The 55,633-nt window shown below is 66.5% G+C and carries 56 protein-coding genes and 2 pseudogenes (2 of these 58 only partly in view); 29 read left to right on the plus strand and 29 right to left on the minus strand.

Features of this window, described 5'->3' with window-relative positions:
- Positions 1 to 587: the beginning of a site-specific integrase gene (locus tag ACNQQL_RS17825; RefSeq protein WP_347064929.1), read on the minus strand. 1,135 nt of this gene lie to the left of the window's left edge; the window shows 587 of its 1,722 coding nt (coding positions 1–587); the start codon lies at positions 585 to 587; the stop codon falls past the left edge of the window.
- 360 nt (positions 588 to 947) lie between these two features.
- Between ACNQQL_RS17825 and ACNQQL_RS17830 the strand changes: the two genes are divergently transcribed.
- Positions 948 to 2,141, plus strand: coding sequence for a tetratricopeptide repeat protein (locus ACNQQL_RS17830; RefSeq protein WP_347064930.1), 1,194 nt, complete (start codon positions 948 to 950; stop codon positions 2,139 to 2,141).
- 127 nt (positions 2,142 to 2,268) lie between these two features.
- Here the strand turns inward: ACNQQL_RS17830 and ACNQQL_RS17835 are convergent, their stop codons facing one another.
- Positions 2,269 to 2,460, minus strand: a complete 192-nt coding sequence (locus ACNQQL_RS17835; protein ID WP_034184541.1) for a DUF2964 family protein — start codon at positions 2,458 to 2,460, stop codon at positions 2,269 to 2,271.
- Between the two features lie 15 nt (positions 2,461 to 2,475).
- Entirely contained in the window at positions 2,476 to 2,952 is a 477-nt protein-coding gene (locus ACNQQL_RS17840) for a universal stress protein (protein ID WP_072437776.1), read from the minus strand.
- A gap of 426 nt (positions 2,953 to 3,378) precedes the next feature.
- On the opposite strand from ACNQQL_RS17840, the gene ACNQQL_RS17845 reads away from it, so the two are divergent.
- From ACNQQL_RS17845 to ACNQQL_RS17860, 4 genes are all read left to right on the plus strand, one after another.
- Positions 3,379 to 4,140, plus strand: a complete 762-nt coding sequence (locus ACNQQL_RS17845; RefSeq protein ID WP_204420821.1) for a 2-keto-4-pentenoate hydratase — start codon at positions 3,379 to 3,381, stop codon at positions 4,138 to 4,140.
- Positions 4,141 to 4,239: 99 nt separating this feature from the next.
- On the plus strand, positions 4,240 to 5,652 hold the full coding sequence (locus ACNQQL_RS17850; protein ID WP_347064931.1) for a 3-deoxy-D-arabino-heptulosonate 7-phosphate synthase: 1,413 nt from the start codon (positions 4,240 to 4,242) through the stop codon (positions 5,650 to 5,652).
- 364 nt (positions 5,653 to 6,016) lie between these two features.
- Positions 6,017 to 8,188, plus strand: coding sequence for a hypothetical protein (locus ACNQQL_RS17855; protein WP_347064932.1), 2,172 nt, complete (start codon positions 6,017 to 6,019; stop codon positions 8,186 to 8,188).
- Between the two features lie 7 nt (positions 8,189 to 8,195).
- Positions 8,196 to 8,903 (plus strand): DUF3142 domain-containing protein, encoded by a 708-nt coding sequence (locus tag ACNQQL_RS17860; protein WP_347064933.1) that lies wholly within the window; start codon positions 8,196 to 8,198, stop codon positions 8,901 to 8,903.
- A 44-nt stretch (positions 8,904 to 8,947) separates the two neighbouring features.
- Here ACNQQL_RS17860 and ACNQQL_RS17865 read toward each other — a convergent pair whose 3' ends face one another.
- From ACNQQL_RS17865 to ACNQQL_RS17910, 10 genes are all read right to left on the minus strand, one after another.
- Positions 8,948 to 9,841 (minus strand): amidohydrolase family protein, encoded by an 894-nt coding sequence (locus tag ACNQQL_RS17865; protein ID WP_347064934.1) that lies wholly within the window; start codon positions 9,839 to 9,841, stop codon positions 8,948 to 8,950.
- A gap of 15 nt (positions 9,842 to 9,856) precedes the next feature.
- On the minus strand, positions 9,857 to 10,171 hold the full coding sequence (rhaM, locus tag ACNQQL_RS17870) for an L-rhamnose mutarotase (RefSeq protein WP_347064935.1): 315 nt from the start codon (positions 10,169 to 10,171) through the stop codon (positions 9,857 to 9,859).
- 11 nt (positions 10,172 to 10,182) lie between these two features.
- The gene (locus tag ACNQQL_RS17875) at positions 10,183 to 10,968 is read right to left on the minus strand and encodes an SDR family NAD(P)-dependent oxidoreductase (protein ID WP_072437769.1); all 786 of its coding nucleotides are present in this window, start codon (positions 10,966 to 10,968) and stop codon (positions 10,183 to 10,185) included.
- Positions 10,969 to 10,977: 9 nt separating this feature from the next.
- Positions 10,978 to 12,156 carry an L-rhamnonate dehydratase gene (gene rhmD / locus ACNQQL_RS17880; protein WP_006756437.1) on the minus strand — a complete coding sequence of 393 codons (1,179 nt, stop codon included), beginning with the start codon at positions 12,154 to 12,156 and terminating at the stop codon, positions 10,978 to 10,980.
- 41 nt (positions 12,157 to 12,197) lie between these two features.
- A complete protein-coding gene (locus ACNQQL_RS17885) occupies positions 12,198 to 13,133 on the minus strand; it encodes a dihydrodipicolinate synthase family protein (RefSeq protein ID WP_034184548.1) in 936 nt (311 codons plus the stop codon).
- A 70-nt stretch (positions 13,134 to 13,203) separates the two neighbouring features.
- The gene (locus tag ACNQQL_RS17890) at positions 13,204 to 14,088 is read right to left on the minus strand and encodes a glycosyltransferase family 2 protein (RefSeq protein WP_072437767.1); all 885 of its coding nucleotides are present in this window, start codon (positions 14,086 to 14,088) and stop codon (positions 13,204 to 13,206) included.
- A 122-nt stretch (positions 14,089 to 14,210) separates the two neighbouring features.
- Entirely contained in the window at positions 14,211 to 14,915 is a 705-nt protein-coding gene (locus ACNQQL_RS17895; protein WP_347064936.1) for a GntR family transcriptional regulator, read from the minus strand.
- A 79-nt stretch (positions 14,916 to 14,994) separates the two neighbouring features.
- Positions 14,995 to 15,786, minus strand: coding sequence for an aspartate/glutamate racemase family protein (locus tag ACNQQL_RS17900; RefSeq protein ID WP_081938620.1), 792 nt, complete (start codon positions 15,784 to 15,786; stop codon positions 14,995 to 14,997).
- Positions 15,783 to 17,027: a D-amino acid dehydrogenase gene (locus ACNQQL_RS17905; protein ID WP_347064937.1), complete on the minus strand. Its 1,245-nt coding sequence runs from the start codon at positions 17,025 to 17,027 to the stop codon at positions 15,783 to 15,785. The genes ACNQQL_RS17900 and ACNQQL_RS17905 overlap by 4 nt, the downstream gene beginning before the upstream one ends.
- A 12-nt stretch (positions 17,028 to 17,039) precedes the next feature.
- Entirely contained in the window at positions 17,040 to 17,387 is a 348-nt protein-coding gene (locus ACNQQL_RS17910) for a RidA family protein (protein ID WP_034184553.1), read from the minus strand.
- 306 nt (positions 17,388 to 17,693) lie between these two features.
- Between ACNQQL_RS17910 and ACNQQL_RS17915 the strand changes: the two genes are divergently transcribed.
- Genes ACNQQL_RS17915 through rfbB form a run of 10 tightly spaced genes read left to right on the plus strand, consistent with a single transcriptional unit; the run spans position 17,694 to position 26,839 of the window.
- Complete coding sequence (locus ACNQQL_RS17915; RefSeq protein WP_072437764.1) at positions 17,694 to 18,788, plus strand: ABC transporter substrate-binding protein; 1,095 nt, start codon at positions 17,694 to 17,696, stop codon at positions 18,786 to 18,788.
- A gap of 17 nt (positions 18,789 to 18,805) precedes the next feature.
- Positions 18,806 to 19,699, plus strand: coding sequence for a branched-chain amino acid ABC transporter permease (locus tag ACNQQL_RS17920; RefSeq protein WP_310133611.1), 894 nt, complete (start codon positions 18,806 to 18,808; stop codon positions 19,697 to 19,699).
- The gene (locus ACNQQL_RS17925) at positions 19,692 to 20,579 is read left to right on the plus strand and encodes a branched-chain amino acid ABC transporter permease (protein ID WP_347064938.1); all 888 of its coding nucleotides are present in this window, start codon (positions 19,692 to 19,694) and stop codon (positions 20,577 to 20,579) included. Before ACNQQL_RS17920 ends, ACNQQL_RS17925 begins: the two co-directional genes overlap by 8 nt.
- Complete coding sequence (locus ACNQQL_RS17930) at positions 20,576 to 21,358, plus strand: ABC transporter ATP-binding protein (protein ID WP_072437761.1); 783 nt, start codon at positions 20,576 to 20,578, stop codon at positions 21,356 to 21,358. Before ACNQQL_RS17925 ends, ACNQQL_RS17930 begins: the two co-directional genes overlap by 4 nt.
- Positions 21,355 to 22,074 carry an ABC transporter ATP-binding protein gene (locus tag ACNQQL_RS17935; protein WP_072437760.1) on the plus strand — a complete coding sequence of 240 codons (720 nt, stop codon included), beginning with the start codon at positions 21,355 to 21,357 and terminating at the stop codon, positions 22,072 to 22,074. The genes ACNQQL_RS17930 and ACNQQL_RS17935 overlap by 4 nt, the downstream gene beginning before the upstream one ends.
- On the plus strand, positions 22,071 to 23,450 hold the full coding sequence (locus ACNQQL_RS17940; protein WP_347064939.1) for an MFS transporter: 1,380 nt from the start codon (positions 22,071 to 22,073) through the stop codon (positions 23,448 to 23,450). Before ACNQQL_RS17935 ends, ACNQQL_RS17940 begins: the two co-directional genes overlap by 4 nt.
- A 41-nt stretch (positions 23,451 to 23,491) precedes the next feature.
- Positions 23,492 to 24,388, plus strand: coding sequence for a glucose-1-phosphate thymidylyltransferase RfbA (gene rfbA / locus ACNQQL_RS17945; protein WP_072437758.1), 897 nt, complete (start codon positions 23,492 to 23,494; stop codon positions 24,386 to 24,388).
- Positions 24,385 to 24,957, plus strand: a complete 573-nt coding sequence (gene rfbC / locus ACNQQL_RS17950) for a dTDP-4-dehydrorhamnose 3,5-epimerase (protein ID WP_072437757.1) — start codon at positions 24,385 to 24,387, stop codon at positions 24,955 to 24,957. The genes rfbA and rfbC overlap by 4 nt, the downstream gene beginning before the upstream one ends.
- Positions 24,954 to 25,838, plus strand: a complete 885-nt coding sequence (gene rfbD / locus ACNQQL_RS17955) for a dTDP-4-dehydrorhamnose reductase (RefSeq protein WP_072437756.1) — start codon at positions 24,954 to 24,956, stop codon at positions 25,836 to 25,838. Before rfbC ends, rfbD begins: the two co-directional genes overlap by 4 nt.
- Positions 25,835 to 26,839: a dTDP-glucose 4,6-dehydratase gene (gene rfbB / locus ACNQQL_RS17960; protein WP_347064940.1), complete on the plus strand. Its 1,005-nt coding sequence runs from the start codon at positions 25,835 to 25,837 to the stop codon at positions 26,837 to 26,839. Before rfbD ends, rfbB begins: the two co-directional genes overlap by 4 nt.
- 91 nt (positions 26,840 to 26,930) lie before the next feature.
- Here the strand turns inward: rfbB and ACNQQL_RS17965 are convergent, their stop codons facing one another.
- Positions 26,931 to 28,079: a porin gene (locus tag ACNQQL_RS17965; protein ID WP_072437754.1), complete on the minus strand. Its 1,149-nt coding sequence runs from the start codon at positions 28,077 to 28,079 to the stop codon at positions 26,931 to 26,933.
- Positions 28,080 to 28,270: 191 nt separating this feature from the next.
- Here ACNQQL_RS17965 and ACNQQL_RS17970 point away from each other — a divergent pair.
- From ACNQQL_RS17970 to ACNQQL_RS17980, 3 genes and pseudogenes are all read left to right on the plus strand, one after another.
- A pseudogene (locus ACNQQL_RS17970) lies at positions 28,271 to 28,462 on the plus strand (aminotransferase class IV); the annotation flags it as partial.
- 135 nt (positions 28,463 to 28,597) lie between these two features.
- Positions 28,598 to 29,251, plus strand: coding sequence for a YitT family protein (locus ACNQQL_RS17975; protein WP_347064941.1), 654 nt, complete (start codon positions 28,598 to 28,600; stop codon positions 29,249 to 29,251).
- A gap of 593 nt (positions 29,252 to 29,844) precedes the next feature.
- Entirely contained in the window at positions 29,845 to 30,117 is a 273-nt protein-coding gene (locus ACNQQL_RS17980) for a hypothetical protein (protein ID WP_174378959.1), read from the plus strand.
- A gap of 300 nt (positions 30,118 to 30,417) precedes the next feature.
- On the opposite strand, the gene ACNQQL_RS17985 is transcribed toward ACNQQL_RS17980, so the two are convergent.
- Complete coding sequence (locus ACNQQL_RS17985; protein WP_310133576.1) at positions 30,418 to 31,254, minus strand: alpha/beta fold hydrolase; 837 nt, start codon at positions 31,252 to 31,254, stop codon at positions 30,418 to 30,420.
- Between the two features lie 160 nt (positions 31,255 to 31,414).
- A complete protein-coding gene (locus ACNQQL_RS17990) occupies positions 31,415 to 32,248 on the minus strand; it encodes an oxidoreductase (RefSeq protein WP_347064942.1) in 834 nt (277 codons plus the stop codon).
- A gap of 94 nt (positions 32,249 to 32,342) precedes the next feature.
- Between ACNQQL_RS17990 and ACNQQL_RS17995 the strand changes: the two genes are divergently transcribed.
- Complete coding sequence (locus ACNQQL_RS17995) at positions 32,343 to 33,320, plus strand: AraC family transcriptional regulator (protein ID WP_347064943.1); 978 nt, start codon at positions 32,343 to 32,345, stop codon at positions 33,318 to 33,320.
- A gap of 70 nt (positions 33,321 to 33,390) precedes the next feature.
- Here ACNQQL_RS17995 and ACNQQL_RS18000 read toward each other — a convergent pair whose 3' ends face one another.
- From ACNQQL_RS18000 to ACNQQL_RS18015, 4 genes are all read right to left on the minus strand, one after another.
- Positions 33,391 to 34,140, minus strand: coding sequence for an amino acid ABC transporter ATP-binding protein (locus tag ACNQQL_RS18000; protein WP_152862234.1), 750 nt, complete (start codon positions 34,138 to 34,140; stop codon positions 33,391 to 33,393).
- A complete protein-coding gene (locus ACNQQL_RS18005) occupies positions 34,127 to 34,777 on the minus strand; it encodes an amino acid ABC transporter permease (protein ID WP_347064944.1) in 651 nt (216 codons plus the stop codon). Before ACNQQL_RS18005 ends, ACNQQL_RS18000 begins: the two co-directional genes overlap by 14 nt.
- The gene (locus tag ACNQQL_RS18010) at positions 34,774 to 35,460 is read right to left on the minus strand and encodes an amino acid ABC transporter permease (RefSeq protein ID WP_034184580.1); all 687 of its coding nucleotides are present in this window, start codon (positions 35,458 to 35,460) and stop codon (positions 34,774 to 34,776) included. The genes ACNQQL_RS18005 and ACNQQL_RS18010 overlap by 4 nt, the downstream gene beginning before the upstream one ends.
- A gap of 65 nt (positions 35,461 to 35,525) precedes the next feature.
- A complete protein-coding gene (locus ACNQQL_RS18015; protein WP_347064945.1) occupies positions 35,526 to 36,332 on the minus strand; it encodes a transporter substrate-binding domain-containing protein in 807 nt (268 codons plus the stop codon).
- A 787-nt stretch (positions 36,333 to 37,119) separates the two neighbouring features.
- Here ACNQQL_RS18015 and ACNQQL_RS18020 point away from each other — a divergent pair.
- Entirely contained in the window at positions 37,120 to 38,199 is a 1,080-nt protein-coding gene (locus ACNQQL_RS18020) for a PHB depolymerase family esterase (protein ID WP_347064973.1), read from the plus strand.
- A gap of 295 nt (positions 38,200 to 38,494) precedes the next feature.
- On the opposite strand, the gene ACNQQL_RS18025 is transcribed toward ACNQQL_RS18020, so the two are convergent.
- From ACNQQL_RS18025 to ACNQQL_RS18045, 5 genes and pseudogenes are all read right to left on the minus strand, one after another.
- Positions 38,495 to 38,776 (minus strand): hypothetical protein, encoded by a 282-nt coding sequence (locus ACNQQL_RS18025; protein ID WP_347064946.1) that lies wholly within the window; start codon positions 38,774 to 38,776, stop codon positions 38,495 to 38,497.
- A gap of 720 nt (positions 38,777 to 39,496) precedes the next feature.
- Complete coding sequence (locus ACNQQL_RS18030) at positions 39,497 to 39,733, minus strand: hypothetical protein (RefSeq protein WP_347064947.1); 237 nt, start codon at positions 39,731 to 39,733, stop codon at positions 39,497 to 39,499.
- A 35-nt stretch (positions 39,734 to 39,768) separates the two neighbouring features.
- Positions 39,769 to 40,074 carry an RES family NAD+ phosphorylase gene (locus ACNQQL_RS18035; protein ID WP_347064948.1) on the minus strand — a complete coding sequence of 102 codons (306 nt, stop codon included), beginning with the start codon at positions 40,072 to 40,074 and terminating at the stop codon, positions 39,769 to 39,771.
- 26 nt (positions 40,075 to 40,100) lie between these two features.
- Positions 40,101 to 40,346 (minus strand): annotated as a pseudogene (locus ACNQQL_RS18040) (RES family NAD+ phosphorylase); the annotation flags it as partial.
- Positions 40,271 to 40,615, minus strand: a complete 345-nt coding sequence (locus ACNQQL_RS18045; protein ID WP_347064949.1) for an MbcA/ParS/Xre antitoxin family protein — start codon at positions 40,613 to 40,615, stop codon at positions 40,271 to 40,273. The pseudogene ACNQQL_RS18040 and the gene ACNQQL_RS18045, both read right to left, overlap by 76 nt.
- A gap of 254 nt (positions 40,616 to 40,869) precedes the next feature.
- Between ACNQQL_RS18045 and rbsK the strand changes: the two genes are divergently transcribed.
- Genes rbsK through ACNQQL_RS18060 form a run of 3 tightly spaced genes read left to right on the plus strand, consistent with a single transcriptional unit; the run spans position 40,870 to position 44,266 of the window.
- Positions 40,870 to 41,796, plus strand: coding sequence for a ribokinase (rbsK, locus tag ACNQQL_RS18050; protein ID WP_347064950.1), 927 nt, complete (start codon positions 40,870 to 40,872; stop codon positions 41,794 to 41,796).
- 41 nt (positions 41,797 to 41,837) lie between these two features.
- Positions 41,838 to 43,211 (plus strand): L-fucose:H+ symporter permease, encoded by a 1,374-nt coding sequence (gene fucP / locus ACNQQL_RS18055; protein WP_347064951.1) that lies wholly within the window; start codon positions 41,838 to 41,840, stop codon positions 43,209 to 43,211.
- Between the two features lie 2 nt (positions 43,212 to 43,213).
- Entirely contained in the window at positions 43,214 to 44,266 is a 1,053-nt protein-coding gene (locus ACNQQL_RS18060; protein WP_347064952.1) for an aldose 1-epimerase family protein, read from the plus strand.
- Positions 44,267 to 44,288: 22 nt separating this feature from the next.
- Here ACNQQL_RS18060 and deoR read toward each other — a convergent pair whose 3' ends face one another.
- The gene (deoR, locus tag ACNQQL_RS18065; RefSeq protein ID WP_347064953.1) at positions 44,289 to 45,059 is read right to left on the minus strand and encodes a DNA-binding transcriptional repressor DeoR; all 771 of its coding nucleotides are present in this window, start codon (positions 45,057 to 45,059) and stop codon (positions 44,289 to 44,291) included.
- Positions 45,060 to 45,205: 146 nt separating this feature from the next.
- Between deoR and deoC the strand changes: the two genes are divergently transcribed.
- Positions 45,206 to 45,886, plus strand: a complete 681-nt coding sequence (deoC, locus tag ACNQQL_RS18070; protein WP_347064954.1) for a deoxyribose-phosphate aldolase — start codon at positions 45,206 to 45,208, stop codon at positions 45,884 to 45,886.
- Between the two features lie 246 nt (positions 45,887 to 46,132).
- Here the strand turns inward: deoC and ACNQQL_RS18075 are convergent, their stop codons facing one another.
- Complete coding sequence (locus ACNQQL_RS18075; RefSeq protein WP_347064955.1) at positions 46,133 to 47,371, minus strand: SfnB family sulfur acquisition oxidoreductase; 1,239 nt, start codon at positions 47,369 to 47,371, stop codon at positions 46,133 to 46,135.
- A gap of 292 nt (positions 47,372 to 47,663) precedes the next feature.
- Here ACNQQL_RS18075 and ACNQQL_RS18080 point away from each other — a divergent pair, with 292 nt between their 5' ends.
- Together ACNQQL_RS18080 and ACNQQL_RS18085 are read left to right on the plus strand one after the other, a co-directional pair.
- Positions 47,664 to 48,923, plus strand: a complete 1,260-nt coding sequence (locus ACNQQL_RS18080) for an acyl-CoA dehydrogenase family protein (RefSeq protein ID WP_347064956.1) — start codon at positions 47,664 to 47,666, stop codon at positions 48,921 to 48,923.
- Positions 48,920 to 50,320: an LLM class flavin-dependent oxidoreductase gene (locus ACNQQL_RS18085; RefSeq protein ID WP_072437734.1), complete on the plus strand. Its 1,401-nt coding sequence runs from the start codon at positions 48,920 to 48,922 to the stop codon at positions 50,318 to 50,320. Before ACNQQL_RS18080 ends, ACNQQL_RS18085 begins: the two co-directional genes overlap by 4 nt.
- A 121-nt stretch (positions 50,321 to 50,441) precedes the next feature.
- Here ACNQQL_RS18085 and ACNQQL_RS18090 read toward each other — a convergent pair whose 3' ends face one another.
- Entirely contained in the window at positions 50,442 to 51,869 is a 1,428-nt protein-coding gene (locus ACNQQL_RS18090; protein WP_347064957.1) for an MFS transporter, read from the minus strand.
- Between the two features lie 343 nt (positions 51,870 to 52,212).
- Between ACNQQL_RS18090 and ACNQQL_RS18095 the strand changes: the two genes are divergently transcribed.
- Genes ACNQQL_RS18095 through ACNQQL_RS18105 form a run of 3 tightly spaced genes read left to right on the plus strand, consistent with a single transcriptional unit; the run spans position 52,213 to position 54,912 of the window.
- Positions 52,213 to 53,205 carry an aliphatic sulfonate ABC transporter substrate-binding protein gene (locus tag ACNQQL_RS18095; RefSeq protein ID WP_347064958.1) on the plus strand — a complete coding sequence of 331 codons (993 nt, stop codon included), beginning with the start codon at positions 52,213 to 52,215 and terminating at the stop codon, positions 53,203 to 53,205.
- Positions 53,206 to 53,215: 10 nt separating this feature from the next.
- Positions 53,216 to 54,070, plus strand: coding sequence for an ABC transporter permease (locus ACNQQL_RS18100; protein ID WP_347064959.1), 855 nt, complete (start codon positions 53,216 to 53,218; stop codon positions 54,068 to 54,070).
- On the plus strand, positions 54,067 to 54,912 hold the full coding sequence (locus ACNQQL_RS18105; RefSeq protein WP_347064960.1) for an ABC transporter ATP-binding protein: 846 nt from the start codon (positions 54,067 to 54,069) through the stop codon (positions 54,910 to 54,912). The genes ACNQQL_RS18100 and ACNQQL_RS18105 overlap by 4 nt, the downstream gene beginning before the upstream one ends.
- Before the next feature lie 54 nt (positions 54,913 to 54,966).
- On the opposite strand, the gene ACNQQL_RS18110 is transcribed toward ACNQQL_RS18105, so the two are convergent.
- Positions 54,967 to 55,633: the end of an LLM class flavin-dependent oxidoreductase gene (locus ACNQQL_RS18110; RefSeq protein WP_347064961.1), read on the minus strand. 716 nt of this gene lie beyond the right edge of the window; 667 of the gene's 1,383 nt are visible here — the last part of the coding sequence; the start codon falls outside the window, past its right edge; its stop codon occupies positions 54,967 to 54,969.

Below are 55,633 nucleotides of genomic sequence, written 5' to 3' on the forward strand. Positions count from 1 at the left end.
TCCCACGGCACGATACTGCTGCGCGGTGTCGCGGCGATCAGCGCGCGCGCCCGTTCGGTCAGGTCCGGATGCGCGGCGAAAAACGCCTCGATACGTCGCGCACTGGCCATGCCGAGGCCAGGAATCGCGCTCCACCACTGGCGCCGGCGCGGAATCCGCACGGTCAGATCCGCGAGCGTCGCGATCCCGTGCGCACGCAGCGCGGCGACCGCGCGCGCGGGCAGCCACAGGCCGACGTCGTCGCTGATCCGCGGGACCGGCGCGCGCGCATGACGCAGCAGGCCGATCGCTTCGGTCGCGGCCTTCGCCTCCCGCAAACGCTCACCGTCGGGATGACCGAGCCGTTCCGCGAGATCGGGCCGACCGGCCAGCCGTGCGACGCGCACGAGGCGGCGGCGAATGCCGCCGATCACGCCGCGCGCCGAGCGCCCTGCGCCGAGACGATCGGGCAGGTAGCGTTCGACGGCCTGGCGCACGGTCATGCCCGCGTACCACGCGCGCAGCGCGGCCAGTTCGTCGGCATCGGGAAAACCTGCGGGCGCAGACGCGGAATCGGAGGAAAGCGGTGAGGTGAGGCGCGGTTTCATGGGCGCCAGTTTGACAGAAGCGCGCGCGGCCGGAAACGTCGTGCGCGGCGTTCCAGGCACGATCATGATTCGATACAGATCACGATGTCGTTCATCCGGCCGCAACAACAAAAATAGGTGCGAGCAACTGCGCGGCGCGCGCCTGTTATGCTGCGCACTGCATTCGCGCGTCACCCGTCCGCATCTTCCGCGCATCACGTTGCTGCGGTCGGGATCCGTATTGAATTGCGCTGGACGATCCGGCAATCCGCATCGGAATTCGCGGGCCACAGCCCGTTGTTTATCGAAGGTTGCGCCGGACGTTCAATGCATTTCCGGCCGTCGGTCAATAAAACCGCTACATATAAGAACCACAATTTCATGACATCACGCCTTCTTGCCGCGCTCGTTGCCGCGGCCTTGAACTGCACCGCGCTGCCCGCCGCCCACGCGCGCACCTACATCGCGCCGACGGCGTCGTTCGGAAAAGGCGCTCATGTTCACCGGTTCGTGCTGCGCGACCCCGTCACGCACCAGCCGCTGCCGAATGCGCGCTACCGGCTGTTCCTGCCCGGCCAGGTCATCGCGGGCCTGCCCGTCAAGCCGGACCAGCACGACAGCGTGATCTTCGGCACGACCGACGCTGCCGGGCGCACCGTCAGAATCCGGCTGCCGAAGGTTCATCCGCAGAAGCAGTGGGTGTTCAACGCGATCGTCGGCGAAGGCGACATGGGCGAATCGTTCCGGCTGGTCGAGCCATTCGGCAATGAGCCGCTCGGCAAATTCCCGTATGTACTGGACGTGGAAAACGAATATCTGGCGTGCGGCTACTCGGATGCGAACGGCTACACCTACTACGCGCAATCGCGCACGCCGCGGAACGTCAGTCTGTACGCCGGGACGCTGGCCGGGTCCGCCGACGCCGACTGGTGCGCGGGCCCGGGCGCGGCCATCGCGAACGGCGCGAGCGATCCCGGCGCGCCGGACCTGTACACGCAATACCTCGGCAGCCTGGTAGCCAACGGCAGCCGGATCAGCACCGAATTGCGGCAACAGATCGTCACCAAGCTGCTGTCGCTCGCGATCGCCGGGCACGACGCGGGCCGCGTCGCCGCCGTGCTCGATCTCGGCGAGATCCCCGACGACCGCCTGAACGACATCGGCTATCGGCTCGTCGACGCGGGTGTGGAAGTCGATCGCGGGCTCGCGATGATCGACGCGCATCTCGCGAAGTCACCGGACGATGCGTATGCGCTCGACAGCAAGGGCTGGGCGCTGTATCGCCTCGGCCGCAACGACGAAGCGCTCGCGTGGTTCGACCGGTCGATCGCGATCTTCGCGAAGAGCGGCAACGACGACAGCGACACGCGCGAAGCCTATGCGACCGGCCTGACGCACAGGGGCGAAGTGCTGTGGAAGCTGGGACGCCAGGATGAGGCGCGCGCTGCGTTCGCGCAGGCGCGGAAGATTCAGCCGAAGAACGCGGAGCTGGAGGAAACGGCGAAGCGGCTGGAGATACAGATCGGGCAGGACGGCGCGAAGGCGCCGGGAACGGCAGGCGCGCACGCGGAGTAACGGCGCCGGGCAGCGGCGCGAAGCGACGGGGCTGGTGCGGCCGCGGCTACCGCCGGCTTTTCGAAAGACGGCCGCCGGACCTGTCGGGCCCGGTCGACCGGGAGACGCGGGCAGAGCATGCCCCGCGTCACTCCTCGCCTTTCACGCCCGGATTGAGCATCACGACGAAGCCGGCCACGCCGACGATCAACGCGATCGCGCCGCCGCGCAGCGCCATCGCTTCATCGAACAGCAGCCCCGTCACGACGGCCATCATCCCCGCGAGCGACACGAACACGGCGATCGCCGCGACGACGATCCGGTACTGGCGGCGTATCATCTCGCACCCGCCTCATTAGGCCGCGGCGGCGGCCGATACGTCGGCGTCGTCGCCGCGAATCAGCAGCACCGGGCATTTCGAGCCGCGCACGAAGCGCTCGGCGACGCTGCCGAGCAGCACGCGCCGGATGCCGCGCCGCCCGTGCGTGCCGACCACCGCGAGATCGATCCCGCGTTCCTTCACGTAGCGCTGCAGGCGTTCCGCAACGTCCTCGCCGATGCTCTCGGTCTCGACGAGTTCGGCCTCGCCCTTCGCGCCGGCGGCCGCGACGATCTGTTCGGCTTCGCGCAGCACCTTGAACCCGTCGGCGCGGATTTCCTCGATGAGCGCATGCGGGTCGAAACGGCCCGCGTAAGTGAACAGCACCGACTTGTCGACCACATACACGACGCTGACGTGCGCGTCGCCCGCCAGTGCCATCCTCACTGCCTCGGCAAGCGCCTGTTTCGACGTAGCGCTGCCGTCGACGGCCACCATGATCTTCTCGTACATGCAAACCTCGCTGGGGTGAACTGCCGCGCACCGTATCGCGCGCGGCCATGTCGCCATCATCGGCGGCTGGCGGGTTGTGTTGTTGATGACGATCAAGCCAGGCCGGTATTCGATCCGCGAACCGGCGACGCAGGCGCCCGCCACGCGCGCGGCGTTCGGCCGCCGCGCAGGACGGAAAACCCGCGTTTCGCGTCGTTAAATTCACTCGGGAAGCCGCTTTCCCTGTTACGTCGCACAACGTGCCGGGCTTGCTGGCGCCGGGGCGAACCGATCGTCTAGCGGAGATCCCGAGGGTGGCGTGCGGCCGCCGCGAGCCGCCAATGCGCGACCGGATCGAGCGACCATCGCGCCGAAAGAGCTATCATCGAATGTACGACTTTCGTCCGGCCCTTTTTTGCCGGCTCACTTTCAACTCGCTCAACCGACATGACAACGACTACCGAACGCGTGGACGGCGCCGCCCAGCATCTCGTCGCCGCCCGCCATGCCGGCTCGCCCGGCCCGCTGCTGCCCGATGCGCTGCGCCCCGAGGACGTCGACACCGCGCTGGCGATCCAGCAGCGCGTCGCCGACCTGCTCGGCGAACCCGTCGCCGGATGGAAATGCGCGCTGCCGCCGCCCGACCGCGTGATCCTCGCGCCGATCTTCGCGTCGACGATCCGCGAAGCCGATGCGCCGTACCGCGTCGTCGGCGGCCCGATCGTGCGGATCGAACCGGAAATCGCGTTCGTGCTCGATCGCGACCTGCCCGCGCGCGGCGAGCCGTACGACGAGAACGACGTGCGCGGTGCGATCCGCGAGGTGCGCATCGTGCTCGAAGTGCTCGGCTGCCGCTACGCGGAGCCGGCGCGCGCGTCGAAGTTCGAGCTGCTCGCCGACGGGCAGTTCAACCAGGGCCTGTGCGTCGGCCCGGTCGTGCGCGACGGGCTGAACGTGCCGCTCGCGACGCTGGCGCTGTCGTTCGACGGTGCGCTGAACCGCACGATCGACGGCCGCCATCCGGACGGCGATCCGCTGAAGCCGCTCGTGTGGCTCGTCAATTTCCTCGCGTCGCGCGGCGATGCGGTGCGCGCCGGCCAGATCGTGACGACCGGTTCGTACGCGGGCGCGATCGATGTGCCGCTCGGCGACGCGCTGACGGTCCGCTTCGGCGAGCTCGGCAGTTTGTCGGTGACGTTGACGGCGTAATGTGTCACGTGCGCTGCCGCCCGACCTTGCGTGACGGCAGCCTCATCGCGCCTGGCCTCAACACCGATCACGCGAACCGCTTCCACCCCGATACCTGACATGTCGCTGACGCCGCTTCCCGCCCTGCTCGACGAAGTCCTGCGCACCGTCGCTCGCCGTTACCGGCTGCCGCCGCTCGACAGCGCGTCGTTGCCGGCCGACGCCGCGAACCCGGCCGCCACCCTTGCGATCGCGATCGAGGAAGCGCGCCGGCTGCGGAGCGACGGACACGCTCCCGGCGCGGAACTGCAGCAGCGCTTCATCGATGCGCTCGCACGGATGATCCGCGACGCGATGGACAGGCAATCCGGCGATCCCGCCTTCCAGGCCGCGGTGCTGCGGCACGACGCGCCGAGCGTGCGCGAATACGCGTCGTTGCACGCGCACGCCGAGCAGGATCGGCGCGCGCTGCACTCGGCCGTCAACGCGATCGCGCACCCGGCCAAACTCGAGCGCAGCGCCCAGGCGTGGCAACGCGACGGGCTCGCGCGGCTGCATGCGGCCGCAACGTCCGCGTCGTGGGCCGATCTCCATGCGACGCTGCAGCAACTGCTCGCGCTACCCGACATGGCGACCGACGCCGCGTTCGAGCAGGACATCGTCAAGCTGAAGGATGGTGCGCCACTCGAACGCCTGCTGCGTCTCGATGCGCTGGCGTCGGACGAGCACGTCCGCCGATACCGCGCACTGTGGGTACGCCAGGGTCCGCTCGAAGGCAGCACGATCGCGGTCGCGCAGGGCGCCGCGTCGCAGCGGCGCGGCGCGGCCGTCGAAGCGCTGGCCGCACGGGCGCTCGACGCGTTGGCCGGCAGGCTCGAAGCGGTGGACGAACGGCGCACCTACCGTGTGGTCACATCGATGCGCGTGCCGTCGTCGATACCGGGCCGGCACGACCGCGCCAAAACCGAATGGGATGCGATCCTGCTCGAACGCCCGCGCGGCGATGAAGCGGCGCCCGTGTGGAACGTCCGCTTCCTCGTCGAAGCGAAGGCGTCCGCGGATGCGGCGACGACCGATTTGCCGCGGCTGCTGCGCGGCCTGAACCTGCTCGCGCAGGCCGACCCCGACACGATCTATTCGTTCGAGACGCACCAGGGCACGGTGCGCGTGCACGGCGCGTCGCTGCGCGCGTTGACGACCGACGAGCCGGCGCTGCAACGGGAAGTGCTCTATTGCTGCGACGCATCCGCCGACGCGACGCCGCGCTTGCTGGGCGCCGCGAGCCGGATGCAGTTGCTGTCGGCGCAGGCGAGCCTCGAATACGCGAGCGCGCTCGCACGGCAGCCGGACGCCGATCCGCGCGGCCTCGGCGTCATCTGGCACGCGCTGCTGACGCTGCCGCAATGGCATGCCGTGTTGCATCAATACCCATCGCTGCGGCAGGTCCGCGAACTGATGGTGGCGATCGACGACTTGCGGGCCGCGATCGACGATGTCGCCGACGACGGCGTCGCGAGCAGCGTGTACGCGTGATGCGCGAGCCGGGCCGTCGCGCAACGACAACGCGCCGCCCGCTCAGTTGGTAAGTATACCGAACGGCAGCGTCCACCCCGCCAGCCGGCCGCCGTCGGCCCATCGATCGTCGGCCGCAACTGCCGGCTGAATCTTGATTCAGGCGATCCGGATTCAAGGTGGCGTTATGTCTACACCGAGTGGACTTCCATTTCGCCGGGCCGGCAATCGCCGCGTCCGGCCGACAGACTCGCGCCCGTCGCCTGATCACCGCGACCGCACTACCCGCCGGCGCTATCCGTCCCGCCCGTGAGGTACGATACGCGCCGGGGCACGACGCCCCCTGAGAGACCCGGCCATCGCGGCCCCACCCAGCACAAGAAAAATGCGAAGAAACCCGACGCTGCACCGAAACCTGCTCGCCGCGCTGGCGGCCGGCCTGCTTTGGATCCCCGGCGCTCATGCCAGTTCGGACGACAGTTGCAACGTGCCGGCCACGCTCCGGCAGAACGGCTACTCGTGCGGCAACGTGCCGATGCTGAGCCCCGCCAACGACACGCGCATCAACGCGATGCTGATGATGGTCGACAGCGCCAAGGTCGCGCAGGTGTTCCCGGACCCGAAGACGATCCCGGCGAAAGACCGGATCAACCAGATCATCGTGCCGTTCCCGATGGACTTTTCCGGATGGATCTATATCGGCCAGAAGGAGCCCGACAAGACCGGCAGCGAGTCGGATGCGGATGCGCCGTCGAACCGGTACGCCGACGGCGAAGGCAGCATCTGCCGCAGCATGAACGCCGGCGCGGACGCGTTCAACGACGCACTGAGCGGTGCCGCCGGCGTCCCCGCCGACGAAGCCGCGCGCCTGCGCGCAGCGCGCGCCGACATCGCGCAGAAAACCTGTGCCGCGGGCGGCGCGAGCGCCGCATGGACGAAGCCGCCGGTCAAATCGCCGCTTGGCCAGCAGTTCGCCGCGTACCTCGACGGCACGAACGCGTTCTATCGCACCGACTTCCTCGCCGCGACCAAGGCCTTCGCGAACGCATCGCACAGCGCCAACCCGTGGCTGAAGGAAACCGGCCTCTATATGGCCGGGCGCGCGCAGTTGAACGCCGCGCAGGCCAATGTATTCGACAACGACAGCCCCACGCCGTCGCGCGCTCGCGTGACGAAGGTGTCGCTCGACGCCGCGAATACGGTGTTTCGCACCTACCTGAAGGTGTATCCGCAGGGGCGCTATGCGGTGTCCGCGACGGGGCTGTTGCGGCGTGTCGCGTGGCTCGGCGGAAACGTCACGCAGCAGGCCGACCTCTACGGCCATGCGCTCGCGCGCTGGTCGCCCGCGACGTCGAACGTGCCGCTGATGCAACTGGCGAACGAACTCGACAGCAAGCTGCTGTTCGGGTCGGACCTCGACGCGGCCCAGATCCAGTCGCCGACCGTGCTCGCGACCGTCGACCTGCTGCGCATGCGTACGTCGGACAGCAGCTATTCGAGCCGCGGCAAGCCGCTGACGCTGGACGATTTGCAGGCGCAGAAGCCGCGCTTCGCGAACGCGCCCGCGCTCTACGACTACCTGCTCGCGACCTGGTATGTCCAGATCGGGCACAAGCCGGATGCCGCCCTCGAATTGCTGCCGCAGACGCCCGCCGTGCCGCTCGACTACTTCGGTCTGAGCCAGCAGGCGCTGCGCGCGTTCGCGCTGGAGGACAGCGGCCGGACCGACAAGGCCCGCCAGCTGTGGCGCGACCTGATCCCGCTCGCCAAATTCCGCTTCCAGCGCGACGCGCTGGAACTCGCGCTCGCGATCAACCTGGAGCAGGCCGGGCTCGTCAACGACGTGTTCGCCGACGATTCGCCCGTGCAGAACGCCGCGCTCCGGGCGATCCTGCTGCAAAGCACGGCCGGTGCCGACCTGCTGCGCGCGCAGGCGCAGAACCAGGCGACCGGCGGCGCGCTGCGCGACACCGCGCTGTACACGCTGCTGTACAAGGAGCTCACGCGCTCGCACTATGCCGACTTCATCGCCGACGCCGCACTGGTGTCCGGCACGCCTGCCGATCCGTTGAAGCCGTTCATCGCGCCCGGCGCCAGGAACGAAGACGGCTACACGTGCCCGTCCGCACGCGACATCGCCGCGACGCTTCAGCAAAACCCCGGCGATTCGAAAGGGCTGAACTGCCTCGCCGATTTCGTGCGCCTTCATCCGCCCGCGGCCGGCCTCGAAAGCGATCCGGTGCCGCTGTGGATGCGCAACGCATCGTCGACGCCCTCCACGCGCGTACCGCCGACGCTCGGCGCATCGCCGTCGCAGTTCGCGGGCAAGCCGTACGAGCGGATGTCGAGCTACGTGACGGTGATGGCCGATGCTCAGGCGAACGCGAACGACCGCGCTTACGCGTTCTACCGCGCGATCAAGTGCTATGCGCCGTCGGGCAGCAACGACTGCGGCGGCAAGGACGTGCCGAAGAACACGCGCAAGCGCTGGTTCGATACGCTGAAGGCGACCTATCCGGGCAGTCCGTGGGCGCAGAAGCTCCGCTACTACTGGTGAGCGCGGCGTGAAGCGCATTGCGTGCGTCGCGCTGCTGCTGGCCGGACGCATCGTGCTGGCCGGCACCGTCGATCCCCCACAGTACGACGCGTTCTGGCTGTGGGCCAGCGTGAAACCGCAGGCGGTCGTAAGCGGCGCGCGCGCCGTCTACGTGCTGCAAGGGCAGATCGAAGCGTCGCCGCGCGACGAGTCGCAGGTACGCGTCATCGCGCAGGGCGTCGCACTGCCGCCCGCGCCGAACGCGCGCGTCTGGCTCGTCTACCGTGCGCATACGCTGCGCTGGACGCCGCGCGTCACGCAGATCATGCTGGCGCAGCTCACGCGCTGGCGCGCATCGGGCCGCACGATCGCGGGCATCCAGATCGACTTCGATGCGCGTACGCGCCATCTGCAGGACTACCTGGAATTCCTGCGCACGCTGCGCGAGACCTTGCCCGCCGATTGCCGGTTGAGCATCACGGGGCTGCTCGACTGGAGCAGCCACATCGATGCCGACCAGGTCAACCAGCTCAGGGGCATCGTCGACGAGGTGGTCGTGCAGACCTACCAGGGGCGCAGCACGATCCCCGACTATGCGGCCTACCTGCCGCGCGTCGCGCGGCTGCAACTACCGTTCCGGATCGGCGTGATCCAGGGCGGCGAGTGGGACGCGCCGCCGTACCTCGCGGCGAATCCTTGGTTCCGCGGCTACGTCGTGTTCCTGCGCAACAGCTAGCGGCGGAAACACGGCGACGTTGGTCCCGCCCGCGGGCCGGAGTATCAGATGCGATAAATCCGCTCTGCATTGCCGACAAACAACGCGTGCCTCTCCGCATCGCTCGCTCCCGCGATGATTTCCGAATACGCTCGCCAGAGTGCCGGATACCCGGCGTGCAGCCGGTCGATCGGAAAATTCGACGCGAACATGCATCGCGCGGCACCGAATGCGTCGATCCCCTCGAGCACATATGGCCGGAAGCTCTCGGTCGTCCACCGGTGATCGAACATCGCAAGCCCGCTCAGCTTGAGCATGACGTTCTCGCGCCGGGCGAGCCCGTGCAGCCCGGTGCGCCACGCGCGGTAGCCATGCACGCTGTCGCGGTCGACGAACATGCCCGCGTGATTGACGATGAAGATCGTGTCCGGATGCGCGTCGACCAGCGTCAGCGCGGCCCCGACCTGGGACGGATAGAGCTGCAGGTCGAACGACAGCCCGAGCCGTGCGAGCCACCCGAAATGATCGCGCCAGCCCGGATCGTCGAGATAGTCGCGATCGACGTAGTTGTACCAGGGGTTCGCGTGGCGGTTCAGTACCTGGCGGATGCCGCGCACGTTCGCGCAGGCGGCGGCCGCCTCGAGCCTCGCAGGCGCGTCGGCACGCGACAGGTCGACGCCCGCGACAATGCCCTCGGGCATGCCGCCGCTCGCCGGCGTGTCGGCCAGCGCCTGCAGCCATTCGACCTCGCTCGGCGTGGTCCACGCGTCATGGATCGCTTCGACGTGCACGACTTTCAGGATCTCGATCCCGCCCGCGTCCGCGCGCAGGTCGGCCGGACCGTATGCGCGCGGCAGCGCCGCCACCGGCCCGGAAAACGCCGGTTGCGCGCGGTCGAGCCAGCCGTAGCTCAACGCATCGGCATCCCAGAAATGTACATGTGGATCGACGACCTGCATTGCGCCTCCCCGCGATCACGCCAGATGGAACATCGGTTCCAGATGTTTTTCGAGCGGCCGTCCGTCCCCGTCCGTCGCCATCAGGTCGGCCATGTACGCCCACCACCGACGCATCACGTCGGCCTGCGCGAGTTCGGCCATCCGGTGCCCGGCCGGGCGTTTCAAGACGGCGAACAGGCAATCCGTCTCGTCGTCGAGAAAGATCCAGTAATCGGCCATGCCGGCCACGCGCAGCGCGTCGGCCAGCTCCGGCCAGATCGCATCGTGGCGCCGCCGGTACTCGTCCTTCTGCCCGGGATGCAGCCGCATCCGGAAAGCGATCGTTTCCATGTCCGCCCCCGTCATTGCAGGTTCACGTAGAGGCCGCCGTCGACGAGAAGTGCCGCGCCGTTGACGTAGCGCGCCAGGTCCGACGCAAGGAACACCACGCAGTCCGCGACGTCGTCGGGTTCGCCGAGGCGGCCGAGCGGAATGCGCTGCTCGAAGTACTCGGCCTTGCCGGGCGCCGCGAGATCCGCTTCGTTGATCTCGGTGCGGATCGTGCCCGGCAGCACGGAATTGCAGCGGATCCGGTGCGGGCCGAGTGCGACCGCGCACGACTGCATCAGCGCGTGCACGCCGGCCTTCGTCGGCGTGTAGTGCGTCTGCATGCCGCCGCCGACGAGCGCGCTGATCGAACTCGTCGCGACGATCGCGCCGCCGTCGCCCTGCGCGGCCATTCGGCGCGCGACCGCCTGGGTCACGTGGAACGCGCCGTGCAGGTTGACCTCCATCGTGCGTCGCAGCAGGTCGGCGGGCAGATCGAGGAACGCGTGGAACGGACAGATCCCCGCATTGCTCGCCAGCACGTCGATCCGGCCGAACGCGTCGACGGCCCGCTCGACCAGTTCGTCCGCGGTGTCCGGCCGCGCGATGTCGCCCGGCACGGCGAGCGCGCGCCGGCCGGTCGCGCCGATCTCGTCGACCAGCGCGTCGAGCGCGTGATCCGACTGCGCCGGCAGCAACGGGTTGGCCCAATAATTGACGACGACGTCGGCGCCATGCCGCGCGCACGCGAGCGCGATCGCCCGGCCGATGCCGCGCGAGCCGCCGGTGACGATCACGACCTTGTTCTCGAGCAGTTTCATCGCGGCGGCTCAGTGCGTGTAGGGCCGTTCGGTGCGCACGGCCGGATTGAGCCGCACGCCGAAGCCGGGCGTATCCGGCACCTTCATCCGCCCGCCCGTCGGCACCGGTTCGTCGAGCAGCAGCGGATCGAACATCGGCACGACGCGATCCGCCTGCGGCGCCATCATCAGGAATTCCGCGAACGGGCTGTTGTGCCGCGTCGTCACGAAGTGATAGCTGTAGACCGACGAGCCGTGCGGCACCACCAGCACGCCGTGCGCGTCGGCGAGCGCCGAAATGCGGACGAGTTCGGTCAGGCCGCCGCACCAGCCGACATCAGGCTGGATGATGTCGCAGCAGCCCATCTCGAGCAGCATCCGGAAGCCCCAGCGGGTCGCCTCGTGCTCGCCCGTCGTCACGAGCAGATCGGGCGGCGCCGCGCGGCGCAACTGCGCGTAGCCCCAGTAGTCGTCGGGCGGCAGGCACTCCTCGATCCACTTGAGCCCGTAAGCGCGCGCCTCGTGCGCGAGCCGGGTGGCGTAGCGCACGTCGAGGCTCATCCAGCAGTCGAGCATCAGCCAGAAATCCGCGCCGACGCGATCGCGCATCGTCGCCAGCGCGTCGAGGTTGCGGCGCAGGCCCTCGTCGCCCTCCGCCGGGCCATGATGCAGCGGCAGCTTGCCGCCGATGAACCCCATCTCCTTCGCGAGATCCGGCCGCGCCCCCGTCGCATAGAACTGCAGTTCGTCGCGCACCTTGCCGCCGAGCAACTGGTGCACCGGCTCGCCGCGCACCTTGCCGAGCAGGTCCCACAACGCGAGATCGACGCCGGAGATCGCGTTCAGCACCACGCCCTTGCGCCCGTAATAGAGCGTCGCGTAGAACATCTGATCCCACATCTTCTCGATGTCGGTCACGCGCTGCCCTTCGATGAAGCGCGCCAGATGGCGCTCGACGACGAACGCGCCGATCTCGCCGCCCGTCGTCACCGCGAAACCGACCGTGCCGTCGCTCGCCTCGATCTCGATCACGAGTGTGCCGAGCACGTTGATGCCGAACGACTGCCGGCTCTGCCGGTATTCGGGATAACGCGCCATCGGCGTCGCGATGTGGTCGTCGATCCAGTGGTCAGCGCCCTGGTCGTGGTAGTCGGCGCCGCCGCCGCGTACCGTCAGCGCGCGGATGTGTCGTATCGTGGGCATGCTCATCGGGACGTTCCTCGATCGGAAAGAAGAAGAATGCGCGCGTGTCAGCGCGCCCAGCGCAGCACGAGCGCGTCGAGCCGCCGCGCGATCTCGACGAGGCCCGCGCGCGTCTCCGGGTGCAGCGGCATCAGCGGGCGCCGTGGCGCGTCCGACGCGATCACGCCGCCCTCCTTCATCAGCGCCTTGCAGGCGAGCAGCCCGGCCTGCCGGTTTTCATAGTTGATCAGCGGCAGCCACTTCTCGTAGCCGGCCACCGCCTCGTCGCGCCGGCCCGCGCGATAAGCGGCCAGAATCGGCTGCAGCCCGTCCGGGTAGCCGCCGCCGAGGATGCTGCCCGTTGCGCCCGCGTCGAGATCGGCGAGCAGCGTGATCGCCTCCTCGCCGTCCCACGGCCCCTCGATCGCGTCGCCGCCGAGCGCGATCAGCTCGCGCAGCTTCGCCGCCGACTGCGGCACCTCGATCTTGAAATAGCGCAGGTTCGGAATCGTGCGCGCGAGCCGCGCGAGGAACGCCGCCGATACCTGCGTGCCGCTCATCGGCGCGTCCTGATACATGATCGGGATGTCGATCGCATCGGAGACCTCCGAGAAGAACGCGCCGATCGCCGCCTCGCCGCAGCGAATCGTCGCGCCGTGATACGGCGGCATGATCATCACCATCGCCGCGCCTGCCGCCTGTGCGGCCCGGCTGCGTGCCGCGCAGATCACCGGATTGAAATGGGTCGTCGTCACGATCACGGGCACCCGGCCCGCGACGTGCTCGAGAATCATCCCGGTGAGCCGTTCGCGCTCGTCGTCGGACAGCGAGAACTGCTCCGAGTAGTTCGCGAGGATGCACAGCCCGTCCGCGCCCGCGTCGATGATGAAGTCGACGCAACGCATCTGCCCTTCCAGATCCAGTTCGCCCGATTCGGTGAAAATGGTCGGCGCGACGGAAAACGCGCCCGTATAGCGGCGAGCTGCCTGCGTGTCATGAATCATCTTGTCGGCCTCACTTCATTTAGGATTGCAAAAATGATGAAACGAGCTTCCGCACGTCGTCGCGAGTCGGTCAGACCCGGCCGTACCGGCCGCGCAGCCCGTCCGTCACGCCGCACAGAATCGCGTGCAGCTTGGTTCGCTTGTCGCGCGCATGCAGCAGGATGAACGCGACGTGCTTCAGCGTGATCAGGTTGATCAGCAGCATGGCCGGATAGCGGCGCCAGTAGTCGCGTGCGACCAGGATGCAGTTGCGGGCGGCGTAGTAATGACGCAGCGCGCTCTGATCGAAGATCTCGACGCGCGGCCAGTGCTGCCGGGCCGACGGACTGCCGAGCTCGTGCGGCAGCGACACGTCCGCATTCACGCACACCGGCACGCCGTTCGCCTGCGCGCGCATGCAGTACTCGGCGTCGACATGATCGATGAAGAAATCCTCGCGAAACCGGCCGAGCGCGCGATACGCGTCGAGCGAGATCGCGGTGCCGGACGAGATGATCACCGAGCACGGCAGCAAGCCGCGCGCGCCGTCGCCGATCGGCGTGATCCGCGCAGACCAGCGGCGCACGGTGAAGAGCGGCAGGTTGCGCCGGAAGTTCCGGTTGAAGATGCGCGGCCCGACCAGGAAGCGCGTATCGCCGACCGTCGCGCACCCCGTGAGCATCCGCTCGAAGTAATCGGCGGGCACGGTCGAATCCTGATCGAAGATGAAAAACACGTCGCAGCCGCGGCGAATGAGAAACTCCACACCGGCGTTGAACGCGCCGGCGATCCCGCCGCGATTGTGGTTCGCGACCACATCGACGCCGTGCGCGGCGAGCCGCGCGTGCAGTTCGCGATCGACGACGGGCGAGTTGTCGACCGCGACGACGGCCGGACAGTGCGCGGGCAGGCCCAGCAGATGGTCGATCTGCGCCGCGGACGGCTTGTACAGCGTGACCAGCGTGCCATGTTTCATGACGGCACCTCGTAACGAAAGCGTGGCGATGCGCCGCACCGGCAGGCGGGCGGCCCGTCCTCCTTTGCCTTGCGTCTCGTCGGCGCGGTCTCGCCGGGCGCGCGTGCGCCGCGGACCGCCCGTTATTTTGCGTACAGCTTGACGACGCTCGCCGCCACGACGCGCGTGATTTCCTCCATCCGCCAGCGGATGTGCGTGTCGGTCAACGCGACGCATCGTTCGGTGTCCCGCGCGGCGAGCGCGTCGAGGATCTCCAGATGCTCGGTGAAGGCCGCGTCGCGCCGCTGGTCGACGTCGACCCATCGCACGTAGTGAATCCGCGCGTTGATTCCCTGCAGTACGCGCCCGATCTCCGCATTGCCCGACAGCGCGGCAAGCTCCAGGTGAAACAGTTCGTCCTTCAGGACGAGCTCCGACGACGGCATCCGCGGCGCGCTCTTCATCACCTGCCGCCAGAAGCGGCGCAGTGTCTTGATGTCGTTGTCGGACGCCCGCTCGCACGCGAGCATCACCGCGGTCGACTCGATCGAACGCCTCAGCTCAAAGAGATCGAACACGTCTTTCCCTTCCAGTTGGCGGATGAAGAATCCGCGATTCGGCACGAAGACCAGCAGGTTCTCTGCGACGAGCCGATTCAGCGCCTCCCGGATCGGCGTGCGGCTGACGTCGAACCGTTCCGCCAGTTCGAGCTCGTTGACCCGCTCGCCCGGCCGGATCGTATACACCACGGCCATCTGCTTCAGCTGCTCGTAAATCTCGTTGACCGTGAGGCCCGCGCGCCTGGGCGCCAGCGCCTCGCGGCCGCCAAGCACGGAATTCGCTACCATCTCGCCTCCTCCTTCGTCTGTCGGCGACCGTCATTATCGGCCATGGACCGGCCTGCGGACGCCTCTCGTGCTGCTACCGTCATTGCATCAGCAGGCGTCCGAAGCCCGGCACCGGATCGTCGACGCCGGCGAGCCGCAGCGCATGCCACGCGAGCGCGTGATTGCTCGACAACACCGGCTTGCCGGCGCGCGCCTCGATCTCCGCGAGCGCGTCGACGAGCCGAAGGCTCGTGCACGACACGAAAACTGCGTCCACCGCCGGGTCGGCGGCCAGCGCGAGCACCGCGCGCTCGATGGATGCGCGGTCGATTCGCGCCACCTCGTTGTCGTCGCGGTGCTCGAACGAGCCCGCACGCACGACGTCGACGCCGCGCGCGCGCAGGTAGGCCGCCATCGCTTCGTTGATCGAACGCTCGTACGGCGTGAGGAGCGCGACGCCGCGCGCACCCAGCGCGCCGAGCGCGACCCGCGCCGCGGTGATCGGCGTCGTGCACGCGACGCCCGGCCGCGCCTCGCGGATCCGCTCGAACACGCGCTCCTCGCCGAGCACCATCGACGCGGACGTGCAGCCGAACGCAACCACGTCGAGCCGCTCGCCGGGGCGAATCAGCTCGACGGCCGCCGCGATCCCGCCGTCCATCCGCGCGAGCGTCTCCGCGGTGATGTCGGCGGAGTTCGCGATCCGGCTCTCGTAGAATGCGACGCCGTCGAGCGCGAGCACGCGCCGCCATTCGTATTCGATCGTATGGTCGGTCGCGAGCACGACGAGCCCGATCGCCGCGCGGCGCGCGATGCCCGCATCGAGCGAGAAGCCGAAGCGCGCGTACGAACCGGCGCCGTGCTGCACAGGGGTCGAAAGAAGTTCGCTCACTGGAGTGTCATCCCGGTAATGTCGATGTCGGGCTGCCGGCCATGGATCAGGTCGGCAACGATCTTCGCGGTACCGCACGACATCGTCCAGCCCATGTGGCCGTGCCCGGTGTTGAGAAACAGGTTGCGATGCCGGGTCGCGCCGATGATCGGTGTGCCTTCCGGCGTCATCGGCCGCAATCCGGCCCAGTACGACGGTTTCGTATAGTCGGCGCCGTTCGGAAACAGCGCCTTCGCGGTCGCCAGCATGTGCGCGAAGTCAGCCGGCGTGTGGGTCGTGTCGTAACCGCCGAATTCGGCCGTCGCGGTCAGGCGCAGCCGCTCGCCGAACCTCGCCCACGCGACGAGCTGGTTTTCCTCGACGCCGCCGAGCGTCGGCGGCTCGTGGCGCGCGTCGATCGGCAGCGTGACCGAATAGCCTTTCACCGGATAGATCGGCAACCGGTAGCCGAGCCGGCGCGCGATGAACGGCGAGTATGCGCCGAGCGCGAGCACGTAGCGGTCGCCGCTCACGCGGCCCTGCGACGTCTGCACGTAGTCCACCGCGTCCGCGTTCGCGCGCATGCCGTCGATCGTCGCGCCGAAGCGGAACTCGACACCGAGCGCGCGGCAGCGCTCGGCGAGCGCGCGGGTAAACAGATGCGCGTCGCCGCTCTCGTCGGACGGGCAGTAGATCGCGCCCGCGATCTCGCCCGCCGCGCCGGCGAGCGCGGGCTCGCGCTCGATCACCGCGCGCGGGTCGAGCGTCTCGAGCGGCAGGCCGTTGTCGGACAGGATCCGCATGTTCGCGATGCCGCGCTCGAACGACGCGGGATCCCGGTACAGGTACAGCAGCCCGCCGCTGATCCGGTCGTACGCGAGCCCCTCGTCGCGGGTCGCGGACTGGAGCTGCTGCTGCGCGTAGCGGCACAGCCGCACCTTGATCGACGTGTTCCGGCGCGACCGCTCCGCCGTGCAGTTCTGCAGGAACTGGCGGCACCACGCCCACATCCGCCAGTCCGGCGACCACTTGAGGCGCAGCGCCTGCCCGTCCGAGAACAGCGACTTGAGCAGGATCTTCGGCGCACGCGGCGACGCCCACGTATAGGAATGCCCGGGCGCGATCAGCCCCGCGTTCGCGAAGCTCGTCTCGAGCGCGACGCCGTCGCGCCGGTCGATCACCACCACCTCGTCGCCTGCCTTCGCGAGAAAGTATGCGGTCGTCACGCCGACGATGCCGCCTCCGAGCACGACCGTCCTCATCGCTCGCCTCCGCTAGAACGCGGCGATCGCCGCGATTTCAACCGTGTACTCGGGAAACGCGAGCGCCGACTCGACGCATGCGCGCGCCGGCGCGTCGCCCTGCGGCACCCATGCGTCCCAGATCCGGTTCATGTCGGCAAAACTCCGGTGATCGGCAAGCCAGATGTTCGCGGACACGATCCGGCGCTTGTCGAGCCCCGCGCCGTCGAGCAGCCGGTCGATCTTGTCGAGGATCTGGCGGGTCTGGCCGGCGACGTCGAGTGCGGTGTCGTCGGCAACCTGTCCGGCAATGAACGCGAAGCCGCCCGCAACCACGAGCTGGCTCATCCGTTCGCCTGCGCCATATCGCTTGATCTCCATCGCACCGCCTCCGTTTCCGTGTCGAGTGGGTTGAATTCTAAGCATCCATATTCACAACTGTATACACTTTTTTCAAAAATATTCGACGCCGCGCCAGTCTGGCGCATATGCCCGACGCTGGTGTTTACCGTCGCTTATTTTGTGCATTTAACGCTTTAAAACAAGGCATTTTCTTACGCACATCGGTGCATTTGACGGACTTCGCCACATCCGTTCAAAAAGTGTTTGCCAACGATTTTTGTTCTGTGATTCTGTCGACACTTCTGTATTTCAAACGCAATTCAACACGCATTCAGGAGAACAAAAATGAAGCTGGGTTGCTGGAGTCTCGGGATCTGCGTCGCGCTCGGCGCGTGGGCGACATTTCCTGCGCGCGCCGACGTCAGCGTCGGCGCCGTGTTGCCGCTGACTGGCGCAAGCGCGTCGATCGGCGAGGACCAGCGGCGCGGGATCGAGCTCGCGGTCGCGAAGATCAACGCGCAAGGCGGCGTGCTCGGGCAGAAGCTGCAGGTGCAGATCGAGGATTCGGGCGGCACGGCGAACACGGCGCTCGACGCCGCGCGCAAGCTGGCGACGGTCGAGCGCGTGCCGCTCGTGCTCGGCGAATTCTCTTCGTCGGTGACGATTCCGGTCGGGCAGTTCCTCGTGCGTCAGGGCGACGTGCACATCAACATCGGTTCGTCGAGCCAGCAGGTCCGCAAGATCGGCGCGGGCTCGTTCAGCGCAATCGGGCTCGACGACCTGTCCGCGCGCTTCGCCGCGCAGGATGTGTACGACCGCAAACTGCGGCGCGTCGCGCTGATCGCGCCGAACAACGGCTACGGCCAGGGCATCGCGGCCGAGTTCAGGAAGCGCTTCGAGGCGCTCGGCGGCACGATCGTCTCGACGGTGCTCTACACCGAGGGCCAGTCGACCTACCGGCGCGAGCTGGAGCAGGCATCGCGCGCGCAGCCCGACGGCTACGTGTACAGCGCGTATGGACAGGAAGCCGCGACGCTGAACCGGCAGGCGTTCGAGATGCGCCTCAACCAGCGGCCGTGGTACGGGATCTACCTGACGATGTGCACGAGCGACACGCCCGCCCAGATCGCGCAGGGGCAAATCGGCCTGGAGGTCGCGGCGCTCGGCACAAGTGCCGACGCGTACGCGGCCGACTATCGAGCCGCCTACCACGAGGCGCCGCGCTCGGCGTTCGGCAGCTACGCGTACGACGCGACGATGCTGTCCGCCGCCGCGATCAATCGCGCCCAATCGGCCGATCCGGCGAAGGTGCGCGCGGCGCTCGCGGCCAGCCGGCCGTATACGGGCGTGACCGGCACGATCGCCTTCGACGCCGACGGCCAGCGCACGGTGCAGCCGTACGAGAAGGTCGTGTACCGGCAATCCGTCGTCGCGCGCTAGCCGCCGGGAGCAACGCGATGCTGCAATTCCTGATCGATGTCCTGATGCGCACGTCCGACCTGCTGCTCGTGTCGGTCGGCCTGTCGACGCTGTATTCGCTGATTCGCTTCCCGAACATCGCGCACGTCCAGTACGCGATGATCGGTGCGTTCGCGACCCTCGGGTTCGAGCGCGCGGGCCTGCCGTTCGCGCTCGCGACCGCCGTGTCGTGCGTGCTGGTCGGCCTTGCCGCGACGCTGCTGAACCTGTTCGTGTTCACGCGGCTGCTGCGCTCGGGCAGCGCGGTCGCGATGATCGGTTCGCTCGCCGTGTCGCTGCTCGCCGTCGCGCTGATGCTCGGCGCCGCCGGCTCGCGGCCGCTGCAGTATGCGCAGGCGGTGCGTCCGCCGCTGATGGTCGGCGGCGTCGCGATGTCGTCAGCACAGGCGGGTTCGATCGCGTGCGGCGCCGTCGCGCTCGCCGTGTTCGCGCTGCTGCTGTACCGCACCCGCCTCGGCCGAGCGATGCGCGCGCTCGCGTCGAATCGCGCGCTCGCGCTCGCAACGGGCATCGACGCGCAGCGCGTGACCAACGTGATCACGTTCGCAAGCGGCGTGCTCGCGGCGCTTGGCGGCACGATGCTCGGCGCGACCGAAAGCGTGCACGTCAACCTCGGCTACGGGCTGCTGATCCCGGTGTTTTCCGCCGCCATCCTCGGCGGCCTCGGCAATCCGCTCGGCGCGGCGGCCGGCGCGCTCCTGATCGCGTTCGCCGAAACGACCGCGCTCGACGTCGACTTCGGCGGGCTGGTCGGCCGGCCGCTCGCGTTCTTTCCGGTCGAATACGTCGGCGCCGTGTCGTTCGCGATCCTGCTCGTCGTACTCGTGTTCCGGCCATACGGGATCTTCGACAGGGAGGTGCGTCGTGTCTAGTTTCATCGTCCATCTGCTGACCGTCGCGTGCCTGTACGCGACGATGGCGCTCGGCCTGAACCTGCAGGCCGGTTACGCGGGGCTCGTCAATTTCGGCTTCGTCGCGTTCGCCGGGCTCGGCGCCTACGCTGCCGGCATCGCGTCGCAGCTCGGCTGGCCGCTGCCGGCCGCGCTCGCGCTCGCGGCCGGCGCGGCGAGCGTGCTGGCCGTCGCGATCGCGCGGCTCGGCCGCCATCTGTCGGCCGACTACTGGGGCATCGCGACGCTCGCGATCGCCGAGATCCTGCGCACGTTTGCGTTGAACGAAGGCTGGCTGACGGGTGGCGCGCAAGGCATCGGCGGCATCGCGCCGCTCTTTCCCGGGCTACGCGCGCCGTGGGCCGACCTGGCGTTCCTCGCCGTCGCGGCCGGCGGCCTCGCCGTCGCATACGCCGCATGCCGGCTGCTGACCACCGGCCGCTTCGGCCGCGCGCTGAAGGTGATGCGCGAAGAGCCCGCGCTCGCCGTCTGCTTCGGCTACGACCCGGTCGCGCTGAAGACCCGGGCGAGCGTCGCGGGGGCGCTGCCCGCGGCGTTCGCGGGCGCGCTCCTCACCTGGTACATCAGCTACGTCGGCCCGGACTCGATGGTGGCATCCGAAACCTTCGCGCTGTGGACCATCGTCATGGTCGGCGGGCTCGGCAGCCACGCGGGCGTGCTGGCCGGCGCACTCATCGTGCAGGCGGTCTACGCGGTCGCGCCGTTTCTGAAGGACTGGCTCGGCGTCGGCAGCGATCTCGCGGGCGCGGTGCGCCTCGGCCTCGTCGGCCTGATGCTGCTCGCATGCGTGCTGTGGCGCCCGCGCGGCCTTGTGCCGGAACGACTGGAGGTTCACCCATGAGCGCCCTGCTCGACCTTGAAGGCGTCACGATACGCTACGGCGACAACACCGTGCTGTCCGGCCTCACGCTGTCCGTCGGCGACGGCGAGATCGTCGGGCTGCTCGGTCCGAACGGCTCGGGCAAGAGCACGGCGCTCAACGCGATCACGGGCTTCGCTCCCGTCGCGGCCGGCGCGATCCGCTTCGCCGGGCGCCGCATCGACACGCTTGCGCCGCACCGGATCGCGCGGCTCGGCATCCGCCGGACGTTCCAGTTGCCGTCGATGCCCGCGCGCATGTCGGTGCTGGAGCTGGCGATGGCCGCGTCGTCGGCCCGTCACGGGCCTGTCGCCGCGTTGCTGCGCAGTCGTGCGACGCGCGCGCTGGAAGCCGAAACCCGCGCACGCGCTACCGCGCTGCTCGAAGAGCTGAAGCTCGCGCACGTCGCGCAGCTCGGCGCCGCGGCAATTTCGGGCGGCCAGAAGAAACTGCTCGGCATCGCGTGCGCGATGATGACCGAGCCGAAGCTGCTGCTGCTCGACGAACCGACCGCGGGCGTCCACCCCAACCTGCGCGGCGAGCTGGTCGCCGAACTGCGCCGCATCTGCGGACAGGGCGTCACGCTCGTCGTGATCGAGCACGACATGCACTTCATCCGCGAGCTGTGCGACCGCTGCATCGTGCTCGATCGCGGCGCCGCGATCGCCGACTGCCGTCCCGCCGAACTCGAGAGCAACCGGCGCGTGCTCGATGCCTACCTGGGCCGCGCGCATGCGCGCCGTCCGCTGGGGGTGTCATGATCGACGTCCGCGATCTGATCGCCGGCTACACACCCGACATCGACATCCTGCACGGGGTATCGCTATCCGTCGGGCCGGTCGACATCGTCACGATCCTCGGCCCGAACGGCTGCGGCAAGTCGACGCTCCTCAAGGCCATCGCCGGCTTCGTGCTGCCGCGCGCCGGCGCGGTCACGATGCACGGCCGCGACATCGCACGCGTGCCGGTATACCGCAAGATCCGCGAGTACGACATCGGCTTCGTTCCGCAGACCGACAACGTGTTCGGCGCGCTGACGGTTCGCGAGAACCTGATGCTCGGCGGCCACGCGATGTCCGCGTTCCCGCGCGAAGCGCGGATCGAGGAGCTGTGCGAGCAATACCCGGTGCTGCGGCGCCGCTACCGGTCGCCCGCGGGCGCACTGTCGGGCGGCGAGCGGCAGATCGTGTCGCTCGCACGCGCGCTGATGCCGCGCCCGGTGCTGCTGCTGCTCGACGAGCCGTCGGCCGGCCTGTCGCCGAAGATGGTCGACGAGGTGTTCGACGCGATCGTCAGGATGCGCGACACCGAGCACATCGCAGTGCTGATGGTCGAACAGAACGCGCTCGAGGCGCTGCGCATCGCCGATCGCGGCGTGGTGCTGACGATGGGCCGCGTTGCGCTGACGGGCACGTCGGCCGAACTGCTCGACAGCGACGAGATGCGGCGTCTCTATCTCGGCGGGCGCGCGGCATGAGCACGAACGCCGCCCCCGCTGCCGGCGCGAGCGGCGCGACCGCCACCCAGCCCGCGCGCGTGATGATCGCGCTCGCCTGCGGCTTCGTGATGGCGATGCTCGACGTGACCATCGTGAACGTCGCGCTGAAGGCGATGCAGGCGAGTCTCGACATGTCGCTGACGGCACTCGTCTGGGTGGTCGATGCCTATACGCTCAGCTTCGCCGCGCTGCTGCTGTTCGGCGGCGCGCTCGCGAACCGTTACGGGCCGCGTACGATCTATGTCGCCGGGCTCGCGCTGTTCGTCGCCGCGTCGGTGCTGTGCGCGGCCGCGCAGACGAGCGGCATGCTGGTCGCCGCGCGGCTGCTGCAGGGCGTCGGTGCCGCGCTCTTCATGCCGAGCTCGCTCAGCCTGCTCACGCTGGCGTTTCCGGCCGGGCCGTTGCGCACGCGGATGATCGGCATCTGGGGCGCACTGGTATCGGCGGCGATGGCGATCGGGCCGTGCGTCGGCGGCGTGCTCGTCGACGCGATCGGCTGGCGCGGGATCTTCTGGGTCAACCTGCCCGTCGGCCTGGCCGGACTGTGGCTCACGCGCCGTCACGTCGGGCATTCGCCGCGCCATCCCGGCCCGCTGAACACGTTCGGCCATCTGCTCGGCGTGCTCGCGCTCGCGGCGCTCAGCTATACGCTGATCGAGGGGCCGGGCGCCGGCTGGCGCTCGCCCGCCATCGTCGCCGGCGCGGCCGCGACGCTCGCTGCCGGCACCGCATTCGTGTGGCGCGAACGTCGCGCCCGCCACCGGATCCTGTCGCCCGCGCTGCTGCGCAACCCGCGCTTCGTCGCGGGCGGCCTGCTCGGGCTCGCGATCAATTTCGGCATCCTCGCGGAAATCTTCCTGCTGAGCCTTTACCTGCAGCAGACGCGCGGCGCGAGCGCGCTGCGCGCCGGCTTCGAGCTGTTTCCGCTGATGGCGATGTTCGGCATCGGCAATCTCGCGTCCGCCCGCGTGAGCGCGCGGCTCGGCCCGCGCGGCACGCTGCTCGCGGGCCTCGCGCTCGCCACGCTCGGCAGCGCCGCGCTGATCGGCATCGAGGCGATGCCCTACACGGCGCTCGCGATCGCGGTCGGCATCGCGAACTTCGGCGCGGGCCAGGCGATCCCCGCGATGAATCTCGTCGTCATGCAGTCGGCCGGCCCCGCGGACGCGAATCTCGCCGCCGCATCGCTGAACGCGAGCCGGCAGATCGGCTCGCTGGTCGGCGTCGCGATCGCGTCGGTCGTGCTGCACGCGATCGCCGACCCGGACCGCGCGACCGCCGCCGGTTTCGCGGTGATCGCGGCCGTCTACCTGGCCGGCTTCGCGATCGTGTTCCGGCGCATCGACCCGGGCTGACGCGCACGCGGGCCGCCCTTCTTCATCACAGCGAGGACATCATGCACACAGCGACTGGCCGTAAGGGACTGATTCTGGCGGGCGGATCCGGCACCCGGCTCCATCCGCTCACGCATTCGGTATCGAAGCAGCTGATGCCGGTGTACGACAAGCCGATGATCTACTACCCGCTCAGCACGATCATGCTGGCCGGCATCCGCGACGTCCTGATCATCTCGACGCCGCGCGATCTCGATGCGTTCCGGCAACTGCTCGGCGACGGCGAACAGTGGGGCATGAATTTCTCGTACGCGGTGCAGCCGAGCCCGGACGGGCTCGCGCAGGCGTTCGTGATCGGCGCGTCGTTCATCGGGCACGACGCGGCGACGCTCGTGCTCGGCGACAACATCTATCACGGTCCGGCGCTGTCGTCGCTGCTGCAGCGCGTCGCCGCGCGCACGACGGGCGCAACGGTGTTCGGCTATTACGTGCGCGACCCGGAGCGCTACGGCGTCGTATCGTTCGACGAGCACGGGCGGGCGATCGATCTCGAAGAGAAGCCTCGCGAACCGAAATCGCACTACGCGGTGACGGGTCTCTACTTCTACGACAACGACGTCGTCTCGCTCGCGAAGGAGGTGCGCCCGTCCGCGCGCGGCGAGCTGGAGATCACGGACCTGAACCGCGCCTATCTGGAGAACGGCAAGCTGAACGTCGAGATCCTCGGCCGCGGCTACGCGTGGCTCGACACCGGCACGCACGAGTCGCTGCTCGATGCGGCGAATTTCATCCAGGTGATGCAGGCACGCCAGGGGCTGCAGATCGCGTGCCCCGAGGAGATCGCGTACCGGCTCGGCTGGATCGACTCGCAACGGCTCGAAGCGCTCGCGCATGCGCTGTCGAAAAGCGGGTATGGCCGCTACCTGCTCGACGTACTGAACAAGGAGGTCGCCGCATGACGTCCGTCATCGAGACGACGCTGCCGGGTGTGCTGCTGATCGAACCGGCGAGCTTCGGCGACGCGCGCGGCTTCTTCGTCGAAAGCTATCGCGAGTCCTGGCTGCGCGACGCGGGCGTCGACGCGGGCTTCGTGCAGGACAACCACTCGCGCTCCCGGCGCGGCGTGCTGCGCGGCCTGCACTACCAGTTCCGGCATCCGCAGGGCAAGCTCGTGCGTGTGTCGCGCGGCGCCGTGTACGACGTCGCGGTCGACATCCGGCCCGGTTCGCCGCATCTCGGGCACTGGTTCGGCACCGTGCTCGACGACGTGTCGCATCGCCAGCTGTGGATTCCGCCGGGCTTCGCGCACGGCTTCTGCGTGCTGTCCGACGAGGCCGACTTCGCGTACAAGTGCACCGCGTACTACGACCCATCGTCGGACGCGGGCGTGCTGTGGGACGACCCCGACATCGGCATCGAATGGCCCGCGCTCGACGTGCCGTTCGAGCTGTCCGACAAGGATCGCCGACAGCCGCGCCTGCGCGACCGTGCGCAGGCGTCGCCCGACCTTCACGGAGCCCTGCGATGACGATCGTCGTGACCGGCGCGCTCGGCCAGGTCGGTCGTGAACTCCTGCTGCGCGCGGGTGCGCGAGCGGCGATCGGGCTATCCCGCGCGCAGCTCGACATCGCCGATCCGCGAGCGGTCCGCGATGCGCTCGCCACGCACCGCGCGACGCTCGTGATCAATGCGGCCGCGTGGACGGCCGTCGATCGCGCGGAAACCGAACCCGACGCCGCATGGCACGCCAATTGCGCGGGCCCCGCGACGCTCGCCGATGCGTGCGCCGCGGCCGGCATCCCGTTGCTGCACCTGTCGACCGACTACGTGTTCGACGGCCGCGCGCAAGGCGCGTACGACGAAGCGGCGGGCGTCGCGCCGCTCGGTGTCTACGGGCACACCAAATGGGCAGGCGAGGAAGCGGTCCGCCAGCGGCTGCCGGATGCGCACCTGATCCTCCGGATCGCGTGGGTGTTCGGCGCGCACGGCGGCAATTTCGTGCGCACGATGCTGCGGGTCGGCCGCGAGCGCGACGAACTCGCGGTCGTCGCCGACCAGTACGGCGGCCCGACGCACGCGGGCGCGGTCGCCGACGCGCTGCTTGCGATCGCGGATCGCCACCGCGCGGGTGCCACGACGCGCTGGGGCACCTACCACTTGTGCGGCACGCCCGTCACGACCTGGCACGGCTTCGCCGAGACGATCTTCGGGCAGGCACGGCGCGCCGGCCTCATCGATCGCATCCCGCTCGTGCGCCCGATCCGCACGGCCGCCTATCCGCTGCCGGCGCCGCGGCCGGCGAACTCCGCACTCGACTGCACCCGCATTCGCGAGCATTTCGGCATCGAGGCGCCCTGCTGGATCCCGGCGCTCGCCGACGTGCTCGATACCTGGAAACGAACCTCATGAGCCATCGACCGAAACATGTCCTCGTCACGGGCGGCGCCGGGTTTATCGGCGCCAACTTTGTCCACTACCTGCTCGCGACGGATCCGCAGGTCCGGATCATCAATCTCGACCTGCTCACCTACGCCGGCAGCCTCGACCATCTCGCGGGCTCGGAAGACAGCGGCCGCCACCGGTTCGTGCTCGGCGACATCTGCGACCGGCCGCTCGTCGAGAGCCTGCTGCGCGACCATGCGATCGACACGATCATCCACTTTGCCGCCGAGAGCCACGTCGACCGCTCGATCACCGGCCCGGGCGAATTCGTCCGCGCGAACGTCGTCGGCACCTGGACCCTCCTCGACGCGGCGCGCACGGTCTGGATGACGGGGCGGGACGCCGACGCGCACGCGCAGCGCCGCTTCCATCACATCGGCACCGACGAGGTGTACGGATCGCTCGCGCCGGACGATCCACCGTTCTCCGAAACCACGCCGTACGCGCCGAATTCGCCGTATTCCGCCAGCAAAGCCAGCTCCGACCATCTCGTGCGCGCGTACTTCCACACGTACGGGCTGCCGGTCACGACGACCAACTGCTCGAACAACTACGGCCCGCGCCAGCACGCCGAGAAGTTCATCCCGACGGTGATCCGCAGTTGCGTCAACGACGTACCCATTCCGCTCTACGGCGACGGCGCAAACGTCCGCGACTGGTTATACGTCGACGATCACTGCCGGGCGATCGATGCCGTGATCCGGCACGGCACGGTCGGCGAGACGTACAACGTCGGAGGATGCAACGAGTGGCGCAACGCCGACATCGTCGACCTGATCTGCTTGCTGCTGGACGTGCGCCGGCCGCAGGGCGCGCCGCACGCGCGCCTCAAGCACTTCGTCGCCGATCGCCCCGGTCACGATCGCCGCTATGCGATCGATGCAGGCAAGCTCGGGCGCGAACTTCGATGGAAGCCGGCGGAAACCTTCGAGACGGGCATCCTGAAGACGCTCGACTGGTATCTGTAGGCATCCTGACGTCACTCGACATTGCCCATCGCGTCCGTCATGCGGATCGGGGCCGTCGCACGGTGTGCGGCATCCGCGAACGGCGCCGGTCTCAGAAGTGATGCAGCAGCGCGACCCGCACGACATACTGGTTCGGGCCCGACGAGATATCGGCGGCGCCCGGAACGTATGCGTAGTCGAAGTCGGTTCCGGTGTGCGCGTTCATCGCGTGCTGGTAGACGCCTTCCACGAACACCGACGTCCGCTTCGACATGTCGTAATTGAACTTCGTGCTCAGTTGATGCCACTTCGGATTGAACGCGCCGACCGTCGAAGCGACACGAGCCTGCGTGTACGTGTATGCCGCACCGATGTAGAACGCGGGCGTGAAGTGATATAGCCCGTTCACCTCGAAATTGTCGAATTTCCACGATTTCCACGCACCGCCCGCCGGCTGCGTCGTACCGGTGAAATACGCGTTCGACGTCGGATCGTAGACGTCGACGTGCGAATACGTGAACCCGACGAGGGCATTCGAGAACGCGTAATTCACGCCGATACCGATGTTCTGCTGTGACGACGCGTCGAACGTGTTGTCGCCGGTAATCGCGCCGGTCGAATCGGCATTGCGGGCGTTGTTGATCTTCAAATATGACGCGCCGACCGTTAGCCCGCCCTGCTGATATTGCAGCGCGGCGCCATACAGACGGTTGTTCGCGAAGCCGCCCGCCTGGTTGCTGAGTCCATACATTGCCTCCGCGGTAATCCCGTGCCACACGGGCGACACGTACTTGACCGAGTTGTTCACGCGGAACGAGTAGTCCGTGTTGTCGTTGTCGTACGGATGCGAGAACAGATAGCCGGTCCAGTTGCCGTTTGCGGTGAGCGGCGAGAAAACGTCGACGCTCGGATCGTACTGACGGCCGAACGTCACGGTGCCGTAACGATCCGACGCGATGCCGACGAAGGCCTGGCGGCCGAACTCCCGGCCACCCTGGCTCATTTTTCCGTTGTTGACGTCGAAGCCGCTCTCGAGGGTGAAAATCGCCTGGTAGCCTCCGCCGAGGTCTTCGGTGCCCTTGATACCCCAGCGACTACCGTAATCGTAGCCGCTCTGCAGTTGCACGGTTCCGTGGCCGCGTGCATTGCTCGTGTAGTTGATGCCGTCCTCGATCTTGCCATACAGTGTCACGCTGCTTTGTGCATGCGCGGCGGCAGCAAGCATGGCGGCGGGCGCGATGATCCCCCAACGCTTGTTCATGACGATTTACCCCCAAAGTCTTTCGTTTGCCGGTCGCAACGCTTGTGCGCTGCGTATGCGTGCCGCGTCGAGATCTCTCGGCGATGCGACGGGCGCAGTGTAATGAGCCGTTTTTCTGCTGTTAGTCCCCTGCCGTGGAAAGGTGCTCTTCGGAACGGGGGCTGTTTGGAGGTACGGAAAACGGATAGCAGTTTCCCGACGCCGCGCGACACAAGTGGATCGAGGAACCAGGTGGCATGAACGTGTTCTTCGTTCCGGACGACGGCTCGCTGCGCACGCCGCCGCTGTCGGGCACGATCCTGCCGGGCATCACGCGCGCGTCGATTATCGAACTGGCGACGCGTGAAGGTATCGCCGTCGACGAGTTGCCGTACGCATTCGAGCTATTTGCCCAAATAATTTTGCGTGGGTAAGCTGCCTGACGCGCGCCGCCAGGAGACATCGGCACGTACCAGGAACCCGCGGCGCGATCGACCTGGGAGGATTCGATCCGCCGTCCCGATGTGGCTGCAGACATCATGAAGCACGAATCAGGCGCCGTATCCGGCGCCATCCCGACACGCAACACAAGCGCAACGCCGCACTCCGTGCTCGAAGACATCTACGGGATGATGGTCGGCATGGCCTTTGTGGTTATCGGGCTCGTCCTGCTCAAGGCGGCCGGACTTGTCACCGGCGGGATCGCCGGCATTGCGCTGCTCGTCTCGTACCTCTGTCCATTATCGGTGGGGACGATCTTCACGCTGGTCAACCTGCCATTCTTCATCTTCGCGCACTTCGTGATGGGGCCACGTTTCGCAATCAAATCGACGATCGCGAGCTGCGGCATCACGTTCGCCCTCGCGGCGATGCCCCGGACCCTGAAAATTGCCTTCGTGAACCCGCTGTTCGCGGCATTGGTGGGCGGCACGCTGTGCGGCATGGGCATTCTTGCGCTCGCGCGGCACGGCGCAGGCGTCGGCGGCACCGGTGTCGTCACGTTGTGGCTGCAGCGCGTGCGAGGCATCAACGCCGGCATTACGCAAGTGTGTATCGACGCGATGATCCTGCTGACGTCCACGCTGGTCATTCAGGCCGATCGCGTCGGCTGGTCGGCGATCAGCGCCGTCGCCATGAGCGCGATGGTCGTCGCATGGCATCGCCCGGGCCGCTATACCGGTACCGCGCCCTGAGTGCCCGGTCGACATACCGGCACATCTCGTCCAGCCGGTATTGGCAGCCTCATGCCGACGGAAGCACGGGACAGCCGTTGAACATATCGAACGCAAGTCTCCGGTGCACGGCAAGACATGAAGTCCGGCCCGCACCGCTCCACTTGACCGTCGACATTTCCGGCGTCGATCCCGTGCGCCTCGCCTGCCCGCTCACGACACCATCAACCATCGAATCAATATTCATCGCCGATTATTCAAATTCCAACACCAATCAATAAATAAAAACAGCCTCGCCGAAAATTTACGAAAACAGAGTTAATTCTAAAAATTATCGAATCAAGAAGCCGATAAATTAATTCGATTGGAATCCATCGAATCCAATCAATAGCCTGTGTTCCGCGCCGCAACATTTTGATTCCAAATCGACGAGATAAAGGAGGTGCGAAATATTATTTTTAAAACTAATTCTCACGAGTTTTTTCTTGACCAGGCCATCGCGGACTTCTCGACATTCGAGAATCAGCGATCCGGAAAAACAGGCATTTAGTTCCGGGCATGGCCATGCGGCACCAAACCGCGTTACTCCACTCATTACTATCCTAGGAAAAAACATGAACAAGATTGCGACCGTACTTTTCTCAGCCCTGATGTTCGCCTCCTCGTACGCTTCCGCACAGGCACTTTGCAAGGCCGGCAAGATCGACAAGATCGAAACCGACACGACCGGCAACCTGCTGGTGACCATTGGCGATGGCGCCTATTCTTTCAGCGCCAAGGAAGTTTACCCTCTTATTTACTCCGCATATTCCGAAAACAGAAATCTGTTTATCTACGGCAACAATTGCGCGAATGGCTCACCGGCCACCCGCTTTGCCATTCGATAAACTTTAAATAATCCGGAAATTACCGATATTCGGCGTCAGGGGCTGGATTCCATTTTTCAATCCAGCCCCATTGTTTATTGCAGTTCCAAAAATGATGAGGCATGACACACTCACGCCCGCAACGCGGCGCTTCTTTCGATTGATAAGTTCGGCGGCAGGATGTGGCCGACGCCCGTCGGCTCAAGGACCTGGAATCGGAGAACGGACTCGGCGGGGACTATTGCAATGCAACGCATGTTGGATGCGGCAGGCGATCCGGCAGCCGTTTCCAACGGCGCTGCCGGACGCCTGCCGACACCGTTACGCCTGCACGAACGCCAGCAGGTCGGCGTTGAGCACGTCCGCATTGACCGTCAGCATGCCGTGCGAATAACCCGGATACGTTTTGAGCGTGCCGTTCTGCAGCAGCTTGATCGACTTCAGCGCGGCATCGGCGATCGGCACGATCTGGTCGTCTTCGCCATGCAGCACGAGCGTCGGGACGGTGATCGACTTCAGGTCCTCGGTCTGATCCGTTTCCGAAAACGCCTTGATGCCTTCGTAGTGCGCCTTCGCGCTGCCTTCCATCCCCTGCCGCCACCAGTTCCGGATCACGCCCTGATGCACCGTCGCGCCGGCCCGGTTGAAACCGTAGAACGGGCCGCTCGGCACGTCGAGGAAGAACTGCGCGCGATTGTCGGCGAGCGCTTTCCGGAAGCCGTCGAACACGTCGATCGGCAAGCCTTCGGGGTTCGATTCTGTTTTCAGCATCAGCGGCGGCACCGCGCTGACCAGCACCGCCTTCGCGACGCGACCGGCCGGCTGGCCGTGCTTCGCAACGTAGCGCGCCACTTCGCCGCCGCCGGTCGAATGACCGATATGCACTGCATTGCGCAGGTCGAGCGCTTCGACGACCGCGAACGCGTCCGCTGCGTAGTGATCCATGTCATGGCCGTCCGACACTTGCGCCGACCGGCCGTGGCCGCGCCGGTCGTGCGCAACCACGCGATAGCCCTTCTGAACGAAGAAGAGCATCTGCGCATCCCAGTCGTCGGAAGACAGCGGCCAGCCATGATGGAAGACGATGGGCTGTGCATCCTTCGGGCCCCAGTCCTTGTAGAAGATCTCGACGTTATCCTTCGTAGTGACGTATGGCATCGCGATTGACTCCTGTGAGGTGGATGAACTCGGCGTACCGGCCGGCAGCCATTATCTGCCTTTATTGTGAAACCGTGATGCCACGGTGCGCCGCGACTGCCGATCATCTACCGACGGGAAATAAACGCCTGGGATGCGAGCGATGCCGGTGCGCCGATCGTCAACCGTCCGTCGACACCGTCACGGCCTCCCACGCACGGATTTCCGCTTCCAGCGCCGACAATTTGGTTCGCACCAGCCGCAGCGCATCGCTGCCGAGCAACAGGTGCGCGGGCGGATGTTCCGCCGCGATGATCGCGAGCATCGCCCGCGCGGCCTTCGCGGGATCGCCCAGCTGCTTGCCGCTCTTCTCCTCGCGCGCCTCGCGGATCGGATCGAAGAGCGCGTCGTAGTCGGCGATCGAGCGCGGCGTGCGCACCATCGAGCGGCCGGCCCAGTCGGTGCGGAACGAACCGGGCGCCACGGCCGTCACCGCAATGCCGAAAGGCTCGAGCTCCTTGCCGACGGTTTCGGAAATGCCTTCCAGCGCGAATTTGCTGCCGCAGTAATAAGCGATTCCCGGCATCGTGATGTGGCCGCCCATCGACGTGATGTTCAGGATGCGGCCGCGCCGGCGCGCGCGCATGAACGGCACGACGGCCTTCATCATCGCGACCGCGCCGAATACGTTCACGTCGAACTGCCGGCGCATCTCGGCGAGCGGCGCCTCTTCCATGACGCCTTCGTGCCCGTAGCCGGCGTTGTTCACCAGCACGTCGACGGGCCCGACGTTCGCTTCGATTTCCGCGACGATGCCGTCGATGCGGTCGAAATCGGTCACGTCGAGCATGCGCGCGAAAGCCGCGTGCGCGGACAGCGCCTCGAATTCCCGCGCCGCCGGCGCGCTTCTCACGGTACCGACCACCGTGTAGCCGGCCGCGAGCGCCTCCTGTGCGAGCGCGCGGCCGAAGCCGCTGCTGACGCCGGTGATGAGCATGATGTTGCCGGATGCCATGTTCGCTTCTCCCGAATGTCGATAGAAGCATGCATACTAGTCTGACGATCAACGCCGAATAAGCCAGATTCCGCTGATTTTCTTGCACAAAACTATGAGCGCCGAGCCCTCCTCCGCCCGAGATTCGTCACTGTCGTCATCACCGCGAAACCGCAAACGCCTGGTCGCGCTGCTGCGCGCGCTGGCGCCCGACGAAGGCTACAACCTGACGGCGCTGCCGAGCGTGCGCATCCTGCGCTCGAACCGCGCGCTGTCGCGCACGCCGGTGCTGTACGACCCGGGAATCGTGATCGTCTGCCAGGGCTGCAAGCGCGGCTACTTCGGCGGCGAACGCTATCTGTACGACGAACATCACTACCTCGCCGTGTCCGTACCCGTCCCGTTCAGCATGGAAACCGACGCGACGCCCGAACGCCCGCTTCTCGCGCTGTATCTGCACCTCGATTTCACGATGGCCGCCGAACTCGCGGCGCAGATCGACCGCGAAGGCGTGGCGGAACACGTGCAGGCGCCCAGAAGCATGATGTCTACGCCGATGGATGCAGCGATGCACGCGTCGGTGCTGCGCTTCGTCGAGGCGATGCAGCAGCCGCTCGAAGCCGCGGTGCTCGGCCCGGCGCTGCTTCGCGAGCTGTATTTCCGTGTGCTGACCGGCGCGCAGGGAAGCGCGATGCGCAGCGCACTCGCGATGCGCGGGCAGTTCGGCCGGATCGGCCGATCGCTGCGCGTGATCCATGCCGATTACGCGCAACCGCTCGACGTATCGCAACTGGCCGACGAGGCCGGCATGAGCGTGCCGAGCTTTCACAGCCACTTCAAGGCGATCACGCAGGTGTCGCCGATGCAGTACCTGAAGTCGACACGCCTGCATCAGGCGCGGCTGCTGATGGTGCGACAGGACCTGACGGCCGAGGCGGCCGGCTACGCGGTCGGTTATACGAGCCCGTCGCAGTTCAGCCGGGAATTCAAGCGTCTGTTCGGCCTGACACCGGCCAAGGAAACGCAGCGCATGCGCGAGAGCTTCGCGATTCCGGAGGCGTTCGAGGATGCGGTGTTCGTGTCGTCGCATTGAGAGGCGCGTGGCCGGATGGCGGCCCGGAGCAGATCAAGCGCCATCACGAACTCCGCGGATCGGACCGGCGTCAGTTCACGAACGCTTCCGTCTTCTGGAGCCCCCCAAGAAACCGCTTCAACTCCACCGTCCCCGGTCGCGCGAAGATCTCCTCCGGCGTTCCGCTCTCCCAGACCCTGCCCTGATGCATGAACACCACCTTGTCGCTCACCGCGCGCGCGAAGTTCATCTCGTGCGTGACCATGATCAACGTCATGTCGTCGCGCGCGAGTTGCTCGACGACACCCAGCACCTCGCCGACAAGTTCCGGATCGAGCGCCGACGTGATTTCGTCGCACAGCAGCACGCTCGGCTTCATCGCGAGCGCGCGCGCAATCGCGACGCGCTGCTGCTGACCGCCCGACAGCTGTTCCGGAAACGCGTCGAATTTGTCGCCGAGGCCGACACGCTCGAGCATCAGCTCCGCGATCGCGCGCGCCTGCTGGCGATGCGACTTCTTCACGACCGACTGCGCGAGCATCACGTTTTGCCCGGCGCTCAGATGCGGAAACAGGTTGTATTGCTGGAACACCATTCCGACCTTGAGCCGCAGTGCACGCAAGTCCGCATGTCGCGCGTCGACGCGTTCGCCGTCGATCGCGATCGTGCCCGCGTCGATGCTTTCGAGCCCGTTGAGCGTGCGCAGCAGCGTGCTCTTGCCCGAGCCGCTGCGGCCGATGATCGACACGACTTGCCCGCGTTCGACGGAGAAATCGATGCCTTTGAGCACATGATGGGTACCGAAATTCTTTTCGAGACCACGGGTTTCAACGAGCGGCATTCCATCTCCTTTGCAACGTGCGCGCGTAACGGGTAAGCGGATAACAGAGTGCGAAATAGATGAGCGCGACGAGCCCGTACACGACGAACGGACGGAACGTCGCGTTCGAGATCGCGACGCCGACCTTGGTCAGCTCGGTGAAGCCGATGATCGACACCAGTGCCGTGTCCTTCACGGCCTGCACGCCGAAACCGACGGTCGGCGCGATCGCGATGCGCGCGGCCTGCGGCAGGATCACATGACGCAACTGCTCGACGTAGCTCATCGCGAGGCTTGCCGATGCCTCCCACTGCCCTTTCGGCACCGCCTCGACGCAGCCGCGCCAGATTTCCGCGAGATACGCGCTCGTGAAGAACGTGAGGCCGGCCGTGGCCGCAACCCACGGCGACACATCGAGACCGATGAGCGGCAGGCCGAAGAACACGACAAACAGCTGCATCAGCAACGGGGTTCCCTGGAACACCTCGATATACAGCTTCGCGCAACTGCGCAGCACACGCGAGTTCGATACGCGCATCACGAGCAACCCGAGGCCGACGAGACCACCGGACAGAAACGACACGGTCGACAGCACGACCGTCCAGCGTGCGGCGAGCAGCAGGTTTGCCAGAATCTGCCCGAACGTGAAATCGATCATCGCGCACCTCGCACACGGCGGGAGAACAGGCGGCGCCCCATCGAGCCAAGCGCGGCGCGCAGCAGCAGCGCCATCGCCAGATACGCGAGCGCGATCACGAAATACGTTTCGAACGAGCGGAAATTGCGCGACTGGATGTAGCTCGCCGCATAGGTGAGATCGGCCACCGAAATCTGCGACACGACGGCCGAGCCGAGCATCGTGATGACGATCTGGCTCGCGAGCGCCGGAAACACCTTCGCGAGCGCCTGCGGCAACACGACGTGGCGCAGCATCTGCGCGCGCGACATCGCAAGCGCGGCGGCCGCCTCGAGATGCCCCTTCGGCACGGCGGCGACGCCCGCACGCACGATCTCGACCGAGTACGCGCCGAGATTCAGCGTCATCGCGAGAATCGCGGCCGTGTATTCGTCGATATGCACGCCGAGCGCGGGCAATCCGAAGAAGATAAAGAATAGCTGGACGACGAACGGCGTATTGCGAATCGCCTCGACGTACGCGCCGACCAACGGGCGCAGCCGCACGGCCGCGCGCGCATCGGCGCTGTACGCGGCCGCGCCGAGCACGCCGATCGAAACGCCGAGCACGGTCGCGACGGCGGTCAGCGCGAACGTAGTCGCCGCGCCGCTCGCGAACATGCCGGCGTATTCGGCAAGCTCGCCGAATCGAAGCTGATAGCTCATGACAGATGGGAAGGATCGGGTTCAGACGACGATCGCCGCGCCGTTGCAGGCACGGCGGCGATCGCTCACAGGCCGGCAGGCAACGGCTGGCCGAGCCACTTCTTCGACATCGCGCTCAGCGTGCCGTCCTGTTTCGCATGTGCGATCGCGTCGTCGATCTTCGCGAGCAGGCGTGCTTCGTTCTTGTTCACGCCGACGAAGCACGGCGAATTCTTGATCACGAACTTGACCTCGGGCCGGCGCGGCGGATTCTTCGCAAGAATCGCTGCTGCGACGATGTTGCCGGCCGCGATCAGCTGCACCTGCCCGGACAGGAACGCCTGGATCGTCGCGTTGTTGTCCTCGAAGCGCTTGATCGTCGCGTTCGGTGCGAGCTGCGACAGCGCGATCTCCTCGAGTGCGCCGCGCGTAGCGCCGACCGTCTTGCCATTCAAGTCGGCGGGCGTGCTCACTTTCACGTCGGCCGGCCCGAACACGCCCTGGAAATACGGTGCGTAGGCGGTCGAGAAGTCGACGACCTTCTCGCGCTCCGGCGTTTTGCCGAGCGACGAGATCACCATGTCGACCTTGTTGGTCGTCAGATACGGAATCCGGTTCGCGCTGTTCACGGGTACCAGCTTCAGCTTCACGCCGAGCGATTTCGCAAGCAGTTCGGCCATGTCGATGTCGTAGCCCTGCGGCTGCATGTCCGTACCAACCGAGCCGAACGGCGGATAGTCCTCCGGCACCGCGACGCGTAGCGCGCCGCTTTTCGCAATGGAGTCGAGCGCATCGGCGCGCGCGGGCGCGGCGGCAAACAGCGCCATTACGGGCACGGCGATCAGCGCAGCCAGCCATGCGCGTCGGGGGAACGGTCGGGTGATCGAATTCACGGTGAGTCTTCCTTGTCTCGTCTGTCGTCGGGCAGCGCGCAACCGTTGCGCGGCCATGCCCACTTCAGCAAAAACCGGGCCACCCCCGCTTAACGCTTCAATTGCCGGCAATTGCCTCCACATATGCCGAAACACATTCCTCATTTCGGTGCATGATTCGATGCCGAACGCCGCGGTTGCCCGTTCGCGGCGCGCGCCCATGCACCAAACCATCCGACCAGTCTGACCAGACGAATCGGCCGGCAGTCGCGGAAGGACACGTCGGCGCCCATCGGTCGATCCGGAATGCGCGAAACATCGAAATCGGAGAATCAGACGAAAGTCCAGCGCGCTCGGCATCCGCGGGCTTCGGCGGCCCCGGCTCGCCAGTCACCTTCGTTGTCCGGTAACGCACGGCGGAATCGCGGCAGACCGTCGGTCCGATTACGCTTCAGGCAGGTCCCGTTTCGAATCGCCGCCTTTCGATAGTCCTGCCAACCACCGAGCGATCCGAGACACATTCCGCCTTTGCTCAGCGCAAGCATGCAGGGGCAACACATCGTTTTCGCCGATCGGCGACTCGAGCGCGGCGAACCGACTCGCGACGAGTTCGGGCGGGAATGCGTGCCCGGCCCTGCCCGACACGCGCGCCAATGCCGCCGCCGATTCAACACTCACCTGGATGGGTCGCGGCTTCGCCTGCCCGCCGCGCGCGGCTCTGCGTTAGTATGCGGAGTGTCGTTCGGGGTCGAACGCAAACCCGCCATCGACGCGTGACATCGACAGCGAAGCCTTGCTGCAAGCCTCCATGCCCAGGAAAAAGACCAGCGTCTGGCTCAGCGGTCTCCGTCTGCTCTCCAGCCTGACGGTCTCGCGGCCGAAGAAGAGGAAAACCGTCGCGCGCAAGCCGTCGACGGTCAAGACCGCTCGCCCGGTCGCCGCGAAGCGCGTCGGCAAACCGCGCACGAGTCGCCCTCCATCGATGCGGACGGCCGGTCGGTGGATACGCTCGTTTCACTCCGCGCCGCCATTGGCCGGTCGGCTCGTCAACCATCTCACGTACGCGTTGTATCTGCCGGCTACCGCGGCGTCGCCGACGGGGCTGCCCCTCGTCGTCATGCTGCATGGTTGCCGGCAGACCGTGGAGTCGTTCGCCGCCGGTACGCGCATTTGCAGGCTCGCCGATCGGGCCGGTTTTGCGGTGCTGCTTCCCGAGCAGGCGAAGACCACGCACCCTCACCGATGCTGGCATTGGCACGAGAACCTGACGCACTCCGAGGCGCCTGCCGTCGCATCGCTCGTCGCGGCGATCGTCCGGGAATACGGCTTCAACCATCAGCGCGTCTATCTCGCGGGCATCTCGGCGGGAGCCGGCCTCGCTGCGGTTCTAGGGATTCACTACCCCGCGCTCTTTGCCGCCGTCGGTCTACACTCGGGCCCGGTGTTCGGTGTCACCAGTTCCGCCATGACCGCCATGCGCGTCATGCGCAACGGCAGTCGTGAAGATCCGCTGCGCCTGATCGAGGCGTCAGTCGACGTATCCAGCTATCCGGGCATGCCTGCCATCATCGTCCACGGTGAGCTCGATGTCGTTGTCGCGAAGCGCAACGCCGCACAGCTCGGCATCGAATTTGCACGGCTCAACCGGCTGGTCGATGCGCAAGGCGAGTTACGCGTCGGCGAACAGCGAACATACACTCGCGATGCGGTCGACTACGTGGACTTTCTGAAGACCGGCCGGCTCGTCGTGAGGATCTGCATCGTTCGAGGCCTCGGTCACGCATGGAGCGGTGGCGACCCTCGCGAAGCGTTTCATTCCGACAAGGGCCCTGACGCGACGGCGATGCTGTGGGATTTTTTTCGCCGGCAGCAGCGCGGCGCGGCATGAAGCGTCCGCCGTATCATGGGATAAGCGGCCGATTCCAGGGGCGCATTCAACCGGTCGAACGTCTGTTCCGAAATACCGACCTGCCGGATCACATCGGCCACCGGCATGCCCAGCTCGGCGTTTCCGTTTCATGACAAACCACCTCCTGGTTCAGGGTGAAGTTTGCCGCAAAACTCACTCTCTGATCGGTCCAGGATTCCTAAAGCGGATCACTGAAAGCAGGTACCGCTCAGATAAAAGAGAACTCACTTGCCAAATGGCCACAAGAAACGGCTCAGGTCAACCCCTTCTCAAATTAATGCAGCGTCAACCTCTCGATAGCATCCAAGGTCGTCCGGCCATCCAGCGAAAGCTCGAAAGATTGGATCGCGTCGGCGTCCAGTTCAAGGGTCACGGTTAAGGTCGCCAAGTCGCGTCGATACGGCGTAACGAGCCGGGCTTGCAACGTTTTGATTTTATTTGACTTATTGCTTACTTTCATGGCAATGACCCCTGCCAAGGCTTCTGCGCGATCACATAATTTATCGAACTCGTCGTCCGAACTCGCCGCAATCGCCAATTCGACAAGCTGTCCCATCGTTTGCTTTTCTTCTATCCGAATTGGACCTCGACTTTGATATCGGGCACCGTGTAACGGTTCAACGACCCAGGATATCTTCCCGCTCATCCAAACGAAAACGCCACCCGAAGGTGGCGCTTGTCGCTTTCCGAAATTCTTAGTCTTTTCCGGCTTCGACCGGACGCCGAACGCGCAGCTTCGCCCGGTACCGCGGTCGAAGTGGGCGCGCCGGCCGCGATCCTTTCTCCACGGAGACTTCCGTGTGTTCAAGTACCACCGCGAGGCCGAACTTCTGCAGCTCGACCATCTTCGGGCGCAACTTGCTCGATGCGTTCATAGCCATAGAATCCCCCCTCATCGCTGGCGGGGCGGTCACGCAACGGAATGCGGCGTCGTTTCGCGAATGGGCACGATTTCGTTGTGGCCAAATCCTTGGACGCCGCATTCAGTCTCAAAAAAAACACTTCACGGAAGCGTTATGGTTCTCCCTTCCGTGACAACTGCAGAACCAGATGCTCCTGAACCATTCTGCCAAACAATAAAAAGGCACTTGTCGTGACCGGGAGATGGGTCCCCCCATTTTTTGTTGTCTGCAGGAAACTGCCTTATGCCGTCCGCATACATTTTCGTTACCTGGCTTGTCACGTCGTATGTGTCAGTATTTACGCCATAACCTGCAAAAGATATCTTAATCATTATCTCACTCCATTAGGTAGCAAGGCGAGCCTGCAATATAATCTAAATCTTCAGAAATTGCCAAAAAAAATCTGATGCTTGCAGGTGCAAAGCGAGATTCGAAAATTGAAAAATTCGCTGGGCATACTGCCGGCTACCCCAACTGATCGCCTCGGCGCCGCACACGGAACACGAAGCGGTGCAGCCGCTTGTCCGAATCTCGTCGCGCAGAAAGTCGTCGCCGATGCAGTTGACGCAAATCGGCACGTCGTCGGGGTCGCATTGAGAAGTATTGATCATTGTAGTTTTCTCTTCTCGCGAGCGTTCCGCCGAACCTACCTGGACTGGCCGATCGTCAGCAGGCGTGGGTCATAGACAAACGGACCCTCGCTGCGAAACGATACTATTGAGTCGCGAAATTTAGGGTGGTCGGGATTCAGGACGATGTTCCACTCCGCAGGAATTAACGCAGAAGGAACCTTGAAACCGAGCTTGCCGGTAGGACCGAGCAGTTCACTCCCGAATTGCTGGCAGCGCGCAAGCGCATCCCGTTCACGCCAGTTACGTGGCAACCGTCGGCGATCTTCATCGCTAAAGTCGTCGTAGTGCTCTGGCTCATCGCGCAGTTCAAGTCGAACCATACGCAGCTCTGGAACGTCTTCAACGTCGCCACATGCACGAGATACTCAAGGGCGCACAACGCCCGCGACGACCCGAAGTAAGCCGCGCGTTGACCAGCCGGATTCCACCGTTGCCCAAAGCGGGCGGCACCTTCGCCATTTAGTGCAAGGCGACGGCCCGCCCAAGCTGCGGCGCATAGTCGGATACCACCATCGGTCAAACCAGGGCGCCGTAAGCAATCGCGTCCAACGCGCTGTATACGTCGGCTGGATCGTCGTGAGTTTGGAGCCAAGAAACCGGACTTTCGCCGCCCAGGCGGACCGACGGCCTTTCGAGCCAACGATTCGCTTTTTCCGCGCTACCGAAGACTTCGCGAGCATAGGCTCGCACAGCGCGCAGAGTTTCATCATCGTGCCGAGCTGCGGGTGATGCGGCACCCATCACCCGCAATTGGCGACCGACCTCGCGGCGCACCGCATTTGCGATCTCCGATTTGATCTCATTCGACCCCACAAACATCACCGCCCGTTTGACGCTCGTCGCGACGTGCCCGTACTTCACGTGCGGTCGGCGTCCCGTGCATCCGTGCCACGCCCTTCGCCTTCTGTCACCCGCGAAGAGAGCGCCGACGCCAGTTATTCCACCTGCTCGCATTGAGTCGAGTTCCGCCCCAGCAACGCACGCCTCCATCCCAAATAGTGATCCTCCTAACATCACGAGATTGCATTTTCACATCCAATGTGATTTTATTATCACTCGTTGCAGGCCGCCGCGACCGCGCATGCGGCGCGCCCCATACCAAGGAAGAGACGCAGATGGAGACAATCGCCGTCATCGGCAGCAACATGGTCGACCTCGTGACCTATGTCGCGCGCATGCCCGCCCGGGGCGAAACGCTCGAAGCACCGAACTTCGAGCTCGGCTGCGGCGGCAAGGGCGCGAACCAGGCGGTCGCGGCCGCACGCCTCGGCGCGCGCGTCGTGATGGTGACGAAGATCGGCGACGACGTGTTCGCCGACAACACGATCCGCAACTTCGAGCGCGAGGGGATCGACACCACGCATGTGCGCAAGGTCGCCGGCGTGCCGAGCGGCGTCGCGCCGATCTTCGTCGAACCCGATTCGAGCAACAGCATCCTGATCGTCAAGGGCGCGAACCGCCACCTGAAGCCGGCCGACATCGACGCGGCCGCGCCGGCACTCGCCGAATGCGCGCTGATCGTGCTGCAGCTCGAGATCGAACTCGACACCGTCTATCACGCGATCGCGTTCGGCGCGCGGCACGGCATCCCCGTGCTGCTGAACCCCGCGCCGGCGGTAGCCGACCTCGATTTCGAGCGGATCCGCTCCGTTGAATTCTTCGTGCCGAACGAAACCGAGCTCGCGATCGTGTCGGGCATGCCGGTCGATTCGCGCGACACCGCGGCGCGCGCCGCCGAAGCGTTGGTCGCGCGAGGCCTGAAGCACGTGCTTGTCACGCTCGGCGACAAGGGTTCGCTGCTCGTGTCGCGCGACGGCGTGCGGCACGTGCCGGGCGTGCCGGTCGACGCGCGCGATACGACGGGCGCCGGCGACGCGTATATCGGCTGCTTCGCGCGCTGCTACGCCGCGTCGCGCGATGCGATCGACGCGATGCGCCACGCATCCGCGTACGCCGCGCATTCGGTCACGGGCCTCGGCACGCAGAAGTCGTACGCCGACGCCGCGACGTTCGAACGCTTCCTCCGCGACGCCGGCCTCTGAACGGCGCCTTCATCGACGAGACAATTGGGAAGGAGACACCCATGAGCCGAGCCAGAATCGAACACACACCCGACGGCTATTACCTGACCCGCACACCGCTGTTCGCATTCACGTTGCTGTGCTGCCTGTTCGCGCTGTGGGGCACCGCCGCGAACCTGAACGACGTGCTGATCGCGCAGTTCAAGAAATCGTTCTTCCTGTCCGACTTCGAATCGGCGTTCGTGCAGTCCGCGTTCTATCTCGGCTACTTCTTCCTCGCGATCCCCGCCGCGACCATCGTGAAGAAGTTCAGCTACAAGACGACGATCCTCGTCGGCCTGCTGCTCTACACGACCGGCTGCCTGCTGTTCTTCCCGGCTGCGTCGATGGCGAAGTACGGGATGTTCCTCGTCGCGCTGTTCGTGATCGCCGCGGGCCTGTCGTTCCTCGAGACGGCGTCGAACTCGTATTCGACACTGATGGGCCCACGCGACACCAGCACGCGGCGGCTGAACATCTCGCAGACGTTCTACCCGTTCGGCGCGATGGCCGGCGTGTACATGGGCAGCTTCCTGATCTTCAAGGAAGGCGATGCGTCGCATGCGCAGCTCGCGGCAATGTCGGCGGCCGACGCGCACGTGCACCAGCTCGCGATGATCCAGGCCACGCTCGAGCCGTATAAATGGCTGATCGTCGTGCTCGTCGCGGTGTTCATCGTGTTTGCACTCACGCCCTACCCGGCCTGCAAGGGCAACGGGCCGAGCGCGGCCACGCACAGGATCGACGCGCGCGGCACGCTCGCGCGCCTGTTCGGCAACCGACGCTTCGTCGCGGGCATCGTCGCACAGTTCCTGTACGTCGGCGCACAGGTCGGCGTGTGGAGCTTCACGATCCGGCTCGCGATGCAGATCGGCGGCCTGACCGAGCGCGGCGCATCGCGCTACCTGCTCGCGACGTTCTTCGCGTTCTTCGTCGGCAAGCTGGTCGCGACGCTCGTGATGAAGCGCGTCGGGCCGGCCAAGGTGCTGATCGTCTACGGCATCCTGTGCATCGCGCTGCTCGCGTACACGATCAGCGTGCATAACATCACGGCCGTCTACGCAGCAGTGTGCGTGAGCGTGTTCCTCGGCCCGTGCTGGCCGACGATCTACGGCCTCACGATCGACGGCCTCGGCAAGGACACCGAATACGGCGGCTCGATCCTCGTGATGAGCATCGTCGGCGGCGCGGTCGTGCCGCTGATCCAGGGGCTGATCTCCGACCGTACCGGCGGCAACATGCAGCTCGCGTTCGCCGTGCCGCTCGCGTGCTTCGTCGTGATCGTCTACTACGGCTTCTACTGCCTGCGCCACCTGCCGGTCGCGACGCCCGACGCGGCAGCCGACGGCAACGCGCCCGCGCGCTACGCCGCGACGCGCACCACGTCGGGAGCGTAACCATGCGAGGCGAGATCGAACTGCGGCGCGACGACTTCCGCGACATGCCGCGCACGCTGTACCGCACCGACGGCATCACCGTCACCGCGTTCGCGTATCCGTCCGGCGTCGAGGCGCTGAAGCTCGAGAACCGCCGCGGCCACGTCGTCGTGCTGCCGTATCTCGGCCAGATGATCTGGGCCGCCGCGTTCGACGGCCGCGACCTGACGATGAAGCACATGTTCCGGCAGCCGAAGCGCGCGGCGTCGATCATCGATACCTACGGCTGCTTCATGTTCCACAGCGGGCTGCTGCGCAACGGCTGCCCGGGCCCGGACGACACGCACGCGCTGCACGGCGAGATGCCGTGCGCGCCGATGGATCGCGCGAGCCTGATCGTCGGCACGGATGCGCACGGCGCAACGGTCGAAATGACCGGTGAATACGAATACGTGCAGGGCTTCGGCAGCCACTACGTCGCGCGTCCGTCGGTACGGCTCGCGGAACACGACGCGCAGATGACGATCGCGATGGACGTGACGAATCTCGGCGGCGCACCGATGGACCTGATGTACATGGCACACCTGAACTATGCATACGTGCCGGGCGGCCGTTTCGTGCAGTGGTTGCCGCGCGGCGGGTTGCGATTGCGTGAAAGCGTGCCCGCGCACGTGAAGCCTACCGCCGCGTGGCGCGACTACACGGCCACGCTCGCACGCGAACCTGAACGGCTCGCGACGCTCGATGCGCCCGCGCTGTACGACCCCGAGATCGTGTTTTTCATGAACGGTGCGGAAACGGATGCAGACGGCGTCGCGCATTTCCTGCTCGCGCATCCGGACGGCGGCGCATTCCATACCTCGTACCGCCCCGAACAGTTCCCGCATGCGACGCGCTGGATCCTGCACAACGCGGACCAGCAGGTCGCCGCGTTCGCGCTGCCGTCGACCTGCGAGCCGGAGGGGTATGAAGCCGAACGCCGCAAGGGCCATGTCGCGACACTCGCGCCGGGCGCGACGCGCCGCTTCGACGTGGTGACCGGCTACCTGAGCGCGGCGGAAGCACGCGATGCGTGAAGCGATGCGCGGCCGCGTTGCGTCAGGTCACGAGCGCAATCCCGTGTTCGCGGATCGCCGTTTCGTAGCGGCTGGCCAGTTGCCCGTCGGAGATCACATAGTTGAAGTCGGTCAGTTCGGCGAAATAGGCCGCGCGCACTTCGTCGAACTTCGTGTGGTCGACGAGCAGGAAGCGGTTCTGCGCGCGCGCCATCACCTTCTTCTTCGCGTCGACTTCGTGGAAGTTGAAGCACGTGACGCCGCAGCGGTCGCTCACGCCGGCCGCGGAGATGAACGCCTTCGACACGCGCACCGTGTCGAGGATGCCGGTTTCGGCGACCGACTCGAACACCATGTTCTTGCGGTGATACGCGCCGCCGCACAGGATCACGCTGCAATGCGGCTTTTGCTGCAGCTTCGCGAACACGTTCAGCGAATTGCAGACGGCCGTGAATTCGAGGTCGTCCGGAATGAAGTCGACGATGAACGGCGTGGTCGAGCCGCAGTCGACGAAGATCGTGTCGCCGGTCGTCACGAACTGCGCGGCCAGCTTGCCGATGCGACGCTTTTCCTCGGTCTGACGGTTGTTCTCGGCGCTGATCAGGTACTCGCCGATGTCGCTGCGCTGCGCGGCGAAATGGCGCGTCACGTAGCCGCCGATCAGGCTCAGGCCGTGCGGGTTGTCCGCGAGATCGCGGCGGATCGTCATCTCGGACACGCCGAACAGCTCGGCGACTTCCCTCAGATGAATCGCGTTCTGCCCTTGCAGCACGTTCATCAGCGTCTTGATCCGTTCGCCCTTCTTCGTTTCCATGCCTGTATCCTGCGTGCCTGTCGCACTCGTCGCTCGTCGTGCCGAGCGCGCGAGCCCGGCCGGAATGTCGTATTTGTAACAAACCGATGTGAAAACATCAACTTTCCGTGTGCCTTTCCGGCACACGATCCGTGGAGTCCTGAAACATGCCGCTTTCCAACGCCCAACTCGCCCAAACCATCGATCACACGCTGCTCGCGCCCGACGCGAGCGACGCGCAGATCCGCGAACTCTGCCGCCAGGCGGCCGCGCATCGCTTTTACTCGGTCTGCGTGAATTCGGCGAACGTGCCGCTCGCCGCACGCGAGCTGGCCGATACCGGCGTGCTCGTCTGCGCGGTGGTCGGCTTTCCGCTCGGTGCGGCGCTGTCGGCCGCGAAGGCATTCGAGGCGTCGGCTGCGATCGCGGCGGGCGCCGGCGAGATCGACATGGTGATCAACCTCGGCGCGCTGAAGAGCGGCCGCGCCGACGACGTGAAGGCCGACATCGCGGCCGTGCAGCACGCATGCGGCGCGGTGCCGCTGAAGGTGATCCTCGAGACGGGGCTGCTGAGCGACGACGAGAAGGTGCGCGTGTGCGAGATGTGCCGCGATCTCGGCGTCGCGTTCGTGAAGACGTCGACCGGGTTCGGCCACGGCGGCGCGACGCTCGCGGATGTCGCGCTGATGCGCCGCACGGTCGGGCCGGACCTCGGCGTGAAGGCATCGGGCGGCGTGCGCGACCGCGCGGCCGCGCTCGCGATGCTCGAGGCCGGCGCGACGCGGCTCGGCACGAGCTCGGGGGTGGCGATCGTCACCGATCGGAGCGGCAGCGATTCGGCGTACTGACGCGCGAAGGGCGAGTGCCCGAACCGGACTGTCAGCGGCGGTGTCGAACTCCATTCACCGCCACGAGCCGTTCGTCCGTCACCGCGGCAAGCCACGAAGCGTGGATCCGCATTCGGCTTGCCTGCCTCGGGAGGCGAGCCAGAGCGCAGCTCCGGTCCAAAAAATCAACCGATCATCCGCAAATCACGGCCACCGTCGGCGACTTGCGAAACGTGCGTATCCGCTATCGGCCGGATCGCGAGCGGCTCAATTCCACGCATGGCGCGCCGGACGCACGCCGTTCAGGTAGTAGTTGCCGACGAGGTGATACTTCCACCGCACCGGATCGTGCAATGTATGCGTGCGCGCGTTGCGCCAATGCCGGTCGAGATTGTGCTCGGCGAGCGTCGACTGCGTGCCGGCCAGCTCGAACAGCTTCTCGCCCGCGAGCAGCGCGATCTCGGTCGTCAACACCTTCGCTTCGCCGACCGCGACCGACGCGCGCGCGACATCGTCATCGGTCACCGTGCCGCGCGCGCCGATCTCGTCGAGCGTGCGCGCCGCGCGTTCGAGCAGCGCTTCCGCCGCATGAAGCTGAATATGCAGACGGCCGATCTCGCGGAGGATCAGCGGATCGTCTGCCGCCCGTTCGACGCCGCTGTCGACCCATGGCCGCGTACGGGTGCGCACGAACACCAGCGTATCGTCGATGGCCGCTTTCGCGATGCCGGCATCGATCGCCGCCTGGATGATCTGCGACAGCGGGCCGTTGAGCGTCGGCTCGTCCGATACGCGCTGCGCGGGCAGTACATGCGACGCGGGCACGCGCACGCCGTCGAGCACCACCGTGCCGCTCGCGGTCGTGCGCTGCCCGAACCCCGACCAGTCGTCGATCACGGTCAGCCCAGGCGTCGGCTGCGGCACGTATGCAAGCCACGCGTGCTGCGCATCGTCGAGGCCGAGCACCGGCACGTAATGCGCGAACAGCGCGCCCGTCGAGTAGAACTTCGTGCCGTCGACGACATAGTCGTCGCCGTCGCGGCGCACGCGCGTCTTCAGATCGAGCACGTGCTTCGTGCCCTTCTCCGAGAAGCCGTTGCCGAACCGCTTGCCGCTCAGCACTTCCGCGAAGAAATAGCGCTTTTGCGTATCGGTGCCAACCAGTGCGATCACGTCGACCAGCCCGAAATGGTTCTGCGGCAACTGTCCGAGCGACGCATCGGCCGCCGCGACGATCTTGATTACCTCGGTGAGCGTCACATGCGATACGCCCGCGCCACCGTATGCCTTCGGCACCGTGATCGCCCATAGCCCCGACTGCGAGAACCATTCGATCTCGTCGCGCGGCAACCGGCGCTCCCGATCGCGTTCGGCGGCGCCTTCCGCAAGCCGCTGCGCCAGCACATGCGCGGCCGCGATCGCCTGCGCATCGTCGGCGATCACTCGGGCCGCTTGCGGTTTCGCTTCGGCCGGCCGCTCCTGAATCGTGGCGCTCGTATCTGACATCGGGCTCTCCTGTCGAATGGCGAAAGCATTCAATCTAGCAGTGCGCTGCAGGTCGGCAAACCGAGCGATTCTCGTAACGATATTCCTTCGGATCACAAACGATATCGAGAATCACGTACGCGGCATCATGCTTCAGCTTCGCAATCGATGCCCGAACGGCGGAGCGTCCCCAGCCGGTCCGCGTAATGCTCATCGACGATAACGATCTGCGAATCCGTTATTGGAACGCACGCCCCGCGCTTCCTATACTGGCCTCCCGGCGCAAACGGCCCCGCCCTTCGAGGAAATCCGCATGACTTCGTCGCACGCAGACACCGACCTTTCCACCGGCACCGACTACGACGCACTCGCGAGCCGGTTCCGGCCGATATTCGACCGCATCGCTGCTGGCACCGCCGAACGCGAACGCCGCCGCGAACTGCCGCACGAAGCGATCGGCTGGCTGAAGGCGGCCGGCTTCGGCGCGGTGCGGCTGCCGGTACGAGACGGCGGTGCCGGCGCATCGCTGCCGCAGTTGTTCCGGCTCTTGATCGAGCTCGCCGCCGCCGATTCCAATCTGCCGCAGGCGTTGCGTGGACACTTCGCGTTCGTCGAGGACTGGCTGAATGCGCCGCCCGGACCGCAACGCACGGCATGGTTCGACCGGTTCGCGAGCGGCCAGCTCGTCGGCAACGCGTGGTCGGAGGCCGGCGACGTGCCGCTCGGCCAGACCATCACGAAGGTGTCGGAGCAGAACGGCCGGCTCGTGCTGAACGGGCGAAAGTTCTACAGCACGGGCAGCCTGTTCGCCGACTGGATCGACGTGTTCGCGCAGCGCGCGCACGACGGCAGCGACGTGATCGTCGCCGTCGCGACCGCGCAGCCCGGCGTGATCAGAGAAGACGACTGGGACGGCTTCGGCCAGACGACCACCGGCAGCGGCACGACGCACTTCGAGAATGCGACGGTCGACGCCGACAACGTGATCGACTTCGCACGCCGCTTCAAGTACCAGACCGCGTTCTACCAGCTCTTCCACGTTGCGACGCTGGCCGGCATCGGCCACGCGATCGTGCGCGATGCGGGCGCGCTCGTGCGCACTCGCACCCGCGTGTACAGCCACGGCAACGCGCCGCGCGCGGGCGACGACGCACAGCTGCAGCAGGTGATCGGCGAGATCGCATCGTGGGCGTATGCGGCCGACGCGCTCGCGCTGCGCGCCGCGCAGCCGCTTCAGCTCGCCTACGAAGCCCGCTTCGGCGGCGACGAACAGGCCGAGCACGACGCGAACGTCGCGGCCGAAATCGAATCCGCGCAGAGCCAGCTCGTCGTGTCCGAACTCGTACTGCGCGCCGCGACACGCCTGTTCGACGCGCTCGGTGCGTCCGCCACGCGCAGCACGACCGCGCTCGACCGACACTGGCGCAACGCGCGCACGGTGTCGTCGCACAATCCGCTCGTCTACAAGGCCAGGATCGTCGGCGACTGGGTCATCAACGGCCGCACGCCGCCGTTCGTCTGGCGCGTCGGCAACGGCACGAGCGCCGGCGCGGAACCGGGAGTCGCGCGATGAGCAAGACCATTCGCTTCAACGCGTTCGAGATGAACTGTGTCGGCCATCAGTCGCCGGGGCTGTGGGCGCATCCGCGTGACCGTTCGTGGCAGTACAAGGACCTCGATTACTGGACCGACCTCGCCCGCATCCTCGAACGCGGGATCTTCGACGCGATCTTCATCGCGGACGTGATCGGCTATTACGACGTCTACAAGGGCAGCAACTACCACGCACTGCACCAGGCCGCGCAGATTCCGGTCAACGACCCGCTGCAGCTCGCGGCGCCGATCGCGATGGCGACCGAACATCTCGGCATCGGCATCACCGCGTCGACCACGTTCGAGCACCCGTACACGTTCGCGCGCCGGCTGTCGACCGCCGACCATCACACCAAGGGCCGGCTCGCGTGGAACATCGTCACGTCCTATCTGGAAAGTGGCGCGAAGAACGTCGGCGATCACGGCTTGCGCACGCACGACGACCGTTATGCGGTCGCAGCCGAATACGTCGAGGTGCTGTACAAGCTGTTCGAGGGCAGCTGGGAAGACGGCGCGGTGGTGCGCGATCGCGACGGCCGCGTGTTCACGCATCCCGAGAAGGTGCACGAGATCGGCCACAAGGGCCGCTTCTTCGACGTGCCCGGCTATCATCTGTGCGAACCATCGCCGCAGCGCACGCCGGTGCTGTTCCAGGCCGGCGCGTCCGGCCCCGGCAAGGCGTTCGCCGCGCAACACGCCGAATGCGTGTTCGTCGCCGCGCCGACCCGCGAGCAGCTCGCGCGCTACGTGGCCGATGTGCGCGCGCAGGCCGCCGCCGCGGGCCGCGATCCGCGCAAGGTGCTGATCTACAACCTCGTCACGGTGATCGTCGACGAAACCGACGCAAAAGCACAGGCCAAGTTCGACGAGTACCGCCGCTACGTGTCGTACGACGGCTCGCTGGTGTTCATGTCCGGCTGGACCGGCATCGACTTCGGCCAGTATGCGCCGGCCGATCCGGTCAGGCGCGTCGAAACCAATGCGATCGTGTCGGCGGTCGAGCACCTCGCCGGCGGCGACACCGCGTGGACGATCGAGGCGCTGGCGGCATGGGGCGGCATCGGCGGACTCGGCCCGGTGTTCGTCGGGTCGGCAGCGACCGTGGCGGACATCCTGCAGGAATGGGTTGCCGCAACCGACGTGGATGGCTTCAATCTCGCGTATGCGGTCGCGCATGAAACCTTCGAAGACATCGTGCGCTTTCTCGTTCCGGAGCTGCAACGGCGCGGCGTCTATCCGACGCAGTATGCGCCGGGCACGCTGCGCGAGAAACTGTTCGGCGGCACGGCGCGGCTGCCGGACGAGCATCCGGCCGCGCAGTTTCGCGATATCGAGCAGGTCAAGCGCGATGCCGGGCGGGAGACCGTCAGCGCGTGACGGCAAGGTCGAAGCCGGCTTGCCCGCATTCTGCGGCGACCGGCTTCAGCGCAAACGGCTTCGTGCGGTCCGACGAAGCCGTTGGTATTTTCCGGGGCGGTGAACGCTCCTCCGCCAGCGTTTACGCGGCGCTTTCGTCGTCGATGTCGCGCGCCGTCGGCTCGTAACGCACGATCAACAGAAACACGATCGGCGTGACCGCACTGATCGCGACGACCCAGAACATATCCGTACCGAGACGGGCCTGCAGGATCGGCAGCACGAACAGCGCAAGCGCCTGGCCGATGCCGCACAGCGAACGCCCGAAGCCGACACCGGTGCCGCGGATCGCCGCCGGGTAAGACAAGGTGGGATAGATCATCATCTGCGCACCCGGCCCGAAACCTTCGGCGAACAGCCAGGTGCCGAGCATCAGCAGCACGATGCCGACCGCGAGCGCGCCGTGCGGATGCCCGGCCAGCGCAAGCGCGACAAGCGCGACGAACTGCAGCGCGAAGCCCGTGATCGCGACATGACGCGACGGATATCGATACGCGAGGCGCATGCCCAGCAAGCCGCCGGTAAACGCGAACAGAACGTTCAACGCGAGCGACGCCGCGATCGTCTCGAACACGCCCGCACCGAGAAACTGCGACAGGATCGACGGCAGGAAGAACGCAATCGCCGTGTACTCGAACGGGATGCACAGGTTCATCACGCTGGCGACGATCGTGCGCCCGAGATACGGGCGCTGGAACAGCACGCGAATCCGCACGGGCGGCTGGCTCGGCTCGCGTCGCGCATCCTCCGCTTCGTGTGCGTGTATGCCGTACGACTCGCGAAGGATTCGCGCGGCATTGGCCAGGTCGCCCTGGTTCGCGGCCCATAGCGGCGACTCGTTCATGAAACGATTCCTGACCAGAATGATGACGAGCGCGGGCACCGCGCCGAAGATCAGCGACGCGCGCCAAAGCCAACCCGCGTGCTCGGCCGGCAACAGGAAATACAGGCCGAAGATCAGCAGGAAACAGACCGACGACGCCACGTACCACATCGGGCACCACGCGGCGAGCCGCGACGCCTTGTTGCCGCGGCCGCTGAACTTCGAGAATTCCGCGAGAAACGCCATCGCGACAGGCAGGTCGATGCCGACACCGAGCCCCATCACGAAGCGTGCGCCGATCAGCACCCAGACGTTCGGCGCCAGCCCGGCCGCGATCGCGGCGATCACGAAAAACAGCATGTCGGCCATGAACACCTGATAACGACCGATCCTGTCGGTCAACCATCCGCCGATCAGGCTGCCGAAGATCGTGCCGATCATGATCGCCGAACCGACCAGCCCGATCAGCGCGGGCGTCAGACCGAACTCGCGCGCGACGTCGTCGATGCCGTAGGACAACGTCGTCAGGTCGTACGCATCGAGAAACACGCCGCCGAGAGCGAGCAGCACGATCATCCGCGCATGGCTGACGGAGCTGTCCGTCGTATTGATCAGGCGCGCCACGTCGCTCGCGGAGCGGATAGGCGCGGAAACCGGCGTGACCGCGTTCAGATCGATCGAACTCATCGCTTTCCTTTGTTGCGCCGAATGCTCGGCGATATCCACGGGAGCCAGGAACCCAGCACGCGCATTCGCTGTCGACAGCGCATGGAGCGAATGCCCAACCGTCGGCACGTACTGTCGTCGAGTTCCGGCAGCGGAGATTCTGTTCTCGCGATCCGGTTATCCCAAGCGATATAAAGCGATAAATTATTCGGTGTGCGTCATAAAGTTGCTCGTCGCGTGCGCTTAGCAGCAGCGTGCATGTGCAATCGTGGATTTCTTCGTTATCGATTCGCCGGCGCTTCGGTACATTGGACGGTCATCCTGCCTGTTCGCGGCGCGTTGCCGCTCTTCCGGAGATTCCCCGATGAAGCTGTCCTGGTCCCGCGCATGGCAATCCGCGGCCGTCGTCGTTACCGCATTCGCCGGTCTCGTATCGATGCACGCACGTGCGGCAACCCCCGCGGAAATCCGCGTCGACTATGCGTACTACTCGCCTGAGAGCCTGGTGATTCGCCACTTCGGCTGGCTCGACGACGAGTTCAAGGCCGACCGCACGTCGATTCGCTGGGTGCTGAGTCTCGGCAGCAATCGCGCGCTGGAATACCTGAACAGCGGCGCGGTCGATTTCGGATCGGCCGCGGGGCTCGCGTCGGTGCTCGCCCGGGCAAACGGCAACCCGATCCGCGCCGTATACGTGTTCTCGCGCCCCGAGTGGACTGCGCTCGTGGTCCGCAAGGATTCGCCGATCCGCTCGCTCGCGGACCTGAAGGGCAAGAAAATCGCGGCGACGCGCGGCACCGATCCGTTCCTGTTCACGCTGCGCGCGTTGCACACGGCCGGCCTGACGCGCGACGATGTGGAGATCGTGAACCTGCAGCATCCGGACGGGCGCACCGCACTCGCGAACGGTCAGGTCGACGCATGGGCCGGTCTCGATCCGCACATGGCCGCCGCCCAGCTCGACGACAACGCACGCCTGCTGTACCGCAACGTCGCATTCAATACGTATGGGTTCCTGAACGTCCGCGACGCATTCGCCAGCCAGTACCCGCAGGCGGTCACGCGCGTGCTGAAGGTATACGATCGCGCACGCCAATGGATCATCGCGCATCCGGCCGACACCGCACAGATCGTCGCCGACGAATCGAAGGTATCGCTGCCGGTCGCGAAACTGCAGCTTCAGCGCAACGACTTTGGCGACCCGGTGCCGGGCGATACCCAGCGCGCGGCGCTGAAGGCAGCGGCACCGGTGCTGACGGCCGAACAGCTAACCAAGCCAGGCGTCGATCCCGCGAAGGTTGTCGATACGCTGATCGATCCGGCATTTGCGCGCCCGCTCGTCGCCGCGTCGCACTGAGGTGCCCCCGATGACGGACACCGCTGCCCGCGACGACGCACTCGCGCCCCGCCACGCCGAATCGCCCCGCGCGAGCCGGCGCGACCCGCTTCGCGCGTGGCGCGTCGCGGGCCTCGCGCTGCCGTTCGCCGCGCTCGCGCTGCTGGAATATGGCGTGCGGCACGGCTGGCTGCCGGACCATCTCGTCCCGGCCCCGAGCGAGATTCTCGATACGCTCGCCCGGATGGGCATCACGCGCGTCGCGCGCCATATCGGCGCGAGCACGCTTCGGGTTGCGTCGGGTTTCGCGGCCGGTGCCGGGCTCGCGCTCGTCGTCGGCGCGGCGATGGGCCTGAGCCGACGGATCGACGCGCTGCTGGAGCCGACGTTCCAGGCGCTGCGCGCGATCCCGTCGCTCGCGTGGGTGCCGGTGCTGCTGCTGTGGCTCGGCATCGATGAAGCGCCGAAAATCACGCTGATCGCGATCGGCGCGTTCTTTCCGGTTCATCTGGCGGTGGTCGCCGGGATTCGCGACGTCGACCGCAAGCTCGTCGAGCTCGGCGCGGTATACCGGCTTGGCCCGATCGCGCTATTCCGTCGAATCCTGCTGCCGGCCGCGCTGCCGCAAATCGTTACCGGCCTGCGTACCGGCCTCAGCCTTGCGTGGATGTTCATGGTCGCCGCGGAGCTGATCGCGGCAACGCGCGGCCTTGGCTTCCTGTTGAGCGACGGCCGGGAAACCGGGCGCCCCGATCTCGTGTTCGGCGCGATCCTGCTGCTCGCGTTGCTCGGCAAGCTGACCGACGGCGCGATGCGGCGCATCGAGTCGCACTGGCTCTGCTGGCGCGACGCGTTCGACAACACGCCGCGCGAGGCGTCGAAATGAGCACGCTTCCTTCTGCGCACACGACGGCGGGCACCGATGCGCCGCTGCTCGACCTGCGGATCGCCAGCAAGCTTTACGGAGATCGCACGATCCTCGCCGGCATCCCGCTGCAGGTCGCCCGCGGCGAGATCGTCTGCATCGTTGGCCCAAGCGGTTGCGGAAAAAGCACGCTGCTGCGAATCGTCGCCGGTCTCGACACGGACTTCCGCGGCAGCGTGAAGCTCGACGGAATGGCGCTCGACGGGCCATCCCCGCGCGTCGGCGTCATTTTTCAGGAACCGCGGCTGCTGCCGTGGCTATCGATCGCGGACAACGTCGGCTTCGCGTCCGGCCCGCGAGGCGGCCGCGAGCCGACTGTCGCACGGCTGCTCGACGAAGTCGGCCTCGCCGGCGCCGCGCGGCAGTTGCCGGTCACGTTATCGGGCGGGATGGCCCAGCGCGCCGCGATCGCGCGCGGGCTGTTCGGCGAGCCTGACCTGCTGCTGCTCGACGAACCGTTCAGCGCGGTCGACGCGATCACCCGCATGCGGTTGCAGACGCTGCTGCTCGATGTGGTTCACCGTCACCGGATGTCCGCGATCGTCGTCACGCATGATCTCGACGAGGCACTGTATCTCGGCGATCGCGTGCTGATGCTCGCGCCGAACCCGGGCCGCGTCCACGACGAGATCCACGTCGCGGTCGCGCAGCCGCGCGATCGGCGCGACCCGTCGCTGGCCGCGCAACGCGCGCGGCTAATGGACGCGTTCCAGCGTTTTCACGATCGTACGGACGGCGCGGAGCACCAGCCGCACGCCCCTCATACCCGTCAAACATCCGTATTCGGAACCTGCGCCGACTGAATCACGACCAGCCTGTCCCCCATCTCGATCCGGCACGAGGGGCGGCCGGCATCGTCAGCGCCCGGCCGCCGCGGGCTGCCGGAACGACGCGCCATACGCACGATCCGGCAGGCGATCGCCGCCGCCCAGGCGCGAGCGGAACGTCCCGCCCGGCGACGTCGTCCGGTACAGGCCGCGCTTCCTCAACTCCGGCACGATCAGTTCGGCGAAATCGTCGAGCGTGCCGGGGCTGATCAACGGATTGAGCATGTAGCCGCTCGTCGTCGACTGCTGCGCGTGCTCGGCAAGCTGGTCCGCGACTTCGTCCGGCGAACCGACGAGGATCAGGTCGGTGCCGCGCGTGACGTTCGCGAACTTGCGCCGCACGTCGCCGGCCGTCAGCGGCTTGCCGCTGCCGTCCGGTCGCAGCACGTAGGACGTCAGCCCTTCGGTCTGCGTCGTCAGCGGCTCGTCGTCCGCATAACGATCGATGTCGATGCCGGTGTCGCCCGCGTAACTGACGAGCTGCGCCTGCAGGTGATAGTGCTGCTGCAGCGCATGGTATTTCTCCTTCGCGTCGCTCGACGAGCGCGCCGTCACGATCCGCAGCACCGTCAGCGCCTTCACGTCGTCCGCCGCGCGGCCGTTTTCGACTGCAAGCCGGCGGATCTCGTCGAGGCCTGCGCGGATCTCGTGCGGATTCGACTTCGCGACGAATACCACTTCGGCGTGCTTCGCCGCG

The sequence above is a fragment of the Burkholderia sp. LFS061 genome (assembly GCF_047978125.1).
Taxonomy (GTDB): Bacteria; Pseudomonadota; Gammaproteobacteria; order Burkholderiales; family Burkholderiaceae; genus Burkholderia; species Burkholderia pyrrocinia_C.

Coding starts and splice junctions, on each gene's coding strand:
- ACNQQL_RS17830 (WP_347064930.1), top strand. CDS start 948: ATGACATCACGCCTTCTTGCCGCGCTCGTTGCCGCGGCCTTGAACTGC.
- ACNQQL_RS17835 (WP_034184541.1), bottom strand. CDS start 2,460: ATGATACGCCGCCAGTACCGGATCGTCGTCGCGGCGATCGCCGTGTTC.
- ACNQQL_RS17840 (WP_072437776.1), bottom strand. CDS start 2,952: ATGTACGAGAAGATCATGGTGGCCGTCGACGGCAGCGCTACGTCGAAA.
- ACNQQL_RS17845 (WP_204420821.1), top strand. CDS start 3,379: ATGACAACGACTACCGAACGCGTGGACGGCGCCGCCCAGCATCTCGTC.
- ACNQQL_RS17850 (WP_347064931.1), top strand. CDS start 4,240: ATGTCGCTGACGCCGCTTCCCGCCCTGCTCGACGAAGTCCTGCGCACC.
- ACNQQL_RS17855 (WP_347064932.1), top strand. CDS start 6,017: ATGCGAAGAAACCCGACGCTGCACCGAAACCTGCTCGCCGCGCTGGCG.
- ACNQQL_RS17865 (WP_347064934.1), bottom strand. CDS start 9,841: ATGCAGGTCGTCGATCCACATGTACATTTCTGGGATGCCGATGCGTTG.
- rhaM (WP_347064935.1), bottom strand. CDS start 10,171: ATGGAAACGATCGCTTTCCGGATGCGGCTGCATCCCGGGCAGAAGGAC.
- ACNQQL_RS17875 (WP_072437769.1), bottom strand. CDS start 10,968: ATGAAACTGCTCGAGAACAAGGTCGTGATCGTCACCGGCGGCTCGCGC.
- rhmD (WP_006756437.1), bottom strand. CDS start 12,156: ATGAGCATGCCCACGATACGACACATCCGCGCGCTGACGGTACGCGGC.
- ACNQQL_RS17885 (WP_034184548.1), bottom strand. CDS start 13,133: ATGATTCATGACACGCAGGCAGCTCGCCGCTATACGGGCGCGTTTTCC.
- ACNQQL_RS17890 (WP_072437767.1), bottom strand. CDS start 14,088: ATGAAACATGGCACGCTGGTCACGCTGTACAAGCCGTCCGCGGCGCAG.
- ACNQQL_RS17895 (WP_347064936.1), bottom strand. CDS start 14,915: ATGGTAGCGAATTCCGTGCTTGGCGGCCGCGAGGCGCTGGCGCCCAGG.
- ACNQQL_RS17905 (WP_347064937.1), bottom strand. CDS start 17,027: ATGAGGACGGTCGTGCTCGGAGGCGGCATCGTCGGCGTGACGACCGCA.
- ACNQQL_RS17910 (WP_034184553.1), bottom strand. CDS start 17,387: ATGGAGATCAAGCGATATGGCGCAGGCGAACGGATGAGCCAGCTCGTG.
- ACNQQL_RS17915 (WP_072437764.1), top strand. CDS start 17,694: ATGAAGCTGGGTTGCTGGAGTCTCGGGATCTGCGTCGCGCTCGGCGCG.
- ACNQQL_RS17920 (WP_310133611.1), top strand. CDS start 18,806: ATGCTGCAATTCCTGATCGATGTCCTGATGCGCACGTCCGACCTGCTG.
- ACNQQL_RS17930 (WP_072437761.1), top strand. CDS start 20,576: ATGAGCGCCCTGCTCGACCTTGAAGGCGTCACGATACGCTACGGCGAC.
- ACNQQL_RS17935 (WP_072437760.1), top strand. CDS start 21,355: ATGATCGACGTCCGCGATCTGATCGCCGGCTACACACCCGACATCGAC.
- ACNQQL_RS17940 (WP_347064939.1), top strand. CDS start 22,071: ATGAGCACGAACGCCGCCCCCGCTGCCGGCGCGAGCGGCGCGACCGCC.
- rfbA (WP_072437758.1), top strand. CDS start 23,492: ATGCACACAGCGACTGGCCGTAAGGGACTGATTCTGGCGGGCGGATCC.
- rfbC (WP_072437757.1), top strand. CDS start 24,385: ATGACGTCCGTCATCGAGACGACGCTGCCGGGTGTGCTGCTGATCGAA.
- rfbD (WP_072437756.1), top strand. CDS start 24,954: ATGACGATCGTCGTGACCGGCGCGCTCGGCCAGGTCGGTCGTGAACTC.
- rfbB (WP_347064940.1), top strand. CDS start 25,835: ATGAGCCATCGACCGAAACATGTCCTCGTCACGGGCGGCGCCGGGTTT.
- ACNQQL_RS17965 (WP_072437754.1), bottom strand. CDS start 28,079: ATGAACAAGCGTTGGGGGATCATCGCGCCCGCCGCCATGCTTGCTGCC.
- ACNQQL_RS17975 (WP_347064941.1), top strand. CDS start 28,598: ATGAAGCACGAATCAGGCGCCGTATCCGGCGCCATCCCGACACGCAAC.
- ACNQQL_RS17980 (WP_174378959.1), top strand. CDS start 29,845: ATGAACAAGATTGCGACCGTACTTTTCTCAGCCCTGATGTTCGCCTCC.
- ACNQQL_RS17985 (WP_310133576.1), bottom strand. CDS start 31,254: ATGCCATACGTCACTACGAAGGATAACGTCGAGATCTTCTACAAGGAC.
- ACNQQL_RS17990 (WP_347064942.1), bottom strand. CDS start 32,248: ATGGCATCCGGCAACATCATGCTCATCACCGGCGTCAGCAGCGGCTTC.
- ACNQQL_RS17995 (WP_347064943.1), top strand. CDS start 32,343: ATGAGCGCCGAGCCCTCCTCCGCCCGAGATTCGTCACTGTCGTCATCA.
- ACNQQL_RS18000 (WP_152862234.1), bottom strand. CDS start 34,140: ATGCCGCTCGTTGAAACCCGTGGTCTCGAAAAGAATTTCGGTACCCAT.
- ACNQQL_RS18005 (WP_347064944.1), bottom strand. CDS start 34,777: ATGATCGATTTCACGTTCGGGCAGATTCTGGCAAACCTGCTGCTCGCC.
- ACNQQL_RS18010 (WP_034184580.1), bottom strand. CDS start 35,460: ATGAGCTATCAGCTTCGATTCGGCGAGCTTGCCGAATACGCCGGCATG.
- ACNQQL_RS18020 (WP_347064973.1), top strand. CDS start 37,120: ATGCCCAGGAAAAAGACCAGCGTCTGGCTCAGCGGTCTCCGTCTGCTC.
- ACNQQL_RS18025 (WP_347064946.1), bottom strand. CDS start 38,776: ATGGGACAGCTTGTCGAATTGGCGATTGCGGCGAGTTCGGACGACGAG.
- ACNQQL_RS18030 (WP_347064947.1), bottom strand. CDS start 39,733: ATGATCAATACTTCTCAATGCGACCCCGACGACGTGCCGATTTGCGTC.
- ACNQQL_RS18035 (WP_347064948.1), bottom strand. CDS start 40,074: ATGGTTCGACTTGAACTGCGCGATGAGCCAGAGCACTACGACGACTTT.
- rbsK (WP_347064950.1), top strand. CDS start 40,870: ATGGAGACAATCGCCGTCATCGGCAGCAACATGGTCGACCTCGTGACC.
- fucP (WP_347064951.1), top strand. CDS start 41,838: ATGAGCCGAGCCAGAATCGAACACACACCCGACGGCTATTACCTGACC.
- ACNQQL_RS18060 (WP_347064952.1), top strand. CDS start 43,214: ATGCGAGGCGAGATCGAACTGCGGCGCGACGACTTCCGCGACATGCCG.
- deoR (WP_347064953.1), bottom strand. CDS start 45,059: ATGGAAACGAAGAAGGGCGAACGGATCAAGACGCTGATGAACGTGCTG.
- deoC (WP_347064954.1), top strand. CDS start 45,206: ATGCCGCTTTCCAACGCCCAACTCGCCCAAACCATCGATCACACGCTG.
- ACNQQL_RS18075 (WP_347064955.1), bottom strand. CDS start 47,371: ATGTCAGATACGAGCGCCACGATTCAGGAGCGGCCGGCCGAAGCGAAA.
- ACNQQL_RS18080 (WP_347064956.1), top strand. CDS start 47,664: ATGACTTCGTCGCACGCAGACACCGACCTTTCCACCGGCACCGACTAC.
- ACNQQL_RS18085 (WP_072437734.1), top strand. CDS start 48,920: ATGAGCAAGACCATTCGCTTCAACGCGTTCGAGATGAACTGTGTCGGC.
- ACNQQL_RS18090 (WP_347064957.1), bottom strand. CDS start 51,869: ATGAGTTCGATCGATCTGAACGCGGTCACGCCGGTTTCCGCGCCTATC.
- ACNQQL_RS18095 (WP_347064958.1), top strand. CDS start 52,213: ATGAAGCTGTCCTGGTCCCGCGCATGGCAATCCGCGGCCGTCGTCGTT.
- ACNQQL_RS18100 (WP_347064959.1), top strand. CDS start 53,216: ATGACGGACACCGCTGCCCGCGACGACGCACTCGCGCCCCGCCACGCC.
- ACNQQL_RS18105 (WP_347064960.1), top strand. CDS start 54,067: ATGAGCACGCTTCCTTCTGCGCACACGACGGCGGGCACCGATGCGCCG.